At 65.2% G+C, this 54820-nt stretch carries 56 protein-coding genes (1 of these 56 cut by a window edge); 29 read left to right on the top strand and 27 right to left on the bottom strand.

Features of this window, described 5'->3' with window-relative positions:
- On the bottom strand, positions 1–2140 hold the 5' portion of the coding sequence (gene pheT / locus BA190_RS18945; protein ID WP_068290765.1) for a phenylalanine--tRNA ligase subunit beta. It extends 278 nt beyond the left edge of the window; the window shows 2140 of its 2418 coding nt (coding positions 1–2140); it begins with the start codon at positions 2138–2140; its stop codon lies off the left edge, out of view.
- A gap of 332 nt (positions 2141–2472) precedes the next feature.
- Here pheT and BA190_RS35395 point away from each other — a divergent pair, with 332 nt between their 5' ends.
- Positions 2473–2661 carry a type II toxin-antitoxin system HicA family toxin gene (locus BA190_RS35395; RefSeq protein WP_082979866.1) on the top strand — a complete coding sequence of 63 codons (189 nt, stop codon included), beginning with the start codon at positions 2473–2475 and terminating at the stop codon, positions 2659–2661.
- A 5-nt stretch (positions 2662–2666) separates the two neighbouring features.
- Positions 2667–3056, top strand: coding sequence for a type II toxin-antitoxin system HicB family antitoxin (locus BA190_RS18940; protein WP_068290762.1), 390 nt, complete (start codon positions 2667–2669; stop codon positions 3054–3056).
- A 103-nt stretch (positions 3057–3159) separates the two neighbouring features.
- Here the strand turns inward: BA190_RS18940 and BA190_RS18935 are convergent, their stop codons facing one another.
- Positions 3160–4050 (bottom strand): LysR family transcriptional regulator, encoded by an 891-nt coding sequence (locus BA190_RS18935; protein ID WP_068290760.1) that lies wholly within the window; start codon positions 4048–4050, stop codon positions 3160–3162.
- Between the two features lie 71 nt (positions 4051–4121).
- Between BA190_RS18935 and BA190_RS36885 the strand changes: the two genes are divergently transcribed.
- Positions 4122–4589: a hypothetical protein gene (locus tag BA190_RS36885; RefSeq protein WP_245314832.1), complete on the top strand. Its 468-nt coding sequence runs from the start codon at positions 4122–4124 to the stop codon at positions 4587–4589.
- A gap of 314 nt (positions 4590–4903) precedes the next feature.
- On the top strand, positions 4904–8365 hold the full coding sequence (gene pyc / locus BA190_RS18925) for a pyruvate carboxylase (RefSeq protein WP_068290758.1): 3462 nt from the start codon (positions 4904–4906) through the stop codon (positions 8363–8365).
- Between the two features lie 125 nt (positions 8366–8490).
- Here pyc and BA190_RS18920 read toward each other — a convergent pair whose 3' ends face one another.
- Positions 8491–10038: an MDR family MFS transporter gene (locus BA190_RS18920; protein WP_068290755.1), complete on the bottom strand. Its 1548-nt coding sequence runs from the start codon at positions 10036–10038 to the stop codon at positions 8491–8493.
- Positions 10039–10156: 118 nt separating this feature from the next.
- Here BA190_RS18920 and BA190_RS18915 point away from each other — a divergent pair, with 118 nt between their 5' ends.
- The 3 genes from BA190_RS18915 to nudC all read left to right on the top strand — a co-directional run bounded on the left by BA190_RS18915 (position 10157) and on the right by nudC (position 12389).
- A complete protein-coding gene (locus tag BA190_RS18915; protein WP_068290753.1) occupies positions 10157–10816 on the top strand; it encodes a MarR family winged helix-turn-helix transcriptional regulator in 660 nt (219 codons plus the stop codon).
- Positions 10817–10993: 177 nt separating this feature from the next.
- The gene (locus tag BA190_RS18910) at positions 10994–11410 is read left to right on the top strand and encodes an HIT family protein (protein ID WP_068290751.1); all 417 of its coding nucleotides are present in this window, start codon (positions 10994–10996) and stop codon (positions 11408–11410) included.
- A 22-nt stretch (positions 11411–11432) separates the two neighbouring features.
- Positions 11433–12389, top strand: a complete 957-nt coding sequence (nudC, locus tag BA190_RS18905) for an NAD(+) diphosphatase (RefSeq protein WP_068290749.1) — start codon at positions 11433–11435, stop codon at positions 12387–12389.
- Positions 12390–12448: 59 nt separating this feature from the next.
- On the opposite strand, the gene BA190_RS18900 is transcribed toward nudC, so the two are convergent.
- On the bottom strand, positions 12449–13312 hold the full coding sequence (locus BA190_RS18900) for a prephenate dehydratase (RefSeq protein ID WP_068290747.1): 864 nt from the start codon (positions 13310–13312) through the stop codon (positions 12449–12451).
- Between the two features lie 3 nt (positions 13313–13315).
- Positions 13316–14050, bottom strand: coding sequence for a 3-deoxy-manno-octulosonate cytidylyltransferase (locus tag BA190_RS18895; RefSeq protein WP_068290806.1), 735 nt, complete (start codon positions 14048–14050; stop codon positions 13316–13318).
- Positions 14051–14266: 216 nt separating this feature from the next.
- Between BA190_RS18895 and BA190_RS18890 the strand changes: the two genes are divergently transcribed.
- Positions 14267–14821: a cytochrome c family protein gene (locus BA190_RS18890; protein ID WP_068290745.1), complete on the top strand. Its 555-nt coding sequence runs from the start codon at positions 14267–14269 to the stop codon at positions 14819–14821.
- Positions 14822–15078: 257 nt separating this feature from the next.
- Here BA190_RS18890 and BA190_RS18885 read toward each other — a convergent pair whose 3' ends face one another.
- The 3 genes from BA190_RS18885 to BA190_RS18875 form a co-directional block, all read right to left on the bottom strand.
- On the bottom strand, positions 15079–15615 hold the full coding sequence (locus BA190_RS18885; RefSeq protein WP_068290743.1) for a thioesterase family protein: 537 nt from the start codon (positions 15613–15615) through the stop codon (positions 15079–15081).
- Entirely contained in the window at positions 15612–16493 is an 882-nt protein-coding gene (locus tag BA190_RS18880) for a 3-keto-5-aminohexanoate cleavage protein (protein WP_068290741.1), read from the bottom strand. The genes BA190_RS18885 and BA190_RS18880 overlap by 4 nt, the downstream gene beginning before the upstream one ends.
- Before the next feature lie 143 nt (positions 16494–16636).
- Complete coding sequence (locus BA190_RS18875) at positions 16637–17536, bottom strand: sugar phosphate isomerase/epimerase (RefSeq protein ID WP_068290739.1); 900 nt, start codon at positions 17534–17536, stop codon at positions 16637–16639.
- A 177-nt stretch (positions 17537–17713) separates the two neighbouring features.
- Here BA190_RS18875 and BA190_RS18870 point away from each other — a divergent pair, with 177 nt between their 5' ends.
- The 3 genes from BA190_RS18870 (at position 17714) to BA190_RS18860 (ending at position 22592) form a co-directional block, all read left to right on the top strand.
- A complete protein-coding gene (locus tag BA190_RS18870) occupies positions 17714–19078 on the top strand; it encodes a polyhydroxyalkanoate depolymerase (RefSeq protein WP_082979864.1) in 1365 nt (454 codons plus the stop codon).
- A 184-nt stretch (positions 19079–19262) separates the two neighbouring features.
- Positions 19263–19628, top strand: coding sequence for a hypothetical protein (locus BA190_RS18865; RefSeq protein ID WP_068290737.1), 366 nt, complete (start codon positions 19263–19265; stop codon positions 19626–19628).
- A gap of 105 nt (positions 19629–19733) precedes the next feature.
- Positions 19734–22592: a M16 family metallopeptidase gene (locus BA190_RS18860; RefSeq protein ID WP_156771588.1), complete on the top strand. Its 2859-nt coding sequence runs from the start codon at positions 19734–19736 to the stop codon at positions 22590–22592.
- A gap of 22 nt (positions 22593–22614) precedes the next feature.
- On the opposite strand, the gene BA190_RS18855 is transcribed toward BA190_RS18860, so the two are convergent.
- Positions 22615–22974, bottom strand: coding sequence for a winged helix-turn-helix domain-containing protein (locus BA190_RS18855; protein WP_068290735.1), 360 nt, complete (start codon positions 22972–22974; stop codon positions 22615–22617).
- A gap of 442 nt (positions 22975–23416) precedes the next feature.
- On the opposite strand from BA190_RS18855, the gene modB reads away from it, so the two are divergent.
- From modB to BA190_RS18835, 4 genes are all read left to right on the top strand, one after another.
- Entirely contained in the window at positions 23417–24115 is a 699-nt protein-coding gene (modB, locus tag BA190_RS18850) for a molybdate ABC transporter permease subunit (RefSeq protein ID WP_068290802.1), read from the top strand.
- An 80-nt stretch (positions 24116–24195) separates the two neighbouring features.
- Entirely contained in the window at positions 24196–24429 is a 234-nt protein-coding gene (locus BA190_RS18845; RefSeq protein ID WP_068290733.1) for a DUF4287 domain-containing protein, read from the top strand.
- A gap of 245 nt (positions 24430–24674) precedes the next feature.
- On the top strand, positions 24675–25217 hold the full coding sequence (locus BA190_RS18840; protein ID WP_068290730.1) for a GNAT family N-acetyltransferase: 543 nt from the start codon (positions 24675–24677) through the stop codon (positions 25215–25217).
- Positions 25218–25299: 82 nt separating this feature from the next.
- Positions 25300–27135 carry an ABC transporter ATP-binding protein gene (locus BA190_RS18835; RefSeq protein ID WP_082979861.1) on the top strand — a complete coding sequence of 612 codons (1836 nt, stop codon included), beginning with the start codon at positions 25300–25302 and terminating at the stop codon, positions 27133–27135.
- Positions 27136–27258: 123 nt separating this feature from the next.
- On the opposite strand, the gene BA190_RS18830 is transcribed toward BA190_RS18835, so the two are convergent.
- From BA190_RS18830 to BA190_RS18805, 6 genes are all read right to left on the bottom strand, one after another.
- Positions 27259–27615 (bottom strand): type II toxin-antitoxin system RelE/ParE family toxin, encoded by a 357-nt coding sequence (locus BA190_RS18830; RefSeq protein ID WP_068290728.1) that lies wholly within the window; start codon positions 27613–27615, stop codon positions 27259–27261.
- Between the two features lie 14 nt (positions 27616–27629).
- Complete coding sequence (locus tag BA190_RS35390; RefSeq protein WP_082979860.1) at positions 27630–27896, bottom strand: transcriptional regulator; 267 nt, start codon at positions 27894–27896, stop codon at positions 27630–27632.
- Positions 27897–28000: 104 nt separating this feature from the next.
- On the bottom strand, positions 28001–28438 hold the full coding sequence (locus BA190_RS18820; protein WP_068290723.1) for an SRPBCC family protein: 438 nt from the start codon (positions 28436–28438) through the stop codon (positions 28001–28003).
- 52 nt (positions 28439–28490) lie between these two features.
- A complete protein-coding gene (locus tag BA190_RS18815) occupies positions 28491–29054 on the bottom strand; it encodes a DUF4240 domain-containing protein (RefSeq protein ID WP_082979859.1) in 564 nt (187 codons plus the stop codon).
- Positions 29055–29066: 12 nt separating this feature from the next.
- Positions 29067–29903 carry a phosphoenolpyruvate hydrolase family protein gene (locus tag BA190_RS18810; RefSeq protein ID WP_068290721.1) on the bottom strand — a complete coding sequence of 279 codons (837 nt, stop codon included), beginning with the start codon at positions 29901–29903 and terminating at the stop codon, positions 29067–29069.
- A 1-nt stretch (position 29904) separates the two neighbouring features.
- Positions 29905–31116 (bottom strand): Tm-1-like ATP-binding domain-containing protein, encoded by a 1212-nt coding sequence (locus tag BA190_RS18805; RefSeq protein WP_068290718.1) that lies wholly within the window; start codon positions 31114–31116, stop codon positions 29905–29907.
- Positions 31117–31235: 119 nt separating this feature from the next.
- Between BA190_RS18805 and BA190_RS18800 the strand changes: the two genes are divergently transcribed.
- Entirely contained in the window at positions 31236–31589 is a 354-nt protein-coding gene (locus BA190_RS18800; protein WP_068290716.1) for a VOC family protein, read from the top strand.
- A 20-nt stretch (positions 31590–31609) separates the two neighbouring features.
- Here BA190_RS18800 and BA190_RS18795 read toward each other — a convergent pair whose 3' ends face one another.
- The 3 genes from BA190_RS18795 to BA190_RS18785 all read right to left on the bottom strand — a co-directional run bounded on the left by BA190_RS18795 (position 31610) and on the right by BA190_RS18785 (position 35112).
- Positions 31610–32944, bottom strand: a complete 1335-nt coding sequence (locus BA190_RS18795) for a glutamine synthetase family protein (protein WP_068290713.1) — start codon at positions 32942–32944, stop codon at positions 31610–31612.
- The gene (locus BA190_RS18790; protein ID WP_068290711.1) at positions 32941–33579 is read right to left on the bottom strand and encodes a cysteine hydrolase family protein; all 639 of its coding nucleotides are present in this window, start codon (positions 33577–33579) and stop codon (positions 32941–32943) included. Before BA190_RS18790 ends, BA190_RS18795 begins: the two co-directional genes overlap by 4 nt.
- 87 nt (positions 33580–33666) lie before the next feature.
- Positions 33667–35112, bottom strand: a complete 1446-nt coding sequence (locus BA190_RS18785; RefSeq protein ID WP_068290707.1) for an APC family permease — start codon at positions 35110–35112, stop codon at positions 33667–33669.
- A 317-nt stretch (positions 35113–35429) separates the two neighbouring features.
- On the opposite strand from BA190_RS18785, the gene BA190_RS18775 reads away from it, so the two are divergent.
- Both BA190_RS18775 and BA190_RS18770 read left to right on the top strand, forming a co-directional pair.
- Complete coding sequence (locus tag BA190_RS18775; RefSeq protein WP_068290702.1) at positions 35430–36293, top strand: MurR/RpiR family transcriptional regulator; 864 nt, start codon at positions 35430–35432, stop codon at positions 36291–36293.
- Between the two features lie 193 nt (positions 36294–36486).
- Positions 36487–37257 (top strand): N-formylglutamate amidohydrolase, encoded by a 771-nt coding sequence (locus BA190_RS18770; protein ID WP_068290700.1) that lies wholly within the window; start codon positions 36487–36489, stop codon positions 37255–37257.
- Here the strand turns inward: BA190_RS18770 and BA190_RS18765 are convergent.
- Positions 37230–37844 (bottom strand): HD domain-containing protein, encoded by a 615-nt coding sequence (locus BA190_RS18765; RefSeq protein WP_068290698.1) that lies wholly within the window; start codon positions 37842–37844, stop codon positions 37230–37232. The two genes, BA190_RS18770 and BA190_RS18765, sit on opposite strands and share 28 nt — an antisense overlap.
- A complete protein-coding gene (locus tag BA190_RS18760; protein WP_068290696.1) occupies positions 37841–38998 on the bottom strand; it encodes a gamma-butyrobetaine dioxygenase in 1158 nt (385 codons plus the stop codon). Before BA190_RS18760 ends, BA190_RS18765 begins: the two co-directional genes overlap by 4 nt.
- 92 nt (positions 38999–39090) lie before the next feature.
- Between BA190_RS18760 and BA190_RS18755 the strand changes: the two genes are divergently transcribed.
- Entirely contained in the window at positions 39091–39978 is an 888-nt protein-coding gene (locus BA190_RS18755; protein WP_068290694.1) for a LysR family transcriptional regulator, read from the top strand.
- 5 nt (positions 39979–39983) lie between these two features.
- Here BA190_RS18755 and BA190_RS18750 read toward each other — a convergent pair whose 3' ends face one another.
- The gene (locus tag BA190_RS18750; protein ID WP_068290692.1) at positions 39984–40322 is read right to left on the bottom strand and encodes a hypothetical protein; all 339 of its coding nucleotides are present in this window, start codon (positions 40320–40322) and stop codon (positions 39984–39986) included.
- A 537-nt stretch (positions 40323–40859) separates the two neighbouring features.
- On the opposite strand from BA190_RS18750, the gene BA190_RS18745 reads away from it, so the two are divergent.
- Entirely contained in the window at positions 40860–41633 is a 774-nt protein-coding gene (locus BA190_RS18745) for a mechanosensitive ion channel family protein (protein WP_068290690.1), read from the top strand.
- A 15-nt stretch (positions 41634–41648) separates the two neighbouring features.
- Here BA190_RS18745 and BA190_RS18740 read toward each other — a convergent pair whose 3' ends face one another.
- The 3 genes from BA190_RS18740 to ilvD form a co-directional block, all read right to left on the bottom strand.
- Entirely contained in the window at positions 41649–42527 is an 879-nt protein-coding gene (locus BA190_RS18740; protein WP_068290688.1) for an NAD(P)-dependent oxidoreductase, read from the bottom strand.
- A 50-nt stretch (positions 42528–42577) separates the two neighbouring features.
- On the bottom strand, positions 42578–43192 hold the full coding sequence (locus BA190_RS18735; RefSeq protein WP_068290686.1) for a TetR/AcrR family transcriptional regulator: 615 nt from the start codon (positions 43190–43192) through the stop codon (positions 42578–42580).
- Positions 43193–43356: 164 nt separating this feature from the next.
- Complete coding sequence (gene ilvD / locus BA190_RS18730; RefSeq protein WP_068290798.1) at positions 43357–45030, bottom strand: dihydroxy-acid dehydratase; 1674 nt, start codon at positions 45028–45030, stop codon at positions 43357–43359.
- A gap of 144 nt (positions 45031–45174) precedes the next feature.
- Here ilvD and BA190_RS18725 point away from each other — a divergent pair, with 144 nt between their 5' ends.
- From BA190_RS18725 to BA190_RS18710, 4 genes are all read left to right on the top strand, one after another.
- A complete protein-coding gene (locus BA190_RS18725; RefSeq protein ID WP_068290684.1) occupies positions 45175–46095 on the top strand; it encodes a LysR family transcriptional regulator in 921 nt (306 codons plus the stop codon).
- Positions 46096–46593: a GNAT family N-acetyltransferase gene (locus BA190_RS18720; protein ID WP_068290681.1), complete on the top strand. Its 498-nt coding sequence runs from the start codon at positions 46096–46098 to the stop codon at positions 46591–46593.
- Positions 46594–46741: 148 nt separating this feature from the next.
- On the top strand, positions 46742–47119 hold the full coding sequence (locus BA190_RS18715; RefSeq protein ID WP_068290679.1) for a glyoxalase superfamily protein: 378 nt from the start codon (positions 46742–46744) through the stop codon (positions 47117–47119).
- Positions 47120–47195: 76 nt separating this feature from the next.
- Positions 47196–47840 (top strand): methylated-DNA--[protein]-cysteine S-methyltransferase, encoded by a 645-nt coding sequence (locus tag BA190_RS18710; protein WP_068290675.1) that lies wholly within the window; start codon positions 47196–47198, stop codon positions 47838–47840.
- 125 nt (positions 47841–47965) lie between these two features.
- On the opposite strand, the gene BA190_RS18705 is transcribed toward BA190_RS18710, so the two are convergent.
- Together BA190_RS18705 and BA190_RS36505 are read right to left on the bottom strand one after the other, a co-directional pair.
- Positions 47966–48652: a hypothetical protein gene (locus tag BA190_RS18705; protein ID WP_068290673.1), complete on the bottom strand. Its 687-nt coding sequence runs from the start codon at positions 48650–48652 to the stop codon at positions 47966–47968.
- Positions 48653–48660: 8 nt separating this feature from the next.
- Positions 48661–50037, bottom strand: a complete 1377-nt coding sequence (locus BA190_RS36505; protein WP_068290671.1) for a hypothetical protein — start codon at positions 50035–50037, stop codon at positions 48661–48663.
- A gap of 333 nt (positions 50038–50370) precedes the next feature.
- Here BA190_RS36505 and BA190_RS18695 point away from each other — a divergent pair, with 333 nt between their 5' ends.
- The 4 genes from BA190_RS18695 to ptsN all read left to right on the top strand — a co-directional run bounded on the left by BA190_RS18695 (position 50371) and on the right by ptsN (position 53278).
- Positions 50371–50628 (top strand): hypothetical protein, encoded by a 258-nt coding sequence (locus BA190_RS18695; RefSeq protein ID WP_068290669.1) that lies wholly within the window; start codon positions 50371–50373, stop codon positions 50626–50628.
- Positions 50629–50866: 238 nt separating this feature from the next.
- Entirely contained in the window at positions 50867–51808 is a 942-nt protein-coding gene (locus BA190_RS18690; protein ID WP_068290667.1) for a glyoxylate/hydroxypyruvate reductase A, read from the top strand.
- A 307-nt stretch (positions 51809–52115) separates the two neighbouring features.
- Positions 52116–52697: a ribosome hibernation-promoting factor, HPF/YfiA family gene (gene hpf, locus BA190_RS18685; protein WP_068290666.1), complete on the top strand. Its 582-nt coding sequence runs from the start codon at positions 52116–52118 to the stop codon at positions 52695–52697.
- Between the two features lie 116 nt (positions 52698–52813).
- Positions 52814–53278 carry a PTS IIA-like nitrogen regulatory protein PtsN gene (gene ptsN / locus BA190_RS18680; RefSeq protein ID WP_068290664.1) on the top strand — a complete coding sequence of 155 codons (465 nt, stop codon included), beginning with the start codon at positions 52814–52816 and terminating at the stop codon, positions 53276–53278.
- 297 nt (positions 53279–53575) lie between these two features.
- Here the strand turns inward: ptsN and dapB are convergent, their stop codons facing one another.
- The gene (gene dapB, locus BA190_RS18675; protein ID WP_202908490.1) at positions 53576–54391 is read right to left on the bottom strand and encodes a 4-hydroxy-tetrahydrodipicolinate reductase; all 816 of its coding nucleotides are present in this window, start codon (positions 54389–54391) and stop codon (positions 53576–53578) included.
- 207 nt (positions 54392–54598) lie between these two features.
- Between dapB and BA190_RS36685 the strand changes: the two genes are divergently transcribed.
- Positions 54599–54820, top strand: a 222-nt coding sequence (locus BA190_RS36685; protein WP_210185278.1) for a hypothetical protein, incomplete at its 3' end; no start/stop codon positions are given.

The raw sequence follows: 54820 nt of genomic DNA, 5'->3' as shown, positions 1-54820 counted from the left end.
GGAAGGGCGAGAGGGCCAGCACGCCGCGCGTCTTGGTCGCCTTGGGCTTGGGCACCGGGATGGCATCGAGGATGATCTCGAAGCCGACCACTGGGCCACCGGCATCCAGCGCCTCCAAAGCGGAGGGATGCAGTTCGCCGAACCAGCCGATGATGTTCTGCGGGCCGAGCTGGATCGTGCCGGAGCGGCCGGGGTGATACCAGGAAGGCGCCCCTGAGACGATCTGGAAGCTGGCGACCGGTGCGCCGAGCGCGGCCAGCAGCGTGAGGGCATCCTCCTTGGCGTCGAACACGTCAACGGGACTTGCCGGCGCCGACCAATGACGGCCGAAGCCGCCGGGGCGCGCCTGGCCGCGGCGGATGCCGCTGGCGGCGATCTTCTGGTCCTCGGGCCGGTCTCCGCGGAAGATCTGGCCGACCTCGAACAGGGCGACGTCGCCGGTGCCGCGATCGGCATTGCGCTGGCCGGCCGCGATCAGCCCCGGCAGCAGGCTGGGGCGCATGTCGGAAAGATCGGCGGCGATCGGATTGGCAAGCGACAGCGTCGGCTGGCCGCCGCCGAAGCGCTCGGCCTGGGCCTTGGCGATGAAGGACCAGGTCACCGCTTCCATCAGGCCGCGCGCGGCGAGGCTGCGCTTGGCCAGGCGGGTGCGCTTCTGCAGCACGGTGAGCACGGGCTGCGGCACATGGGCCTCGCGTGGCAGCGGCGTCACCGGGATGGCGTCGACGCCGACGATGCGCATCACTTCCTCGACCAGGTCGGCCTTGCCCTCGATATCAGGGCGCCAGCTCGGCGCCGTCACCGCCAGCGCATCGGGCTTGCGGATCACGCCGAAGCCGAGGCGCTCGAGGATGTCGGCGCTTTCGGAAAGGCTGGTCGACAGGCCCGTCAGGCGCGCGACCTCGTGGGCCGGCAGGTCCAGGACCTCGGGCGCGGCGGTAACGCCGCCCACCACGAGGGTCTCGCTCGGCTTGCCGCCGCACAGTTCCGTCACCAGCTGGGTGGCGAGGTCGACGCCCGGCACCATGAAGGCGGGATCGACGCCGCGCTCGAAGCGATAGCGGGCATCGGTATTGATGCCGAGCGCGCGCCCGGTGCGGGCGATGTTCAGCGGCTCCCACAGCGCCGATTCGATCAGCACGTCGGTGGTCTCATCGTCGCAGCCCGAATGCTCGCCGCCCATGATGCCGGCGATCGATTCCAGGCCCTTGCCGTCCGCGATCACGCAGATGCTATCGTTGAGCGCATAGGTCTTGCCGTCGAGCGCGAGGATGCTCTCGCCCTCGCGGGCGCGCCGCACGGTGAGATCGCCCTCGATCTTGGCGGCGTCGAAGACATGCAGCGGCCGGCCGCGATCGAAGGTGACATAGTTGGTGATGTCGACCAGCGCATTGATCGGGCGCAGCCCGATGGCGTTGAGACGGCGCTGCATCCAGGCGGGCGAGGGACCGTTCTTGACGCCGCTGACAAGGCGAAGCGCGAAGCCGGGGCAGAGCGAGGGCGTGTCGCCGAAATCCAGCGTCACCGTGACCGGGCAGGGGCCATCGCCGGCGATGGAAGGCACGGCTGGTGTCTTCAGCCGGCCGAGGCCGGCGGCGGCGAGATCGCGGGCAATGCCGGCGACACCAGTGCAATCGGGCCGGTTCGGCGTGAGGTTCACGTCGATCACGGGGTCGTTGAGGCCGGCATAGTCGGCATAGGGCACGCCGACGGGGGCGTCGGCCGGCAGGTCGATGATGCCGTCATGCTCGTTGGAGATCTCGAGCTCGAATTCCGAGCACAGCATGCCGCGGCTCTCGACCCCGCGCACCGGCGCGATGGCGAGCGTGATGTTCTTGGCCGGAATATAGGTGCCGGGCGGCGAGAACACCGACTTCATGCCGGTACGGGCATTGGGCGCGCCGCAGACCACCTGCACGGGCTCGCCCTTGCCGGTATCGACCATGCAGACCCTGAGCTTGTCGGCATTGGGATGCTGCTCGGCCGAGACGACATAGGCGATCGAAAAGCCGGAGAGCTTCTTGGCAGGATCTTCCACCCCTTCGACCTCCAGGCCGATACGGGTGAGGGTGTCGACGATCTCGTCGAGCGTGGCTGAGGTCTCGAGGTGATCCTTGAGCCAGGAAAGCGTGAATTTCATTGCGGGCAGCCTAGTCCAATCGATTTGGCCATGCCGATAGCGCGTCGGGCGGCAAGATGCAAAGAAATCCCGGTTGACTGTGAATGTGAGTGTGCCGCGGGATCCCCGAACCTTGCCGGTGCGGCAGTTCAGGTGGGATTTCAGCCTGCTTAGCTGGTGCTGTGCTTCAAAGCTGATACCGCCCAACCGTCAATAAAGTGCACTATCCGCGTAGCATCAAATGAACGTTCCTGGGAAATTCAGCACATCCAGGGTTCATGATGTGCAGTTTTATATGCATAAGTATGCATAGCTCGCTTGCTCTCACGGTGCGGGGATATATATTTATATGCATGAACAGCCGAGATATAATTTCCGTTCTGAAAGCCGATGGTTGGGCTGAGGTGACCCGGAAGGGCAGCCACGTTCAGCTCAGACATCCGACGAAACCAGGGCGGGTGACGGTTCCGCACCCTAAGCGGGATCTTCCTCTCGGCACCGTGAAGAGCATCGAAAAGCAATCTGGACTGAGATTGAGGTAACGGAAATGCGCCAATATATCGGATTGATCCACAAGGACCCTGATAGCCTCTATGGCGTATCGTTTCCCGATCTTCCAGGGTGCGTATCTGCCGGCGCTACCTTGGACGAGGCGCGCGATATGGCGGCCGAGGCTCTTGCGCTTCACCTGCAGGGAATGGCGGAGGACGGCGAAGCTGTGCCTGAGCCTTCGTCCCTTGAGGCGATCATGGCGGATCCCGAGAACCGGGATGGTGTTGCGATACTGGTTCCCGTCGCCCAGGAAGTTAAGAGCGTGCGCGTCAGTGTGACCTTCCAGGCCGATGTCTTGAGCCAAATTGATAGCTACGCCGAAAGCCATGGTCTGACCCGCTCTGGATTCTTGGCCTCGGCGGCGAAAAGGGCAATGGCGGCTTGATGAAAGACACTGAACACGGGGGTAATGAGCCGACCTGCGGGTTTTAGCGTTGCAGCACGGGAGCGGGCGGACATGTGACAACAACGCCGTGAGGCGCATCGCCTCACCCCATCTGCATGGCGTAGCGTTTCGCCTCGGCGATCAGGGCGGCGACCAAGGGGGTCTGGGTTTCGCGCTTGGGCGTGATCAGGCCGACCTTGTGGTGCGCCTGCGGCTCGACGATGGGGATCGAGCGCACATGGTCGCCCGCGCCCAGCATCTCGATCAGGATCGATGGCATCACGCTCGACCAGCGTCCCGTGCGCACATGCGAGAGCAGCACCTGCATCGAGTTGGAGATCAGGGTCGGCGCCACCGGCGTCTCGGCGTTGCGCAGGAGATGGTCGACGATGCGCCGGTTCTGCATGTCGGGCGTGAGCAGGCAGAGCGGCACATGGCCGAGTTCCTCCCAGCTCACCGTGCTGCGGCCGGCGAACTCGCCGTTGACGTCGGTCAAAAGGCAATAGGTCTCGCGATAGAGCTCGACCGTCGAGACCTTCCCCAGCGGCTCGTTGTCGAGATAGGTGATGCCGGCGTCGATGGCCAGGTCCTCCAGCTCCTGCAGCACCGTGGTCGAGGGACGCGAGAGGATGGAGAAGGTCACGTTGGGGTGGCGGGCCCGGAAGGGGGTGGTGATCGAGGCGACCATGGAGAGCGCCGTCGGGATCACCGAGATGGTGAGGTGCCCATTGAGGCCGCGCTTGAGCGACTCCACCTCCTGGCGCATGGCGCGGCTGTCGCCGACGATGCGCCGGGCCCATTCCAGCACCCGGTCGCCCTCCGGCGTGAAGCCCTGGAAACGCGAGCCGCGCGCCACCAGCAACACGCCGAGTTCGCCTTCGAGCTGCTTGATGCCGGCCGATAGGGTGGGCTGGGTCACCCCGCAGATCTCGGCGGCCCGGCCGAAATGGCGCTCGCGCGAGAGGGCGATCAGGAATTCGAGCTTGTCGATCATGGCGCGGCCTTCCGATCGGGGATGGAAGATCGCGGCGTCCGTAAGTTCGATTCTCTGCTCATGAGGCTACTATGTCGCCATGGCCGGTGAAGGGCAATCGGCGCCCGCCTGATCGTCTTGAGCCCGGACACGCCTCGGTTGCATCCCGTGACGAATCGCACGGCGAGGCCGGGGCGGCGGTGGCATTGTCATCCCATCAGATCAAGCGCAGCACCGCGCAAGACAAGAACGGGAACGAGACGATGTTCAAGAAGATCCTGACCGGAGCCCTGGTCGCCGCCACGCTGGCCGGCACCGCGATCGCCACCACCGGCACTGCCGAAGCCCGCTATGGCCGTGGTGGCGCCTTCGCCGCCGGCGCCGGTATCGGCCTCTTAGGCGGCCTCCTCGCCGGCTCCGCCTACAACAACAGCTATTACGGTGGCCGCTATTATTACGACGACTACCGCCCGGTCTATTATCGCCGCTGCCACATCGAGAAGCGTTGGGTCGATGGCTACTACGGTGGTTTCTGGAAGCGCGTGAAGGTTTGCTACTAAGCCCGCCTTCGGGTTATCGGACCCTGCGCCCCGACACCAGCCCGGTAGCCCGTAGGAAGCCCCGCCCCCGGCGGGGCTTCCGCTTTTTTGGGTAGGGCTCATCGAGCCGGGGAAGGGCCGCCGCGCCGCGATGGACACCGCCGGGCTACGCGCATAAGACGGGCAAGCCGTGCGAGCAGGCAAGATCAGGGCGCTTTCGTCATGTTTCCCGCAAAGCTCCGCTGGCAGAATATCCTTGCGCCGGTGATAGGGATTGCATCGCTCTTCGCATTGCAACATAAACTCGGGCGCTCCCCTCCAGATAGCGAGTGCTCATGCGACCTTCCTTCCGCCGCCTGCTCGTCGCCAATCGTTCCGAGATCGCCATCCGTGTGTTCCGGGCCGCCACGGAACTCGGCATCTCCACCATTGCCGTCTATGCGGAGGAGGACAAACTTTCGCTGCACCGCTTCAAGGCGGACGAGGCCTACCAGATCGGCCGGGGGAAAGGGCCGGTGGAAGCCTATCTCTCCATCGACGAGGTGATCCGCGTCGCCAAGGAAGCCAGGGCCGATGCCATCCATCCCGGCTATGGCCTGTTGTCCGAGAGCCCGGAATTCGCCGAGGCCTGCGCCGCCGCCGGCATCGTTTTCATCGGTCCCAGCCCCAAGACCCTGCGCACGCTCGGCAACAAGGTCGACGCCCGCAACCTCGCCATCTCGGTCGGCGTCCCGGTCATGCCGGCGACCGAGCCGCTGCCTGACGATCCCGAGGCGATCAAGGCGGCGGCCCGGGCGGTCGGCTATCCCGTGATGCTCAAGGCCTCCTGGGGCGGCGGGGGGCGCGGCATGCGCCCGATCGAGAGCGAGGACAAGCTGCTCGACGCCGTCTTCACCGCCAAGCGCGAGGCCAAGGCCGCCTTCGGCAAGGATGAGGTCTATCTGGAAAAGCTGGTGCGCCGCGCCCGCCATGTCGAGGTGCAGATCCTCGGCGACGGCAATGGCACGCTGGTGCATCTGTTCGAGCGCGACTGCTCGATCCAGCGCCGCAACCAGAAGGTGATCGAGCGCGCCCCGGCGCCCTATCTCGACGAGGAGACGCGCCAGGGCCTGTGCGAATCGGCGCTCAAGATCGGCCGCGGCACCGATTATGCCGGCGCCGGCACCGTCGAGTTCCTGATGGATGCCGATACCGGCAAGTTCTACTTCATCGAGGTCAATCCGCGCGTCCAGGTCGAGCATACCGTCACCGAGGTCGTCACCGATCTCGATATCGTCAAGGCGCAGATCCGCATCGCCGAGGGCGGGCGCATCGGCGTCATCGGCGCCGATGGCGAACTGGAGACCGGCATCCCCGCCCAGGCCGACATCTTCATGCGCGGGCACGCGCTGCAGTGCCGGCTGACCACCGAGAATCCGGAAAACAACTTCATTCCCGACTATGGCCGCATCACCGCCTATCGCGGCGCCATGGGCTTCGGCATCCGCATCGATGGCGGTACCGCCTATTCCGGCGCGGTGGTGACGCGCTGGTACGATCCGCTGCTGGAAAAGGTCACGGCCTGGGCTTCCACCCCGCAGGAAGCCATCGCCCGCATGACCCGCGCCCTGCGCGAATACCGCATCCGCGGCGTCGCCACCAATTTGCCCTTCCTGGAGGCGGTGCTGGCGCATGAGAAGTTCCGCTCCAACCAGTACACCACGCGCTTCATCGACAAGACGCCCGAACTGTTCCAGTTCGCCAAGCGCCGCGACCGCGCCACCAAGCTGCTGACCTATATCGCCGACGTCACCGTCAACGGCCATCCCGAGGCGCGCGGCCGGGCCAAGCCTCCCGCCGAGGCCCGCACGCCGCATGCGCCGGAGTTCAAGGTCAGGCCCGCCTCCGGCACCAAGCAGTTGCTCGACACGCTGGGCCCGGAGAAGTTCGCGAGCTGGATGAAGGAGGAAAAGCGCGTCCTCGTCACCGACACCACCATGCGCGATGCCCACCAGTCGCTGCTGGCGACGCGCATGCGCACCTATGACATCGCCGGCGTGGCCTCGGCCTATGCCAGCGGCCTGCCGCAGTTGCTCTCGCTCGAATGCTGGGGCGGGGCGACCTTCGACGTCGCCATGCGCTTCCTCACCGAGGATCCCTGGGAACGCCTGGCCCTGATCCGCGAGCGCGCGCCCAACATCCTCACCCAGATGCTGCTGCGCGGCGCCAATGGCGTCGGCTACACCAATTATCCCGACAATGTCGTGCGGCTCTTCGTCAAGCAGGCGGCCGATGCCGGCATGGATCTCTTCCGCATCTTCGACTGCCTGAACTGGGTCGAGAACATGCGGGTGTCGATCGATGCGGTGCTGGAGGCCGGCAAGCTCGCCGAAGGGGCGATCTGCTACACGGCCGACCTCTTCGATGCCTCGCGCTCGAAATACGACCTGGCCTACTATGTCCGCATGGCACGCGAGCTGGAAAAGGCCGGCTGCCACATCCTGGCGATCAAGGACATGGCGGGCCTGCTCAAGCCGGCCCAGGCCCGCAAGCTCGTCTCGACGCTGAAGCAGGAAATCGGCCTGCCGATCCACCTGCACACCCACGACACCTCAGGCATTGCCGGCGCCACCGTGCTGGCGGCAATCGAGGCCGGCGTCGATGCGGTCGATGCCGCCATGGATGCAATGTCGGGTACCACGTCCCAGGCCTGCCTCGGCTCCATCGTCGAGGCACTCAGGCATTCCGAGCGCGATCCCGGCCTCGACCCGGAAGCGATCCGCCAGATCTCCTTCTATTGGGAAGCGGTGCGCACGCAATACACCGCCTTCGAGAGCGACCTGAAGGCCGGCGCCTCCGAGGTCTATCTGCACGAAATGCCGGGCGGCCAGTTCACCAACCTCAAGGAGCAGGCGCGTTCGCTCGGCCTGGAAACGCGCTGGCACGAGGTGGCCAAGGCCTATCGCGCCGCCAACGACCTGTTCGGCGACATCGTCAAGGTGACGCCGTCCTCCAAGGTGGTGGGCGACATGGCGCTGATGATGGTGGCGCAGGGCCTGACCCCGGAGGATGTCGCCGATCCCGCCCGCGAGGTCGCCTTTCCGGGGTCGGTCGTCGAGATGATGCGTGGCGATCTCGGCCAGCCCGAGGGCGGCTGGCCTTCCGCCCTGCAGAAGAAGATCCTGAAAGACGCCGCGCCGATCACCGTCCGCCCGGGCTCGCTGCTGCCGCCGGCCGACATCCCGGCCCTGAAGGCGGAAGCGGAGAAGAAGATCGGCCGCGCCGTGGAGGGCAACGAGATCTCCTCCTATCTGATGTATCCCAAGGTCTTCACCGACTATGCCGTCACCGCGCGCAAATATGGGCCGGTCTCGGTGCTGCCGACGGCGACCTATTTCTACGGCATGGTGCCCGGTGACGAGCTCACCATCGAGATCGAGCGCGGCAAGGCCCTGGTGATCCGCCTGCAGACTTTGGGAGACACCGACGAGGAGGGGCAGGTCCGCGTCTTCTTCGAACTCAACGGCCAGCCGCGCATCATCAAGGTGCCCAATCGCCTGGCGGCGGGCAGCGTCAAGGCGCGCCGCAAGGCCGAGGACGGCAACGAGGCCCATATCGCCGCCCCGATGCCGGGCGCCATCTCCACCGTGGCGGTGAAGGCGGGGCAGGTGGTCAAGGCCGGCGACGTGCTCTTGACCATCGAGGCGATGAAGATGGAGACGGCGCTCCACGCGCCCCAGGACGGCAAGATCGCCGAAGTGCTGGTCTCGCCCGGCGCCCAGATCGACGCCAAGGACCTGTTGATGGTGATGGGGTAGGCGCCAGTTTTTTGATCGGAAGCACGAATATGGAGTGTGAATGTCGATCTCCCGATCGACATTCTTTTCAACAAAGAAATCCTCCACTTATGGTTGGGTCATGCAGTCCAACCCGCGCGCTCAATTTAACCATGGGCGCCGGCGCCATGATGCTTCGGAATCTGGACGTCTTCCAGCAGAAGCGTCAGCGCCATGGCGACGAAGTAGAGCGCCGCCACCCAGATGAACATCGCGTTGAAGCCACTCGAATAGTGGCCGAGCACTACTTCACGGACCGTATCCGGCAGGCTCGCCGCCAGATGCGGGTTCAGTCCGGTCAGTCCGTCCGGCAGCAGCGCAGCCGCGTCGGCGGGCAGCGTCGCCGTCTGCCGGTTCAGGGCCCAGGTCATCACGGCGCCATTCAGTGCCAGTCCGAGTGACGCTCCGACGGTCCGTGCCTGTGTGATCAACGCGGTCACCGCGCCGATGTCCTGCGGCGGCGCCGCGGCCTGGATAGCCACGATGAGCACCTGGAACTGCAGACCCATGCTGATGCCGAACAAGCCCATCATCGCAGCCAGCAGCCAGATCGGCGTGTGTGAATTGATGAGGACAAAGCCTAGCATCAGCAGCCCGCCAATGGCCATCGATGCCACCGGCATCCATTTGTAACGGCCGGTTGCGGCAATCACCCGCCCCGCGACGATCGAGATGATCATCGAGGTCACGGACGCCGGCACGAACACGAAGCCGACTTCCGCCGGGCTCAACCCAGTCAGCGTTTGCATGTAGAGCGCGAAATAGAAGAACATCCCCAATGTCACCGATCCGGCGACCAGCGACACGCTCGCGACGATGCGGACCGTCGAATTGCCGAAGAGACGCAAGGGCACGATCGGCTCCTCGGCCCGCCGCTCGACCATGATGAACGACGCAATGGCGGCCAGCGCCAGCACCGGCAGCAAGTAGGTGAGCAGGTCCGGCCCGGCGCGGTCGAGCAGATGATAGCCCCAATAGACGATGGCGGTCGTGCCGATGGCCAGCAGGGTGCCACCCCAATAATCGATATGGTGCTTCTTCTCGCTGAACCGGCTGCGCATGGCGAACGCCAAGACCGCCAGCACGACGATGCCGATCGGCAAATTGACCAGGAACACCCAGCGCCATCCGAACAGGCTGGTGATATAGCCGCCGGCCAACGGACCGAGAACCGATGACAGCGCGAACACCGCCGAGCTGTAGCCTTGATATTTGGCGCGGTCGCGCGGCCCGAACAGTTCACCGATCATGGCGAATGCCGAGACCATCAGGCCGCCGCCTCCGATACCCTGCAGGACGCGCGCGGCTATCAGGCTTTCCATCGACCAGGCGGTGCCGCAGACCAGCGAGCCCAGCAGGAACAGGCCGATCGCCGTCAACACCACGTTCTTGCGGCCATACATGTCGCCGAGCTTGCCATAGAACGGTGAAACCGCGGCGGTCGAGAGAAGGTAGGCGGCGCCGACCCAGCCGAACAGGTGCAGATCGCCCAGTTCGCTGGCAATCGTGGGCAAGGCAGTGACGACGATTTGTATGTCGATGGTGGCCATGAACATGGCGATCAGTGCGCCGATATACACCAGCAAGGTTGCCAGGTCCGGCCCGGCTTCGGCCTCGATGGGCGCCGCATCCGAAAGGGTGGACTCGAGAGGCATTGGTATCTCCGTGGACTGGCCACGGTTTATGTGCTGTCGGCAAATGCATGTCAATGTCAAATATATGCCGGAAGCATATATTTGACATTGACATGCATTTTTGCTAGCGCGCTAGGGTATGAGCAGCAATGATACGGGGCTAGGCAAGCCCGACCGATTTCCCACCCTGTGTCAGACGCACGGCGATCCGGACCTCGCGAATTTGGCGCGCGGTCATGGCCTGTCCGAAGCAGCAGCCGAGGCCGTCGCCGCCATCGATGCGGTGATGCAGCAGATGAGGCGCTCGATCCAGCGCCGGGACCTCGGCCGTTTGCTCCTGGCGCGCGTCGAACCTTTGCTGGAAGTGAGCCATCTCGATGCGATCATCGCCATCGCGCTTAATCCAATCGTCAGCGCCTCCCCGCAGGACGAGGTGACCGTCGGCGTCATCGCCGAGCGCCTTGGCATCGACCCCTCCCGCGCCAGCCGCATCTGTGCCGATATCGTCGAGCGCGGCTACGCCTTCCGCGTCGCCTCGCAACTCGATGCCCGGCGCATTTGCCTCAAACTCACCGCCAAGGGCGAGCGTTTCGTGTCGGCGGTGCGCCAGACCAAATGGCGTATTTTTGCCGACTCGCTGGCGCGGTGGGACGAGCAGGAACTAGTGACGTTCGCCGCCTTGCTGGAACGCTTCGCGGGTTGGGCCATGGACGAAGCAAGGATAAGCAGGTCGGCGGATGCCGTTAAGCAGATGATGGACGCGACGGAGCCCGGCGCGGACCCAGCCGACGCGAAATGAAGGCCGGCGATGTGCTGGTCTCGCCCGGTGCCCAGATCGACGCCAAGGACTTGCTGATGGTGGTGGGGTAACTTCCGGGTGCGCGGGCTTCCAGCCCGCTCTTTCTACCTTTTCTTGGAACCGGCGCATTTGCAGGGTAGGAAGAGCGGACGAGACGTCCGCGCACCCGGAAAGCCCATGCCCCCCGCCTTCATCCTCCATTCCCAGCTTGCCGGGGATTCGATCGCCATCGGCGATCTCGCCCTTTCGCAGCTCCGCTTGATCAATGATGCCAGCTTTCCCTGGCTCCTGCTCATCCCAAGGCGCCCCGACATCAGCGAGATCATCGAGCTCGACGAGGCGGACAGGGCCGTGCTGATGCAGGAGATTGCCGCGGTCTCGCAGGCTTTGAAGACCCTGACCGGTTGCGACAAGCTCAATGTCGCCGCTCTTGGCAATATGGTGCTGCAGCTCCATATCCACGTCATCGCGCGCTTCAAGGGCGACCCCGCCTGGCCGAAGCCCGTCTGGGGACAGGTGCCGGCCCGGCCCTATGCGGAGGCCGTTGCCGCCGATTTGATTAGCCAGCTTCGTAGATTGCTCCCGATTTCATGAGATCCCGCCGGAAGACATTGCCATGAGCCTGCATACCCTGTTCGATCGTTCCGCCGCCATCGCCTATTCGCTCAATCCGCTCGATCGTGCCTCCGGCCAGCGCGAGGACGAGGCTTTCATCGCGGACAAGCTGGCGCATTCGTCCTGCCGCTTCTTCGCCTTTTCCGGCGACATTCCGCTCCTGCGCATCCGCGACGGCATTCATGAGGCCCTGTTCGATCGGGAGGAGATTGAGTCCTTCAAGGATAGTCGGCAAATCATATTCCTGGGCCTGCAGCCGGATGGCAGTGCCGTCTTCGCCCGGGCCTTCGACAAGGGGCTGGTCGACGATCTCGCTTGGCGTCCGGACGTGGAGGCGATGGATCTGCGCTCGCTCGCCATGCGGGGATTGGTGACGCCGGAGATCCTCGGCGAGCTCTCCACCGCCAAGGAAGTGCTGGACTGGCACCAGCGCCATCGCTTCTGCGCCAATTGCGGGCAGGAGACCCGGATCACCGCCAGCGGCTGGCGGCGCGATTGCGCCAATTGCAGCACCCAGCATTTTCCGCGTGTCGATCCGGTGGTGATCATGCTGGCGATCGACGGGGAGCGCTGCCTGATGGGCCGCCAGACCCGTTTTCCGGAGAAGATGTATTCGGCGCTGGCCGGCTTCCTGGAGCCGGGCGAGACCATCGAGGATGCGGTGCGCCGGGAGGTCCTGGAGGAATCGGGCATTGCCTGCTCGCATGTGCGCTATTTCGCCTCCCAGCCCTGGCCCTTCCCCTCCTCGCTGATGGTGGGCTGCTTTGCCCGCGCCACCGGCCGCGACATCAATGTCGACATCAAGGAACTGGAGGATGCCCGCTGGTTCACGCGCGAGGAGGTGGTGCAGATGCTGCTCGACGAGCATCCGGAAGGCTTCAACGCCCCCAAGCCGATGGCAATCGCCCATCACCTCCTGAAGGAATTTGCAGAGAAGGGCGGCGCAGTGGTGCCGTGAGGTTGGAGCGCGGACATCCCAGCGACATGCAGGCATGTCGCGATGTCCGCGCTCCAGCGTCACTCCGCCGGAGGGGCGTGGTCGTCGCGGGCCGGATCGGCCGGAAACACGCCGAAGATGCGCATCTTGGTCGAGAAGAAGCCGAGTTCCTCCAAGGCGCGCTTGAGGTTCTTCTCCTCGGGGTGGCCGTCGACCTCGGCATAGAACTGGGTGGCGGAGAAGTGGCCGCCCACCATGTAGCTTTCCAGCTTGGTCATGTTGATGCCGTTGGTGGCAAAGCCGCCCATTGCCTTGTAGAGCGCGGCCGGCAGGTTGCGCACCGTGAAGATCAGCGAGGTCACCGTCGGCCCCTGGCCGACCGGCACCCAGTCGGGCTCGCGCGACAGCACCACGAAGCGGGTGGTGTTGTAGGGCTCGTCCTCGACGTCGGGCTTGAGGATATCGAGGCCGTAGATCTCCGCGGCCAAGGTGGAGGCCAGCGCGGCCTTGCTCGGGTCCTGCCAGTCACGCACCAGGCGGGCGGCGCCGGCCGTGTCGCTCTCTGTCACCGGCGTGAGGCCGAGACCGCGCATGGTGATGCGGCACTGGCCGAGCGCCTGGGGATGGCTGTGCACCGTGCGGATGGTCTGGAGGCTCGCCCCCGGCACGGCCATGAGCTGGTGGTGGATCGGCAGGAAATACTCGCCGATGATATGCAGGTCCGAGGTCGGCAGGAGATGGTGGATGTCGGCGACGCGTCCCGCCACCGAGTTTTCGATCGGGATCATGGCGAGGTCCGCCTCCCCGGAGGACACCGCATTGAAGGCGTCCTCGAAGGTCGGGCAGGGCAGGGCCTCCGCGTCGGGATAGACATTGTTGCAGGCGATATGGGAATTGGCCCCGGGCTCGCCCTGGAACGAAACTTTCAGCTTGGACTCAGTCATACGCTAGGTTCTTTCGAGAATTTGGCGGGCGCGATCGAGGTCTTCCTGGGTGTCCACACCTAGCGGCACGGCGGGGACGACCGCAACATCGATGCGCATGCCCGCTTCCAGGGCCCTGAGCTGTTCGAGGCGCTCGCGCTGCTCAAGGGGGGCAGGCGGCAGGGTGACGAAACGCTCCAGCGCGGCCCGGCGATAGGCGTAGAGGCCGATATGATGATAGAGCCCGCCCTCGCCCCAGGGCGCCGTGGCGCGGGTGAAATACAGCGCCCGCAGCACGCCGGGCCCGATCGGCGTGCCCACCACCTTCACCACGCTGGAATTGGTCTTCTCCTCCTCGCGCGTGATCACCGCGGCGAGGGTGGCGATATCCACAGCCTCGTTGGCGAGCGGGCCGAACACGGCGCGGATGGTCTCCGGCTCGATGGTCGGAAGGTCGCCCTGGACATTGATGATGGTGTCGTGCCGGCCCTCGGGGTCGATAGCGCTCAAAGCCTCGTAAATGCGATCGGAGCCGGTCGGATGGTCGGGCCGCGTCATCACCGCTTCACCGCCCGCGGCGCGGATCGCCTCGGCGACCTCGGCCGTATCGGTCGCGACCACCGCCCGGCCCAGGCGCGATTCGCAGGCGCGGCGCCAGACATGCACGATCATCGCTTCGCCTGCGATCGGGGCGAGCGGCTTGCCCGGCAGGCGGGTCGAGGCCATGCGGGCGGGGATCAGGATGAGGGGATTGGACAAGGACAACAGCCTCTGAACAGCCGCTTCCGGAGCGGGGCGGCGAAAAGTAGCAAGCGCGCGCGATTTATACGAGTTGCAAACTACCGGTCAAACCGGATAGAGGGTCCCATGCGGTTTGCCGCTTGACAGAGCGGCTACCGGAGTTTGTGTTTGAGGCCATGAGGTGCGGGGGCATCTTATGCCTTTCGTCAGATTGATCTCGAGTCGGAGCCGGGGATGAGTTCGTCGTCATCGTTTGAACTGAACAAGATTGCCGGCGCAGTCCTGGGCACGCTGATGCTGACCCTGGGACTCGGTATCGTCGCCGAGGAGATTTTCAAGCAGGAAAAACCGGAGAAGGCTGGCTACGAACTCGCCGACGCTGCGCCGGCCGCCACGGCCGAGGCGCCTGCCGCCTCCCAGGATCCGCCGCTGGCCGAGCTGGTCGCCAAGGCTTCGGTCGAAAAGGGCGCCGCCATCTTCAAGAAGTGCGCGGCCTGCCACACCGACGACCAGAGCGGCAAGAACGGCGTGGGCCCGAACCTGTTCGGCGTGATCGGCGGCCCGAAGGGCCACAAGTCGGACTTCGCCTATTCCGACGCCATCAAGGCGCTGCATGACAAGGGCGAGACCTGGACGCCCGACGATTTCTACCACTTCATCAAGAGCCCGCAGGCTTTCGCCAAGGGCACCAAGATGTCCTTCGCCGGCCTGCCCAAGCCGCAGGATCGCGCCGACATCCTGGCCTATCTCAATTCCAAGAGCGACAAGCCGATCGATCTGCCGAAGTAAGCAGTGGCGCTCCTGCCAGAAATACCGAAGCCGGGCCCTGCGCCCGGCTTTTTGCTGTGATGTGATCTCGATCTCTCCGAGTGAGCCGCGATCAGCCTTCTCCCCTTGGGGGAGAAGGTGGCGCGTAGCGCCGGATGAGGGGAGAAACGCAATTCTTGCGAGGAGGGCGCCGCCACCCCTCATCCGCCCCTTCGGGGCACCTTCTCCCGCAAGGGGAGAAGGCGGGTCGCGTCTTGCTGGGATGGGCCGTGCAGCCCCTATTTCCGCCGGATGCCCAGCGGTACGCCCACGGTGGCTGGCACCGGCAGGCCGGCATGGGCCTTGGCGATCGCCTCGATCCGTTCGGCGATCTCAGGCGGGAAGGGGGAGGAGCGCCCGGCCTGCATGTCGACATGCACCAGGATCTGCTCGGCGGTGGCGAGCACCTCGCCATCGGCCTCGTTGGTCATGGCGTGGAAGACGTGCAGGCGCTTGGCATCGTGGTCGATGAGCTGCAGCGTCAGCGCCAGGGGATCGCCGATATGGGCCTCGCGCAGGTTCCGGATGCGCGTTTCCATGGTGTAGATCGAGGAACCGGCCGCGCGATAGGCCTCGTCGACGCCGATCATGCGGAAAAAGGCGTCCGAGGAATCCCCGAACGCCAGCAGGAAGGCGCTCTCGGTCATGTGGTCGTTATAGTCGGTCCAGGCCTCGACCACCGGCGTGCGGTGCAAGGCCAAAGGGGCCGGGATCGGTTTGGCCCGATCCCAGCCCTGGAAGGGCTTGCCTTCGTTGGGGGTGGTGACCCGGCTCATTTCTGCTTCTTGAGGCCGAGCTTGTCGCGCGCCTCGGCCGGAGTCAGCGCCCGCCCGCCCAGGCGCTCGATGACTTCCTTGGCACGGGTGGTGAGCGACTGGTTGGTCGCATGCACGCCGCGATCGAGCCAGATATTGTCTTCCAGGCCGACGCGGACATTGCCGCCCAGCAGCATGGACTGGGCCACGAAGGGCATCTGCATGCGGCCGATGGCGAAGGCGGCCCAATTGGCGCCCGGCGGCAGATGGTTGCGCATCGCGACCATGGTCTCGGTGGTCGCTTCCGCGCCCCAGGGAATGCCGAGGCAGAGCTGGAACATCGGCGGCGCATCGATCAGGCCACGCTTGATCAGGTCCTTGGCCTGCCAGATATGGCCAAGCTCGAAGCACTCGATCTCGGGCTTCACGCCGACGGCCTGGATGCGCTCGGCCATTTCGCGCAGCGTCTCGCCGGTGGCCATGAACAGGCCGTCGCCGAAATTCACCGAGCCGCAGTCCAGCGTGCAGATCTCGGGCCTCAGTTCCTCGACATGGGCGACGCGTTCGGCCGCATTGGCGATGTCGGTGCCGGCGCCGCCGGTGCGCGGATTGGCGGGATCGAAGAAGAAGTCGCCACCCATGCCGGCGGTGAGGTTGATCACCACGTCCACGCCCGAATCGCGGATGCGCTCGACGGCTTCGCGGTAATGTTCGAGCTTGCGCCCGGCCTTGCCGGTCTCGACATCGCGGACATGCAGATGGGCGATGGCGGCACCCGCCTTGGCCGCCTCGATGGCGGAATCGGCAATCTGCTTGGGCGTGACCGGAATGGCCGGGTGCTTGCCGACGGTGTCGCCGGCTCCGGTGATCGCGCAGGATATGATGACGTCGGTATTCACGGTGTTTCCTCCCTGTGAAGCCGATGTTAGGCCAGCCCTGTTTACGCACGTGACCTGTCGCGACAGGCACGGTGCAGAATGCGACAGGGGCGCTTTGACGGCTTATGTGGTGGTTCCCAAGGGTGGACGTCTCGTCCGCCTTCTCACCCCGTCATGCGAAGCCGGCCCAGGAAACCCCTGGCATTGTCGAGCGCCTCCTGCCGGTCGCGCCAGAAGCGCTCGTTGAGCTCGTGAATGGCAATGACGTCGGCCGGGAAGCTGCAGTGCTCGGCGAGGGCGTCCCAGGGCAGGCTGCCCCAGCCCAGCGGCAGGTGCAGGTCGCCGAGGCCGAAGGCATTGGCCTCGGCGCTGTCATAGACCCAGGGCAGGTCGGGCTGGCCAAAGGAATCGTGCAGATGCAGGTGCTTGGCGAAGGGGGCCAGAGCCTTGGCTTCCTCCAGGAAGTCATAGCCATATTGGCTGGCATGGATGAGGCCATGGCTGAAGTCGAACGTGGCCCGGACATGCGGATGGTCGATCAGAGCGAGTTCCTCGGCCAGGCGCGCAATACTCGGCGTCGCGGCATAGGGGCCGAAATCGAACAGGTTCTCGACGCAGAGCACGACATCATGCGCGGCCGCGACATCGCCGGCACGGCGGAGATAGTCGCGCTGGCGGGCGGCGGCATTCTCGGCGTCGTGGCGCTCGTCGGCCTGCATCATGCCGGCATGGATGACGAGGTGAGGCGCCCCGATGCGGGCCGCGATTTCGATGAAGGCTTCGGTGGTTTCCAGGAAGCGCGGCAGCAGCGCCGGCGGGGCCATGAAGTTGATCGGCAGCGGGCCATGCACGGTGAAGCCAAAGGGACGGTCTCGGCATATGGCCTCGAATTCGGCGACGCGCGCGGCCATCAGGCGCCCGGCGAGCACGAGATCGTAGTGGTAAGCGGGTAGCTCGACAAAAGCGAGGCCGAGATCGGCGACCTCGTCGAGCCGGGCGGCGAGGTCGGACAGATCCGGCTGCCCCTCGCGCGAGGTCAAGCCGAGGGCGGGCTGGGTGGGCATTTCGGACTCCCTTGGTCGTGTCGGAGCAGCATAGGCTTCCTGCCTGCCGCTGGTATCAGATTGTTGACGATATCGCTTCTACAGTCCGGAATATTTGTTGCGTCGCAATAATCCTGCTATGACAAATCCGTGACGAGCATTCAGCGACGGACCTGCAATCTGTAGTTTGGTGGTGCTATGTTTGAAGAACTTAAGGGCATGATGGGGTTGGGGGCGATTTCCGCGCCCGTCTACACCATCTACGAAGCGACTCATGCGGCGCTCGGCCCGACTAGAGCCTTTTCCGATGCGACTCGGGCGTTTTTTGAGAATCCCGGCAATCCTTTTTCCATGACCACCTGGGGCAAGTCGGTTGCGGCGGCCTGCGAGGTCTTCGAGCGCGTGACGCGCCGTTACGGCAAGCCTGAATTCGGCATCAAGGACGTGCTGGTGGGCGGCGAGCGTGTCGGCGTGCACGAGGAAGTCGTCTGGCGCCGGCCCTTCTGCAATCTCCTGCATTTTTCCCGCGCCATCCGCGGCAATCACCGTGCGGACCCGAAGCTCCTGATCGTGGCGCCGATGTCGGGCCATTACGCCACCTTGCTGCGCGGCACGGTCGAGGCCTTCCTGCCCAGTCATGAGGTCTACATCACCGACTGGACCGATGCCCGCCTGGTGCCGGTATCGGAGGGACGCTTCGATCTCGACGACTATATCGACTACATCATCTCGATGCTGCATGTGCTCGGCCCCGATACCCATGTGATCGGCGTCTGTCAGCCTTCGGTGCCGGTGATGGCGGCGGTATCTCGCATGGAAGCGGAGAAGGACCCCTATGCGCCGCTGACCATGACGCTGATGGGCGGCCCGATCGATACCCGCCTCTCGCCGACCAAGGTCAACGACGTCGCCGTCGAGAAGGGCGTCGACTGGTTCCGCTCGAACGTCATCACCAAGGTGCCGTTCCCCAATCCAGGCTTCATGCGCGACGTCTATCCTGGCTTCCTGCAGTTGACCGGCTTCATGACGATGAACCTCAGCCGCCATTTCGACGCACACAAGACGCTGTATTTCGATCTGGTGCGCGGTGACGGCGACAGCGCCCAGAAGCATCGCGAATTCTATGACGAATATCTCTCGGTGATGGATCTGACGGCAGAATTCTACCTGCAGACGGTCGACACCGTGTTCGTCAAATACGCCCTTGCCAAGGGCGAGATGACCCATCGCGGCAAGCCGGTCGATCCGGGCGCCATCCGCAACACTGCGCTCTTCACCATCGAGGGCGAGAACGACGACATCACCGGCCACGGCCAGACCCATGCGGCCCATGGCTTGTGCGTCAACCTGCCGGCCGACAAGCGGGCCCATTATACCCAGCTCGGTGTCGGGCATTACGGCGTCTTCAACGGCTCGCGCTTCCGCGCCGAGATCGCGCCGCGCATCTCCGACTTCATCCGCTCCAACTTGGCGCCGACCAAGCCGACGAGCCGCGGCACCAACGATCCGATCCCGCTGGATTCAAAGCGCGGCAAGGGCCCGGTGCGGCCGGTCTCGGTCTGATCCACTCTCCGTAAGATCGCCAGGACGGGCGCATGGGGCACTTTGCCCGCGCCCGTCGGAAAGCGGCTCGGGTGCCATCTTCGCTCTCCCGGCTCCGGATCTGATGCCGGTGTACCGGTCCGTTGACGGCCATCTGCCAAGGCCATAGGGCTGGATGGGATCGAAAAGGAAGGCGGGTGGTTCCATGCGCAATATGGCGGGCTTGGTTTTGATGGTCTCGTCTTGCCTTGCCGGCGGCATTCCGGCCGCCGCGCAGGATTTCGGCAGAGACGGGGGAACGGTGACCGTCCGCACCGAAAATTATCCGCGTCCGCCCTATTCCGGGGCAACCTATTATATTTACGAGCAGAACGAGGCCATCATCTGCACCAAGCTCGAGGTTTGCAACAAATTCGGCGATTGCACCACGAGCTATAAGAGCGGCTTCTATAAAGACGATCCGGACATCGAAACGGGGAAGGCCTATGGCAGCACCCCGCCAGTCGTCATCACGCCCAGCAAATACGCCAAGCATGTCTGCCTGATGAAATATTCCCGTGGCCGATGGTGAGGCTGGCCACTGCGCCATCGCGCCGGGCCGCAGGGTTGCCGCAACCTTGGGGAATGATGCTATGCTGGGCGGGCAAAATTTGTCCCTCCCCGATAGAGATCCTGCTTGTCCCATTCTGTCTTGCGCCTGCGGCTCGCCCATCGCCTGATCGCGGCGGCCCTGCTTTGCCTGTCCGTCGCTCCCTTTCCCGCCCGAGCCGAGACCGCTGCCGGGATCGCAACTTGGCCTCAGGCCGATAGCGACCTGAAGCCGGAAGCCGGCATCCGCTTCGGCGTGCTCGGCAATGGCATGCGCTTTGCGGTGATGCGCAACACCACGCCCGCCGGCCAGGCCGCCATCCGGCTGCGCATCGGATCGGGCTCGCTGCAGGAGGCCGACGACCAGCAGGGCCTTGCCCATATGCTCGAGCACATGGCCTTCAAGGGCTCGACCCGGGTGCCGGAAGGAGAGATGGTGCGCATCCTGCAGCGCAAGGGGCTGGCTTTCGGGGCCGATACCAATGCCCATACCAGCTATGACGAGACGGTCTATGCGCTCGACCTGCCTGAGGTCGATGCCGATACCGTCTCCACCGGACTGATGCTGATGCGCGAGACCGCGAGCGAACTGACGCTCAGCGCCTCCGCCCTCGATCGCGAGCGCGGCGTCGTTCTTTCCGAGGAGCGCTTGCGCGACACGCCCGGCTATCGCGGCGTCATGGGCCTGTTCAACGTCCTCCTCGCCGGACAGCGCGTGCCGGAACGCGCCCCGATCGGCAAGACCGAGATCATCCGTACCGCGCCGATCGAGCGGCTGCGCGCCTATTACCAGGCCAATTACCGCCCGGACCGTGCGACGTTGCTGGTGGTCGGCGATATCGACCCCGCCGCGATGGAGGCGGAGATCCGCCGGCGCTTCGAGGACTGGAAGCCGGTCGGACCTGCCGTGGCCGAGCCGGATCTCGGCCAGCCGCTCAAGCGCGGCGTCGGCGCCGATGTCGTCAAGATTCCCAGCGCCAACACCAAGATCTATCTCAGCTGGATCCGTCCCTACGACGCCGCGCCCGACAGCTATGCCAAGCGGCGCGGGACCGCGATCGAATATGTCGGCCTGTCCGTGCTCAAGCGTCGCCTCCAGGCCCTGTCGCGCAAGGCCAATCCGCCCTTCATCGCCGCCGATGTCGGCTTGCAGGATCTCTACGAATCGGCCCGCGCCAGCCTGCTGTCCGCCGATGTCGAAGCCGGTGCCTGGGACAAGGGCCTGGCTGCGCTCGACCAGGAACAGCGCCGTCTGCTGCGCTTCGGCACGAGCCAGGCCGAGGTCGATCGCGAGGTGGCGGAATATCGTTCTGCTTTGCAGTCCCTGGCCGATGGCGCGGCGACGCGCACCAGCCCCGATCTTGCCGCGATGCTCGCCAACAGCGTCGACGAGGCCAAGGTCTTCACCTCGCCGGCCGACGATCTCGCCTTGTTCGAGCGCATGGTGAAGGGGTTGACGGCTGCCGAGGTCGACAAGGCCGTCCAAGCCGTGTTCTCCGGCAGCGGCCCGCGCCTGGTGCTGCAGGGCGCCGAGCCGCCGGAGCCGGCCGTGGTCGAGAAGGCCTATGCGCAGTCGCAATCCGTTGCCGTGACCGCGCCGGCCGATGCCGCGGCAGTGGTCTGGCCCTACACGAATTTCGGCAGCCCGGGCACCGTCGTCGAGCGCCGCACCGTCGAGGATCTCGGCGCGACCATGGTGCGTTTTGCCAATGGCGTCCGCCTGACCGTCAAGCCCACCAAATTCCGGGCCGACGAGATCCAGGTCCGCCTCGATATCGGCCGGGGCCGGCTCGACCTGCCGCATGACCGGCCGGTTCCGACCTGGACCGCCCAGGCGGTCGAGCTCTCCGGCCTGAAGGCGATCGACTATGACGACATGCAGAAGGTGCTGGCGCCCAAGATCGCCAGCATCGGCTTCTCGCTGGAGGACAATGCCTTCAAGTTCGAAGGCACGACCCGTCCGGCCGATCTCGCCACCCAGCTGCAGATCTTCGCCGCCTATGCCTCCGATCCCGCCTGGCGGCCGGAGGTCTTCGAGCGGATCCGCCAGCTCTATCTCGCCAATCTGCCGCAATATGAGGCGACGGCCGGCGTGGTGGTCAGCCGGGACTTCCAGGGGCTGATCCATTCCGGCGATCCACGCTGGACCTTCCCTGACCGCCCGCAATTGCTGGCGGCCAAGCCTGACGATTTCCAGGCCCTGTTCTCGCCGGTCTTTGCCAAGGGCGCCCTCGACATCACCATTGTCGGCGATATCGGCGTGGATGATGCCATCCGTGAAGTCGCGGCAACCTTCGGTGCGCTGCCGCCCCGTCCTGTACTGCCGGCGCCGGTCGCCGATGGCGGCGGGGCCTTTCCCGTCGTCACGGCCGAGCCGGTCGTGCATACCCATTCCGGGCGTCCGGACAATGCCGCCGTGCTGGTGGCGATACCGGTGGGCGACATGCTGTCGGACATTCCGCGCAGCTTCACGGCCGATCTCGCCAGCTCGATCCTGGTCAACCGCCTGATCGACGAGTTCCGCATCGCCGAGGGGGCGACCTACTCTCCCCAGGGATCGGTCGACCTGTCTTCTTCCCTGCCGGGCTTCGGCTATGTCTATGCCATGGTCGAGACCACGCCGGCCAAGGTCGCCTCCTTCTATGCGCTGGTGGACAAGATCGCCGCGGATCTTGCGGACAAGCCCGTCTCCGCCGACGAACTCGCCCGCGCCCGAGCCCCGAAGATCGAGACGATCCGGCGTCGGCGGCAGGAAAACGACTATTGGCTCGGCAAATTGAGCGGCAGCCAGACCGATCCACGGCGCCTGGATCTGATTCGCGCCGGCCAGGACGCTTACGACAAGGTCGGCCCCGAGGACATCCGAGCCTTTGCCAAGACCTATTTCAAGCCCGGTAGCGTCTGGAAGCTGACGGTGCTGCCGGCGGGGGTTGCCGCAGCGCGCTGAGGCTCGCGGCAGGATTCGCCGATCAGGCCCGCGCCTGCTCCTTCCTGGCCGGCACCAGGTCGGCAAAGGCTCGTTCAGCCAGCCTGGCGGTCTCGGCCTCCACCGAGCGATAGGCGGTGAGCAGGTTTTCGCCGAAGGCGGTCAGCCGCGCGCCCCCGCCATGGCTGCCGCCGGCCGAGGTCTCGATGGCGGGCTGGCCGAACATGGTGTTGACCGCATCGAGCAGCAGCCAGGCCCGGCGATAGGACATGCCGAGCTCGCGGCCCGCCGCCGAGATCGAACCGGCCCGTTTCACCGCCTCCAGCAGGTCCATCTTGCCCGGGCCGAGCCGGGCGTCCTCGTTGAAGGCGATCTTGAGGCGGATGACGGGCTGGCCGGACATGATCGGTCTCCTAGAGCGTTTTTCGATTTGGCGGAGTGTAATTGCTCACCCCTTGCCTTTGAGGTCACGTAGCCCCTCACCCTTACCCTCTCCCCGCAAGAGGCTGGGCGAGGGGGCGCAGTCGTCGCGAATGCTCCTCCGGCCTTTCATCTCGCCCCACGGTCGGGTGAGATGGCGCGTTTCCAGCATGAGACGGCCGGTCGAAGTCACCCTCGCCCCGCCTCTTGCGGGGAGAGGGTAAGGGTGAGGGGCAGCTCATCCATGCGTAATTACGACGGAGTCCTGGAATCGCAAAGACGCGTCGAAACAAAGAGTTAGAGCAATTCAGCCTTCACACCTCAACGCGTTTTGCTCCAAGGGCAGAGGGCGTCATTGCGATTGCAGGCGAAGCGCCCTATTCAGGAGAATATAGCGTAGTCGGGCATAGGTGAAGGAGCGGGGCGTGCTTTCGCCTGAAGAATGGACGGCCTTGTGGCTCAGCCTCGAGATTGCCGGTCTCGCCACCGTGATTTCGCTGCCCTTCGCGGTCGCCGCCGCCTGGGTTCTGGCCCGCCGGCGTTTCCCCGGCAAGGCGCTGTTCGACGCCCTCGTCCACCTGCCGCTGGTCCTGCCGCCGGTGGTCACCGGCTATGTCCTGCTGGTGATGCTGGGACGCAACGGCCTGGTCGGCTCCTTCCTCGCTTCGCATCTCGGCATCGTCTTCGCCTTCCGCTGGACCGGGGCGGCCATCGCTTGCGCCGTGATGGGCTTTCCCTTGATGGTGCGCGCCATCCGCCTCTCCATCGAGGCTGTGGATCCCAGGCTCGAATCGGCGGCCGGGACGCTCGGGGCCAATCCCTTCTTTTCCTTCCTCACCGTGACGCTGCCCCTCGCCATTCCCGGCATCATCGCCGGCATGGTGCTGGCCTTCGCCAAGGCGCTGGGCGAGTTCGGCGCCACCATCACCTTCGTCTCCAACATTCCCGGCGAGACGCAGACCCTGTCGGCGGCGATCTATACGGCACTGCAGGATCCCTATGGCGAAGGCACCGTGATCCGCCTGACCCTGGTCTCGGTGATCATGGCCTTCGGCGCGCTGATCGTCTCCGAGGCGATGGCCCGGCGCGCCCGTTCTCGGCTCGGACAGGCAGCGCAGAGCTGAGGACGAGGCCGCCTCTCGGTCTTGCAATGGCCAGCGGGTCGGATCACCTTCACAGGCCCGTCTATTCGTGGAGACCGACTGTGAGCCTCGAAGCACCCGACCAGCCGCCGGTCAAAGGCCCCGCCTCCTATTTCCCCTCCATCGAGAAGAAATACGGCCAGCCGATCGCGCATTGGCTGGCGCTCATCGAAGGCCGGCGCGGCGCCAGGCATATGGAAATCGTCGGCTGGCTCAAGGACGAGTTCAAGCTCGGCCATGGCCACGCCAATGCCCTGGTCGCCTACGCCCTCGCCAAGGATGGCAAGGGCGGCTGACGAGCGGCGTTGCCGGAAGGGATGGAGTGCCGTTATGGCGCCCCGGTCGGCGTGCCCTGGTGGAAGACCATTTGGCGGCGGCCGTCGACGACCTTCCAGGTCGAGCTGTGCAACGCGTGCAGGTCATCGCCCGTGCCGTGTCTGGCGCTTCTATAGGTCAGGACAACGACATCTGATCAGGTCGAGATCATGTCGCAATGCGGGCTCCCCGGCGGCATGGTTGAAAGGCGGGTAGGAAGCATCTCATGACAACGCTGCGTAGGGCCAATCCGCAGGATGCCGCCAGGCTAGGCGCCTTGCATGTCGCTTCCTGGCGGGAGACCTATGCCGGCCTGATGCCCGATGCCATGCTTGCGAAACTGTCCGTGGAGGCGCGCTCGGCGATGTGGGCCAGGATCCTCGCTGATCCGCCCGCGGCCGGCAACATCGCCGTCTATGTGGCGGAGGATGGCGGCGATATTGTCGGCCTGGGCTCATGTGGCTGGCAGCGTGACCGGGATCTGGGGGATCGGGGTTTCGATGCGGAGATCGGCGCCCTCTACATCCTGCGGTCGCATCAGCGCGGCGGTATCGGCCGTGCCTTGATGCGTGAAATGGCGCGGACGCTGCATTCCCAGGGCCTTCGGGCGGTCTCGTTGTGGGTTCTGCGCGAGAATGTCACGGCCCGCTCGTTTTATGAGCGCCAAGGGGGCGAATGGATCGCCGAGAAGGAAGACAGGCGGGGGCGCTTCGTTCTGGTCGAGGACGGCTATGGATGGCGTGACCTCGTGCATCTGGCGGACCCTTGATCGGCACTGCCCATGCAGCCGCAGGACGGCCCGGGAATAAAATCCGATTCAATCCGCCCTGATTCTGCGCTAGGCCTTGGCGATGGCTTCCTCGGCACCGCTTCTCCAGGTTCGCGACCTTTCCGTGGCTTTCCGGACGGAGGGGCAGCCGGAACTGGCGGTCGACAAGGTCTCCTTCAGCCTCGACAAGGGCGAGACCCTGGCGCTGGTGGGCGAATCGGGCTCGGGCAAATCGGTCACGGCCCTGTCGATCGTGCAGCTCCTCAATTATCCCGCCGCCTCCCACCCCTCGGGCGAAATCCTGTTTCGCGGCGAAAACCTGGTCGGCGCGCCGGAGCGGACCCTGCAGCGGGTGCGCGGCGCCGACATCACCATGGTGTTCCAGGAGCCGATGACCTCGCTCAACCCGCTCCACACCATCGAGCGGCAGGTCGGCGAGATCCTCAGCGTGCATCGCGGCCTGTCGAGGAAGGAGGCGCGCGCGCGGTCGCTGGAACTGCTGACCCAGGTCGGCATCCGCGAGCCGGAAAAGCGCCTTGACGCCTTTCCCCACCAGCTTTCCGGCGGCCAGCGCCAGCGCGTGATGATCGCCATGGCGCTCGCCAACGATCCCGACCTGCTGATCGCGGACGAACCCACCACGGCGCTCGACGTCACCGTCCAGGCCCAGATCCTCGCCCTTCTGAAGGAGATGCAGGCCAGGACCGGCATGGCCATGCTGTTCATCACCCATGATTTGTCGATCGTGCGCAAGCTCGCCGACCGGGTCTGCGTGATGCTGAAGGGGCGTATCGTCGATGCCGGCCCGACAAGCGAGGTCTTCGCCAATCCGACCAGCGACTATACCAGGCGGCTGCTGGCGGCCGAGCCCAAGGGCAAGGCGACGCCCTTCGATCCCGAGGCCCGTACCATCGTCTCCGCCGACGATCTCAAGGTCTGGTTCCCTGTAAGGGCCGGGCTGCTGCGCAGCACGGTCGGCCACGTCAAGGCAGTGGACGGCGTCAGCCTCGCGGTGAAGGAAGGCCAGACCCTTGGCGTCGTCGGCGAATCCGGCTCGGGCAAGACCACGCTCGGCCTGGCCCTGTTGCGGCTGATCTCTTCGACCGGGCCGATCGCCTATCTCGGCAAGCCGATAGAGGGGCTCGACCGGCGGGCGATGATCCCGCTGCGCAAGGAGATGCAGATCGTCTTCCAGGACCCCTATGGCTCGCTCTCGCCGCGCCTGTCGGTGGCCGAGATCGTCGAGGAGGGGCTGCTGGTCCTGGGGCGGCGGCTCGAACCGGCCGAGCAGCGCGCCGCCATCGAGCGGCTGCTGGCCAATTTGGGGCTCGATCCCGCCCTGGCGGCGCGGATCGAGGCGAGGATGGCCAAGCTCGGCCGGCGCGCCAGTCTGGACGAAGCGCTGCGCCAGCTCGGCCTGAGCGAGACCGCCATCGAGCTGGTCGAGGAGGGGCTGCGCCGGCTCGGCTGGGGCATGGACCCGGCCAAGCGGCGGACGGCCGTCGCCCGGGCCCTTGCCGATGTCGGCATCGATCCCAAGGCGATGGACCGCTATCCGCACGAATTCTCCGGCGGGCAGCGCCAGCGCATCGCCATTGCGCGCGCCATGGTGCTGCAGCCGAAATTCCTGGTGCTGGACGAGCCGACCTCGGCGCTCGACATGTCGGTCCAGGCCCAGATCGTCGACCTCCTGCGCGAGCTGCAGCAGCGCCACAGGCTGGCCTATCTCTTCATCAGCCACGATCTGAAGGTGGTGCGGGCCCTCGCCAACGAGGTGATGGTGATGCAGGGCGGGCGCATCATCGAGCACGGTCCCGCCAGCGAGATCTTCGAGCGCCCACGCGAGGACTACACCAAGGCCCTGTTCGCCGCCGCCTTCGCCATGGCGGCTGCGCCGGAGGGCGTGGTGGGGCAGTAACCGCAGACAAGGCGTTTTGCGATTGGACGGAATCACCTCGAATCGCAAAGACGCGTCGAAGCAAGGAGTTAGAGAAAATAAGCGTTCATACTTGAACGCGTTTTGCTCCAGAAGAAACGAGCTTCAGGAATCGTCCGAGCGGGATGCCAACGCCTGAAGGTCTTCGTTCAGGCGGATCGGCACATCCATACGATCATGCAGCAGACTGAGAACGCCGATTCGGCCACCGGATAATTTGCGAAAGAACACATAGTGGCGTTGGTAGTGGCTGAAATAAACTTCGAGCTCGAGGTCGGCCGGAACAGCAAGATTGCCTGGCAGCCTGCGCCAGGCAGCGGGTCTTTCGGAAAGCTTCTGCAAGTGCTCGTGCAGGCCGCGAATATACCGTACCGCCTGGTCTTCGCCCCACTTCTCGACCGTGTCATCCCAGATACGGTCTTGTGCGGCATCTGCCGGTGGGTAGAACAGGAAGCCTGCCATTGTCGATGGCAGGCTTAACGGGTACGGGTTCGGCGTTGGTTTCGCCGAATGACATCCTCAGCCGACACCGCCACGAATTCGCTTTCGTCAGCTCTCAATCCTGGTTCGAGCTGCTTTTTCAGCCAGTCCCAGGCCTCGTCCTGGCTGTGCAGATCACGGCGGATCAGGGCCCGAATATATTCGCTGGCGTTCTCGTAAAGGCCGTTCTCGCCAACCTGCTGCTGGAGATGCGTCTGCAGCCGCCCGCCAACGCGGACGTGGATGCTGTTGTCAGCGGCCATGAGCCAATCCTTCACTTATACTGAATCATGGGGCGTGTCGCCAATATTGTCAATATTGGCGACACGGGCGCCGCAATCAACCGGCCCAATCGTGGCAGTTCCTGCTACCCCTTCAATCTCTCCCCCAACGCCTTCCAGCCGGCAGCAAACACATGGGTCGAGACGATCTCGACAAATTTGCCGGCGTCATCGGGCGCTTCGTCGAAGGTCGCGCTCCATTCGGCGAAGGTGCGGTTGCCGTCGGTGATCGGCAGGAGGCGGATCACCGCCACGTAATTCTCCACCGGGAAGGCGGGCTTGACGAAATTATAGCTCAGCGTATGCCCGGCATCGTCGAGCGCCAGCAGGCGCTCGCGGACATGGGCGCCGTCGGTAAGATGGAAGGAGCGGATGGCGCCGACGGCATCGGCGCTGCGGCCGTCCTCGATCTCGCTCCTGGCGATCGCCGGGTGCCAGTCCGGCAGGGCGTTGAAGTCGCGCACGGTCTTCCACACCGTTTCGATCGGCGCGTCGATCACCGCGCTCGCATAGGCCTTGGCCATGAGTGTCTCCTATTATGGGGTTCTATCCAGGAAGCTTGCCGTCATCGGAGATTCAGAAGGCAAATTCAGCAGAAAGCCGCGGCAGCCGGCGCTGCATTTCCGCCTCGTCATCGAAATCGAAATCCCAATCCGGGTCACTTGGCTGGCCACCGCCAGCCTCGCCGGGGAGCGATGGATAAGCGCCATCGGACCGTTCGCGGAAAACCTCGAGCATGACGTAGCCGAATTGCTCGAAACTGGCGCAGTCCATCTCGATATCATGTCCTGCCAGACTATCCGGATCGCGCATGGCTTCTTCGGCCTCTCGCCGGCCTCGGGCGATCAGCCAATTGCGGAAATCAATGAAGCCGTCATCGCTGCAGCCGCCATTGATCAGGTAGGCGGCAGCCCACAAGCGCCAGGAATACATCCGATTCCTCATGCCATTGAACAGATGGATGAAATCCACGAGATCCTGATCGGCCAGTTCGCGAAGAGAGCCTCCGAGCTTGCCCAATTGATCGTCTTCGTCCGTCCCACGCGTTGCATCGATGATCGACCAGAACCAGGTTACGTCGTCGGGTGACTGGATGGTCTTTTTGGGTTGAAGTTTCGCCGGGCCTTGCGACGCTTCCATGCTGTATGGTCCCTATTTTCCGATGCTGAGGTTCTTGAACGCCTGCGTCTGGGCGACCAGCGCCTTTTCCACTGGCAGGCGCTCCATGCTGGAAGCGCCGTAGAAGCCGTTGCAGCCCGGGCAGTTGGCCAGGATGAAGCTAGCGTCATCCGGTTCGGCGATCGGCCCGCCATGGCAGAGCACGATGATCTCGGGCGAGACCTCGCGCGCCGCGGCGGCGATGGCGTTGATCTCGCCGACGCAACCTTCCAGCGTGAGCGCGGTGTCGGCGCCGATCGCCCCGCCCGTGGTCAGGCCCATATGGGCGACGATGATGTCGGCTCCGGCCCGCGCCATGGCACGGGCATCGTCCGGGTTGAAGACATAGGGCGTGGTGAGCAGGTCCTTTTCGCGCGCCAGGCGGATCAGATCGACCTCCAGGGCGTAGCCCATGCCGGTCTCCTCCAGATTGGCCCTGAACTTGCCGTCGATCAGGCCCACGGTCGGGAAATTCTGGATGCCGGCGAAGCCCATCGCCTTGAGCTGGTCGAGGAAGGGCCCGAACTGGCAGAAGGGATCCGTGCCGTTGACGCCGGCGAGCACCGGCGTGTGCTTGACCACTGGCAGCACTTCGCGGGCCATGTCGACCACGATCTCGTTGGCATTGCCATAGGCGAGCAGGCCGGCGAGCGAGCCGCGGCCGGCCATGCGGTAGCGGCCGGAATTGTAGATCACGATGAGGTCGATGCCGCCCGCTTCCTCGCATTTGGCCGAGAGGCCGGTGCCGGCGCCGCCACCGATGATCGGTCGCCCCTCAGCGACCATGCCGCGAAACCGGGCCAAAATCCTTTCGCGCTCACTCTGCGCCATATCAATGCTCTCCAACAATGCTTTTGAAATTCGCCAGCAGCGCCTGCACGAACGCGGGCTCGTTCACGCCGGCCGGCACGCGGATGAGCTGGCGTTGCGGCGTCTGCTCGACGGTCGCCTCCAGCGCCGCGAACAGGGCCGCATCGGCCTCCGGATCATGGAAGGGCATGTCAGGCGCATCGAGGAGCGAAACACCGCCTTCGGGGATGAGGAAGCGCACCTCGCCCTCGCACTGGTTGAGCTTGTTGCCGATCCAACGGCCCATTTCGGCATTCTCCGCCGCGGTGGTGCGCATCAGCGTGACCTGCGGGTTGTGGACATAGAGATTGCGGCCGCGATGGCGCTCCGGCACGCTGTCGAGCGATCCGAAATTGACCATGTCGAGCGCGCCGCAGGAGCCGACATAGGGCACCCTGGTGCGGGCGATGGCGCCGAAGCGGTCCTCGGTCGCCGCCAGCACGCCGCCGAACAGGAGATCGCAGACCTCGGTGGTGGTGACGTCGAGCACGCCTGATATCAGGCCCGAATCGACCAGTTTCTCCATCGACTGGCCACCGATGCCGGTGGCGTGGAAGACGAGGCAGTCATAATCGGCGGCAAGCGCGGCTACCAGCTGGTTCACGCAAGGCGTCGTCACGCCGAACATGGTGAGGCCGACGGCCGGCTTGTCGTCGGCCTCGACCGCCGCCTCGGCCCGCCCCCTTGCCATGCCGGCCATGGCATTGGCGGCATTGGTCATCACCACGCGGGAGATGCGGTTGAGCCCGGCCACGTCCGTGACCGAATGCATCATGGTGATGTCGGTCGGGCCGACATAGGCCGCGACATTGCCGGAGGCGACGGTGGAAACCATCAATTTGGGCGTGCCGACGGGCAATTCGCGCATGGCGGGAGCGACCAAGGCGGTGCCGCCCGAGCCGCCGAGGCCGATCAGGCCGGCGACGTCGTCCCGCGTTGCGATGTAGTGAGCAAAGGCGAGTGCCATGGCGCTGACGGCCGAACCGCGGTCGTCGGTGAACACGGCCTCTGCCCCGCCGGGATGGCTGGCCGCCACGGTCGCGGGCGGGATCTCGACCTCGCCGGCGGTTCCGCCGGTGGAAAGGTCGATGCGGGTCACGTCGAGGCCATGGGCACGGATGCGGTCCGCCACGAAATTGAGCTCTGTTCCCTTGGTATCGAAGGTACCCGCCACATAGACGCTCGACCCGGCCATCCCTGCGCTCCCAATTGTCTTATCATTGTGGCGGGACGCTAGCACAGTCGCGGCGGCGGCGTTAAGACGGGCCTTGCGGCAAGTTGTCTTGGTGAGGTCGCCGCCGAGGGGAGGACGCCATGGCCGTGCTGCGCATCGTCGCCAATCTCGCCGCCTCGGATCCGCAGGCGGCCCGTGCCTTCTACCAGGACCTGCTCGGGCTGGAGGTGGTGATGGACCATGGCTGGATCCTCACTTTTGCCGGCCAGGGCCTACAGACACCCCAGCTCAGCCTCGCCAGCGAGGGCGGCAACGGCACGCCGGTGCCCGATCTTTCAATCGAGGTCGATGATGTCGATGCGGTCCATGCCCGCGCGCGGGCCGCCGGCCACGCGATCACCTACGGCCTGGCCGACGAGCCCTGGGGAGTCCGGCGTTTCTTCGTGCGCGACCCGCTCGGGCGCCTTCTCAATATCCTCTCGCATGCGGGATAAAGGCGAGGCGCCACCCGGCCTCAGTAGACCTGGGCGTAGCGGCGGCAGATTTCGGCATCCGACCAGGCCGACGTCATCTCGATCTCGGCGCGCTTCATGGCGAGGAATCCCTGGATGATCTCGGGATGGAACCAGTCTTGTGCGATTGAATCGCGCATGAAAGCGGCAAGCGCGTCAGGCAGGGTCTCGGGAAGGCGGCGCAGGCCGAGGCGTTCGCGCTCGGAGGGCGGCAGCGTGTCGGGATCGTTGGCGATCAGCGGCGGCTGTGCCAGCCCTTCGCGGATGCCCGCCAAACCGGCCCGGATCATCACGCCGAGGGCCCAATAGGGGCTGGCCGTGTTGTCGGCCGCGCGATATTCGAGATTGAAGGCCTTGGCGACGTTGGCGCCGGGCGTTTCCGCTGTCGGGCAGATGCGCACCGAGGCTTCGCGGTTGAGGGCACCGAAGGCGGTGTAGGCCGCGCTCCAGTGATGGGGACGCAGGCGGAAATAGGACACCACGCTCGGTGCCGTCAGTGCCACCAGGGCGGGCATATGCCGGACCAGTCCCGCGACGAACTGCCCGGTGGCTTCCGAGACGCGCCCCGGCCGCGCCGGATCGAAACTGGCGGGGGTCCCGTCCGCGGTCCGGAAGGAGAAATGGATGTGGAGGCCGTTGCCGACCCCGTCCGGCGTGGATTTCGGCACGAAGGTCGAGCGCAGGCCGCAGCTCCTGGCGACCTCGCGCGTCACTTCCCGGATCACCACGGCCCGATCAGCGGCGGCGACGGCATCGGCCGGGCCGCAGACGACCTCGAACTGGTCCCGGCCATATTCGGCGAGCACCATTTCGGGCTCTACGCCGGCTTCGCGCAGGGCTGCCATCAGCAGGGGGCCGAAGGGATCGGCCCGGCGCATCGAGGCTAGCGAGAAGGAGGGGGCGTGCTCCCAGGCCGCGCCCTCGATCTGGAACTCCATTTCGAAGGCCGCCGTGATCCTGAGGCCGGTTTTCGCCTCGAAATCGGCGAGCGCTGCCTTCAGGAACGAGCGCCCGCAACCATGCCAGGGCGTGCCGTCGAGTGCGGTGATGTCGCACAGGACGCCGTGGAGAGGCGTCTTGCCCGGCAGGCTCGCGACCCGGAAGCGGCTCGCCTCGTCCGGCATCAGGCGCAGGTCGCCCGCCGATCCCCAGGGATTGTCCGCCGGGATGCTGTCGAACGGCGTCAAGGCCAGGTTTGCCGGCACCCAGCCGCAGCCCTTGCGCAAGGTTGCTTCTCCTGCCGCTGCCGGAATCCAGCGCCCGCGCGTCAGGCCGATCATGTCGGTGGTGAGGAGGGCGACGAGTTCGTCGCCGGGTAGGTTCTGGTCCTGGCTCATGCCGACAATCCGTTCAGGCGCCGGACCACCTCGTCGGTATCGCTGACCCAGCAATAGCCGCCCATGGCCGAGAGGGCGGCCCGATGCCTCTCTTCCGAATAGGTGCTGCAGGCATCCTGCACCAGCGTGACGAGATAGCCCCGGTCGGCGCCGTCGCGCACCGCCATGTCGACGCACTGGTCGGTGAGCTGGCCGGCGATCACCAGATTATGCGTATCCAGGTTCCTCAGCACATAGTCGATATTGGTGGAATTGAAGACGCCCGAGGAGGATTTGGGCAGTACGATCTCGTTGTCGATCGGCTGCAACTCGTCGATGACGTCGCCATTGGGATCGTCGACAGCGATGTGGATCGGCGTCAGCTTGTGGTCGAGCGAGCGGTCGCGGCCGTCCTTGGTCAGGCTGCGGATGATGGTGTGCAGCACATTCGCCCCGCCTGCGCGGGCGGCGGCGAGCAGGCGCTGCTGGTTGGGCACGACGAGCTCGCGGTTGCGCTTGTAGAAATAGCTGTCCGGATCGGCGTCGGGATGGGCTGGGTCTCGGCCCGGAATGGTCCAGATCTTCTGCACATCGACGAACAGGATCGATGTCCTGCCCGGAAGGAAAGCAGAATCCCGGCTGGCGGACGTCGGCATGGGTGGCTCCTCTCAATCGGCCTGTCTTTGTAACGAGAGCCGGAGCGCATGCACGCGCTCCGGCAAACGCCTGGTGATTTGGCGGCGTCAGCTCTTGCTGGGCGCGCCGAGTTCGCCGGCGAGGCGGTTGCCGATGCTGCGCACCATGCTCGGCGCGCACAGCGTGACCAGCAATCCGAGGACGCACCAGCCGAGCGCCAGCACCGGTGCCGCGAAGGGGTCGAACGGGCCGACGAGGTTGAAATAGAGCGCGGTCACGATCACGGCCATGCCGAGGAGGGGAATGATGAGTTCCCATTTGGGAATGGCGACCTGTCCGCTGAGGATCAGCCTGGTAACGCCAACCTCGACCATCAGATAGACCACCATCAGGCAGACCGAGCCGATGATGGCGAAATGGAAATAGGCGTCGATGGCGAGGTCCCCCGTGCCGATATTCGGGCGGCCGGTGAGATAGGCGAGGAGATCGACGATGGCCGTCACGGCAAGCACCACCCACACGGCATTGCGCGGCTGGCCGTGCCGGCTGTCGAGCGCGCCGAGGACACGGGGCCCGAAGCCGTCCCGGGACAGGGCGAACAGCAGCCGGCTGGCGGTGGCGACAGAGGAGAGATGCGAGCCGAAGGCGGCGAGGACAGCCGAGAAGATCAGGATCAGCGCCACCGGGCGGCCGAGATAGGTCTCGGCCAGGGCCCCGAGCGTGTTGCCGGCCCCCTTGAAGGCCGCCAAGCCCGCCGCATCCGTGCCGAAGCCGATGGTCTGGGCGAACATCACGATGACGAACAAGGCACCCGTCAGCACGACCGAGCCGAGCAGCGCCAGGGGGATGTTGCGCTTGGGATCGTCGGTTTCCTCGCCCAGCGTCGCGCAGCCCTCGAAGCCGGCCCAGGACAGGAAGGCGGCTACAACCGCGGCAGCGACGGCCTGGAAGCCGACGCCATCAAGGCTGAAGCTGGAGAAATCGACATGGGTCGTCGGCGCGCCGCCCTTGGCGAAGATCGTCGCGGTGAGGATGATCATGAAGACGATGCCGATGCCTTCGACCAGCAGCAGGACCTTGGAGATAGTCCGGGTGTCGCGCGTGCTGAAATAGACGGAAAGCAAAGCCCCTGCGAGGGCCGGCACGATCCAGGGCAGCTGATAGGGCTTGTCCGCGCCATGCTGAAGGGCAGCCAGGAGGGCGTTCGCGAAGGCGCCCAGTGCCGCCAGCGTGCAGATCGAGAAGAAGACATAGGTGCCGAGCAGGGCAAAGCCGGAAAAGAAGCCGGCGCGAGGCCCGACGGTCGCGCCGACCAGGGCATAGGCGCTGCCGGCATGGTTGTAGTAGCGGGTCAGCCGGATGAAGCCATAGGCGATCAGCGCCACGCCGACCAGGCCGAAGACGAAGACGAGGGGGATGGCCTTGCCGACGGAGTCGATCAGCCCCTGGCCGTTGCCGCCCATCGCCAGGGTCGGTCCCATCAATCCGAGGGAGAGCGCGAGCGCCTCCCACAGTTTCAGCTTGCGTGATGTCTTCCCGTCATTCTCGCTCATGCTACCCCACAGTTTCAGGACACGCGGCGCGCCGGCATGGCGTGCGACGAGGCCATGATGTTTTCGGATGGACGACAGCCGTCATTGTTGGCGCGCGGCATGACTGCCGAAGCCGTGCGCCTTGTGCGGACAGAATTCGTGGAGCGTGGAAACGGCAGGCCGGGGACCAGAATCCCCCCGTATCGCTTGCTTTTTTCGCACGAGCTGCTTGCTGGCTGCGAACAAAGCATCGTCGACAATGTCTGTCAATATTTTTTCATATTTGACGATCGATCAGTGTTTATGTCAAAACTCTAACACAACGAGGGCCGCCGATCATGCCTCTGAAAGACCTGCTGACGCAGAGCGGACTCAACCTCACGCCCGCCGAGGGAAAGATCGTGCAGGCCCTGCTGGCCGACTATCCAACCTCCGGCCTGGGAACGGCCTCCAATCTCGCCAAGCGGGCCGGCGTCAGCGACCCGACCGTGGCGCGGCTGTCAGCCAAGCTGGGTTTCGAGAGCTTCGCCGATTTGCAGGCCATGCTGATCACCGAAATCGAAGCGAGGCTGCAGTCGCCTCTCCTGATGTTCGAGACCAAGCGGACGGCCGGCAACGGCCCGGCCACGGTGCAGACCTATCTTCAATCCGTCGCTCATCGCGTCGCCGAGACCGAGACGGCGGTGCCGGCGCAGAACTACGACCAGGCCGTGGATCTCATCATGGCGGCGAAGGGGCGGGTGCTGCTGCTCGGCGGCCGTTTCAGCCGGCATCTGGCCGGCATCCTCGCGGGCTATCTCGGCCAGTTCCGGGGGCAGGTGACGGACCTCGCGCGCTTTTCGGCCGAAAGCTTCGACCTCCTGCTTGAGCTCGGCAACCGCGACGTACTGATCGTCTTCGATTATCGCCGCTACCAGACAGACATCGTCCGCTTTGCCAGCCAGGCGGCCGAGCGCGGCATCAGGCTGATCCTGTTCACCGATCAATGGCTGTCGCCGATCGCCGAGAAGGCGGAGGTGGTCTTCATCGCGCCGAGCGAAGTCAATTCACCCTATGACACGCTGGTGCCGGCCCTCGCCCAGCTCGAAGCCCTGTCCCTGCACGCCGTCATGCGCAGCGGCGATGCCGTCAAGCGGCGCATCCAGGCGCTCGAGGACATTCGCAGTGCCGTCGGCGTCACGGTCAGCGAAAAGGCGCCCTGAGGATACATCCATCATCAAACGAATCGAATTGCCTCGACCCTTGTCATTGCCGGGCTTGCCCCGGCAATCCAGTTCTCCAGACGTCGAAGGCGGGCTTCTGGATACCCGGGGCAAGCCCGGGCATGACAAGGGTGGCGCTTCAGTTATTTCCGGACAATGCCGAACCGGCCGCAATCACGCTTAGGACCTTTCCATGCCGAATGCTCCCCTGCAGCACGAGCCCGCCCTCGACAATGCCGATTGGCCGCCCGCCCTCGAGATCGTCAACGAAGGCGGGCGTTCGCCGATCGTGCTGATCTGCGAGCATGCCTCCAACCACATGCCGGCCGAGTATGGCGGGCTGGGCCTGGGGCCGGTGGATCTGGGCCGGCATATCGCCTGGGACGTCGGCGCGGCAGAGGTCACGCGCCATCTGGCGCGCCTGCTCGACGCGCCCGCTTTCCTGGCCGGCTATTCGCGCCTGCTGATCGATCTGAACCGGCCGCTCCGCGCACCGAGCAGCATCCCGGCTGTCTCGGAGGCGACTGTAATCCCCGGCAATCTCGATCTCGATCCGGCCGAGCGGGAACGGCGCGAAGCCGTGATGTTCCACCCTTTCCACCAGAGCGTGGCGCGCTTTCTCGATGCCCGGCAGGAGCGCGGCGAGGGAAGCGTGATCGTGGCGATCCACTCCTACACGCCGGTGTTCCACGGCAAGCCTCGCCCCTGGCACGCCGGTGTGCTGTTCGCACAGGCGGCGCCGATGGGGCGGAAGGTGATCGAGGCGCTGCGCAGCGCGGCATCCGGGCTGCTGGTCGAGGCCAATGTGCCCTATGTCATCGACGGCAATGACTACGCCATTCCCGTTCATGGCGACCAGCGCGGCAACCCGGCCGTCCTGATCGAAATCCGGAACGACCTGATCGCCACGCCCGATGGTGCGGAGCGCTGGGCCGGCTACCTGGCGGGCGCGTTCTCCGCCTGAGCAGTGCTATCCACCAGGAAACGATCGACCACGCGCTGCAGCAGCGGGGCATAGTCTCTGAAAGCGCGGGTCTTCAGGCCGGCGACCTTGCCGGCCTCGTCCCATAGCCGGACCCGCACGGCCTCCCTGTAGAAGGGGCTGGAGCGGAATTCGGCGATCTCGGCCGCGTTCATCGGGCCGCCCTGCAGCTGTAGCGTATGGCGCGAGGCGGGGGAGAGCCTGGCGTCGTAGCTCGGATCGGTGGCGCACAGATAGCGCTTGGCTGCCACATGCAGCCGCACGCATTCGGTGACGACCTCGGGGAAGAAGGGGGCCAGCACCTCGGCACCGGCATCGTCATGATGCTTGTCCTCGGTGTCATCAGGCGAATAGGCGCCGAACTCGCTGGTGAAATGGCCGACATCGTGGAGCAGGGCGGCGGCGACCAGTTCGTCATCGGCACCTTCCTGCTCGGCGAACCAGGCGCCTTGCAGCATGTGCTCGGCCATGGTCACGGGCTCGCCGAGATATTCCTCGGCACCCCGGCGCTCGAAGATGTCGGCGAGGAAGGGCACGATGGTGGTGGCGTCGAGAGTTGGCGTGGTCATTCGGCGGCCTCCCGGCGGGTTTCGGCCCGGATGGCCGCGAGGGTGGAGAGAAGGCCGTCCTTGTCGGCATAGCAGCCCTGGAGCCAGCGCTTGCCGCTGCCGGAGAAAGCCTTGCGGGCATGCATGACGCGAGTGTTGTCGACGATGAAGAGCTCGCCGGGCCTGAGCTTGAAGCTCACTTCCATGGCGGGATCTTCCAGGATCTCGGCAAAGCGCCGATAGGCGGCGTAGAAGGCGGCCATCTCCTCATAGGGCACGTCGGTGAAGGCGGCGGCCGAGCGGTTGTTGAAGCGGATGGCGATCATCTCGCCATCGGGCCCCAGTTCGATGAAGGGGCGCTTGGAGCGCAGGCACACGCCCGAGGAGCCCGCATATTCGAAGCGCACGGCGTGGCGGGCGAGGAGGTCGAAAGCCTCGGGATCCTCGGCTTGCAGGCGCCTGGCCACGGCAAAGCCGTCGACCACGATGGAATCGCCGCCCTCGACGGAGTTTTCGAGGCAGGCCAGCAATTGCAGCGTCGGCACCGGATCGCGATAGGGATTGTCGGTATGGGCCTGCAGGCCGAGATTGGTATAAGCGAGGTTGGTCGGGTTGACCTCGGCGCGCACTTCGAACCAGCGGCCGTAATTGGTCTCGCGCACATAGCCGAACAGGTCGGCGACATCGCACAATCCGCCCGAATGGGTCGGCATGCCGGTGATCACGGCAAAGCCGTGGCGTTCGACCGCGCCGAGCCAGGTCCCGAGCACGGCCCTGTCTTGGCGCAGGCGGTCATAGGAGGCGGTGGGAACCTGGTCCTGCAGGCCGGCGTCCCAGGGTTCGATCGCAGGGCCGAGCCAGCCCTGCGCAGCGGGAGCCGGCTTGTCGTAGCCATGGTCGCGCAGCCAGCCGGCCGGAAACACGGCCTGGTGCTGCTCGGGAGCGAAGGTGATGCCGATGGCGCCCTCGGCGGTGACTTCAGCCGAAGCGATCACCGTATCGGCCGGAATATCGAGCACCGTTATCAGGCGCTGGCCATTGGCGCTGCTGCGGGTGCGCGGATCGAGGGCATTGTCGCGCAGCCAGATCGCGTGGAAGCGATGGCTCTCGCCGTCACCCCAATTGATGCGCAGGGCCTGGCCCGCATCCAGGATTTCAACTGTTTCCGCCTTCATCGCATGGCCTCCCGTCTGGATCGCAGCCATTGTGCGGAAGCCTCTGCCATCGTACAAACAATGAAAAATGTGCAGATGACATCATTTCTATTATGGCAGAATCATCCCGCCTTCCGCCGCTCGCCTGGCTGCGCACCTTCGAGGCCTGTGCCCGCCATCTCAACTTCACGGCGGCCGGCGAGGAACTCGGCCTGACCCAGGCCGCCGTCAGCCAGCATATCCGCAATCTGGAGGCCGAACTCGGTGCCGCGCTGTTCACGCGCCAGCGGAGGGGCGTGGAACTGACGCCGGAGGCCGGCGCCTACCTGCCCCATATCCAGGGGGTGTTCAGGGCGCTTGCGCGCAGCACCACCGAATTGTTCGGCCGGCGCGCCGGCCAGACGGTCGACCTGCGCTGCCCGATCTCCTTTGCCCTGCTCTGGCTGGCGCCGCGCATCCCGGCCTTTGCCGCCGCCTTTCCGCAGATTCGCCTGGTCCTCTCCACCGTACATGTCCCGGCCGATTATGCCGGTGATCGCGAAGGCTTCGACATCCGCTTCGGGGTGGGGGCATTCGAGGGGCGCGACAGTCATCGCCTGACCTGGGAACGCCTGGTGCCGGCGGCGGCGCCTGCGCTGCTGGCAGGCCTGCCGGATCCCCGGCTCTGGACGCGACTACCCCTGCTCTCGGTCGCCGGCGGCCGGGAGATGTGGCCGGACTGGTTCGCTCGGGCCGGCATCGGCACGCCGGGCCGGCCAGCCCTGGTTTTCGACAGTTTCGTGGTGGCGCTGGAAGCAGCCAAGGCCGGAGCGGGGGTGGTTCTGGCCTCGCGCCCCCTGGCGGATGCGATCCTGGCGGAAGGCCGGCTCCGGCCGCTGTCGGACATCGAGCTTGCCGGCGAGCGCGGCCATTTCGTCACCTGCCCGGCCGGCAGGGCGCTTGCGCCGCATGAGCAAGCCGTGCTGGATTGGATCCTGGACGAGGCGAGGCCCCGAGCCTGAGCGCGTCAGGAAATGGCAGTCCGCAGGTCCCCGTTGTCCTCGCGGGCTTCCCAGGAAGGGCCGGTCGACCCGCCGGAGCGAGGCGTGCCACCGGGAGGTTTCGTGTCCAGATTGCCGGGCACTTTCGTGGAGGCGAACGGATCGCCCGACCGGCCATTGCCGACCCAGTCAGTGAATTGCAGGAGTTGGGCGAGGCTGGCGGGGCCTGCGCCTGCGGGCAGCCAGCGGCGCAATTCATAGGGATTGACCGTCATGTAGCGCACGGTGAAGCCTCGCGCCTTGCCCGCCTCGCGCCAATCGGCCACCAGACGCAGCCAATCCGCATAAGGTATATGCAGAGACAATAATTCTTCGAGGAACGGGTAATGTGTTCTCGTAACTCGGGGAAGGAACAGGAAACGCATAGTATTCCCCCGCAGATCTAAGAGACGATCGGAACTTATCTGTCGGGCAGCATACCCCGTAATTTCCTACCTCTGAAAGCTGCCCAGACGGATTAGATAATTAAACCAGCCGCTTAATACTTGTTGGTTATATTGGCGTGGTGCTTCGCATCGCCGGGATATCAACGGTATTAAAATTGCGAGGAAATCCGCGACCTGTGGTTGTGTTCAGGCGGTGCGGCAAGGGGGCCTGCCGGCCCGAATCACGCACCCGGTTCCAGAGCGCATGGCAGATGGTCGAGACGGCAACGACGATGAAAAGACTGTTGTCGTCTGGTGCGAAATGCTTTCGTTTCCGGCCGCAGATTTGCTCCAATACCTTGTTTCGACATGGTTTTGCGAGGCTTACCCATCCCGATGAACCGCGGGGGGCTTTAGGCGGACGGCGCGGGCGTGCTATCGGGAGGGCCGCCCGCTGCCCACCCCAGGAGGCTTCCCTTGCCGATCGATCTCAATGGACTTGGAAACCTGTTCATCCTCTACGGCATCAACTGCCTGGGTGCCTTGGTGATCATGCTGGTCGGCTGGTGGGCTGCCGGCATGCTGGAGCGCCTCACCGCGAGGACCCTGACGGCAACCTCGCGCATGGATCCGATCGTCACGGCCTTCCTGTCGAGCCTGGTACGCTATGGCGTGCTGGTGCTGGTCTTCATCCTGATCCTGCAGGTGATCGGCATCCAGGCCACCAGCCTCGTCGCCGTGCTGGGTGCCGCTTCGCTGGCCATCGGCCTCGCCCTGCAGGGCACGCTTTCCAACATGGCCGCCGGCGTGATGCTGCTGCTGTTCCGGCCTTTCCAGCTCGGCGACAGCATCGAGGTGGCCGGCAAGGCCGGGACGGTCAAGAACCTCAATTTGTTCATGACCGAGCTCGCCAGTGGCGACAATGTGCAGGTTCTGATTCCGAACGGGCAGGTCTGGGGCTCGCCGATCACCAATGTCTCGGCCTATCCCACCCGCAGCGTCAATGTGAAGGTACCCGTGCCCTATGGCGGTAATGCCGAGGCGGTGTCGGGTGCGATCCGCGATTTCCTCAGTCGCGACGGCCGGGTGCTGCCGCTGCCGGCCGCCTCGATCGTGTTGTCCGGCTTCACCGAAAAGGGCGTCGACATCGCCGTCCAGGCCTGGACCAAGGCCGGTGATGCCAATGACCTCAAGGCCGAGATCGTGCAGCGGGCTTCGGCGGCCCTGGACGCCGCGGCATCCGCGTCCTGATCGCTCGCTCCGCGATCACTTCTGCGCGGCGCGCCGCTCGGCGACGCGCGAGAGCGCGGCCCAGTCGAGATGGCCTTCGCCATGGGCGAGGGCGTCGAGATGATTGTCGCGCAGCACGCCGGCGAAGGGCAGGGGCACGTTGACGGCATCGGCCGCCTCGAGCGCGAGGCGCACATCCTTGAGGCCGAGCGAGAGCTTGAAGCCGGCGGGCTCGAAGCGCTCCTCCGCGATGGCGGCGCCATAGCCCTTATAGGGCGGCGCGGCGAAGATGGTCGAGGTCAACATCTCCAGGAAGGCGGCCTTGGCGACGCCATGGCCCGATGCCAGCGTCGATGCCTCGGCCATGGTCTCGATGGCGCTGGCGATCATGAAATTGGCGGCGAGCTTCACCGCGGCCGCCTGTTCGGGCCGGTCGCCGAAACGCCAGGTCTTCTGGCCCAGCACGTCGAGCAAAGGCTGGACCCGGTCGAGCTGGGCGGCATCGCCGGCTGCCAGGATGTTGAGCTGGCCGGCCTCCGCCACATTCACGCGCCCGAGCACCGGTGCGGCGACATAGAAGAGGCCGCGCGCCACGTGTTCGGCCGCGATGTCGCAGGTGAAGGCGACCGAGACGGTTGCCATGTTCACGACGACGGCGCCCTTGGGGAGGGCGTCCAGCGTGCCCTGGGCGAGCAGGACGTCCCGGCTCGCGGCGTCATCGGCCAGCATGGCGATCAGCACTTCGGCGCCATCGGCCGCATCGGCTGGGGCGGCGGCCGGTTCGGCCCCCAGCGCCGCGAGGCGGGCAACCGGCTCCTGCGAACGGTTCCAGGCCCGCACGCGATGGCCTGCCTTGACCAGATTGGCGGCCATGGGAAGGCCCATGGTGCCAAGACCGAGAAAACCCACTTGCATGATCGAGACTCCTTATTTGGAAATGATCGTTTCCGAATTGGCCGAAAAAATCAGTCGAGCACTTTCAGCGCGAGATCCGTGATATCGGCCATGTCATCGTGCCGGCGGCCGGTCTTGCCGATCACGCGCATGCCGAGCAGGACGCACAGCAAGGTGCGCGCCGCCTGCTGGGCGCCGAGATACGGATTGACCGAGCCATCCGCCTGCCCCTGCCGGATCAGCTCGATCAGCAACACCTCGTTGCGGCGCAGGGCCTGTGCGACCAGCTCGGCGAGATCCGCGTCGAAGGTCACCAGCTCGACGGCGCTGCCGACGACCAGGCAGCCGCGGCGGCCTTCGAGGTCATGGGCGGACTCGACATAGAAGTCGAGCACGGCGCGCAGGCGTTCGCGGCCGGTGGCCAGCCCCGTGAGGCGGGCGCGCAGGCCGGCATTGCGTAGCGAGGTGTAGCGCTCGAGCGCCGCCACGAAGATGGCGCGCTTGTCCTTGAAGGCCTTGTAGAGGCTGCCGGCGGTCAGCTCCATGGCCTTGCCGAGATCGGCGATCGAGGCGGCGTGATAGCCGCGCTCGCGAAAGGCGAGGATGGCCTTGTCGAGCGCGGCGTCGAGATCGAATTCTCGGGGGCGGCCGGCCAGGCGCGGGGAATCGGCGAGGGGCATGGACATGCGGCGAGATTAGGAAATGATCGTTTCCTAATCAAGTCGCTTCATGAAAAGAGTGGACAGGATGTCCGCGGTCCCAGCCTTATCGTTTCTCGCGCGAGCCTGCCAGCGTCGCGCCGGAAACGATAAGGCTGGGACCACGGACGTCCCGTCCGCCTCTTCCCGTGTCAGCCCGTCACGGCGCCTTCGCTGGCCGGCCGGGCCAGGGCCGCGAACTTGGCGAGCACGCCGCGGGTATAGCGGGGAGCCGGCTGGCGCCAGGCGGCACGGCGCCGGGCGAGCTCGGCCTCGTCCACCTCCAGCTGCAGGCTCTGGCGGCGGGCGTCGATGGTGATGGTGTCGCCTTCCTGGACCAGGGCGATGGTGCCGCCCTCATAGGCCTCCGGCGTGACGTGGCCGACCACCATGCCCCAGGTGCCGCCGGAAAAGCGTCCGTCGGTGATCAGGCCGACGCTGTCGCCGAGGCCGCGGCCGATGATGGCGGAGGTCGGCGCCAGCATCTCGGGCATGCCCGGCCCACCCTTGGGGCCGAGATAGCGCAGCACCAAGACGTCGCCGGGCTTGATCGTGTCCGATAGAATCGCGTCCATGGCCGACTTCTCATCATCGAAAACGCGGGCCGGGCCGCTGATATAGGGGCTCTTCAGCCCGGTGATCTTGGCGACGGCGCCACCCTCGGCGAGATTGCCCTTGAGGATGGCCAGGTGCCCTTCGCGGTAGATCGCCTTGTCGATCGGGCGGATGACGTCCTGGTCGGCGCGCGGCTCGTCCGGCACCCCGGCCAGTTCCTCGGCCAAAGTGCGTCCGGTGATGGTGAGGCAGTCGCCGTGGAGGAGGCCGGCATTGAGCAGGAGCTTGAGCACCTGCGGCACGCCGCCGGCCTTGTGCAGGTCCACGGCCATGTATTTGCCCGAGGGCTTGAGGTCGCAGAACACCGGCACCTTGCGGCGCATGCGTTCGAAATCGTCCAGCGTCCATTCGACCTCGGCGGCATGGGCGATGGCGAGGTAATGCAGGACCGCATTGGTCGAGCCGCCGGTCGCCATGATCAGCGCCACGGCGTTCTCGATCGCCTTGCGGGTGACGATGTCACGCGGCTTGATGCCTTTCCTGACCGCTTCCACCAGTACGCGGCCGGCCTCGGCGGCGCTGTCGATGATCTCCCGGTCGGGATTGGCCATGTTGGCCGAGTTGAGCAGGGCCATGCCGAGCGCCTCGAAGGAGGAGCTCATGGTGTTGGCGGTGTACATGCCGCCGCACGAACCGGTGGTGGGGCAGGCATTGCGCTCGATGCCCTCGAAATCCTCTTGGCTCATCGTGCCGGCCATGAAGGAGCCGACGGCCTCGAAGGCGGAGACGATGGACAGGTCCTGGCCCTTCCAGCGACCGGGCTTGATGGTGCCGCCATAGACGTAGATGGCCGGCGCATTGGCGCGCAGGATGCCGATCATGCCGCCCGGCATGTTCTTGTCGCAGCCGCCGAGCACCAGCACACCGTCCATCCACTGGCCTTGCACCGACGTCTCGACGCAGTCGGCGATGACCTCGCGCGAAACCAGCGAATATTTCATGCCCTCGGTGCCCATCGACATGCCGTCCGAGATGGTCGGCGTGCCGAAGAGCTGCGGGTTGCCGCCGGCCGCCTTGATGGCGGCCGCGGCGGCATCGGCCAAAGGCTGCAGGCCGGCATTGCAGGGCGTGATAGTGGAATGGCCGTTGGCGATGCCGATCATCGGCTTGTCGAAATCGGCCTTTTCATAGCCGAGGGCGTAATACATGGCCCGGTTGGGCGAGCGGGCGACGCCCTCAGTGATGTGCCGGGAGCGCTCGTTGATCGGCATGGGATCCTCCATTGGCGGGCAAGCCGCATTCAAAATCCCGCCCATGCTAGAGCTGTTCCAATCGTTGGTAAAATATATGTTTCTGGCTATATTAGGTCGTAAAATATATTAATGATCGAACACACCTCGCCTTGGAAGAAAGCCATGGATCTGCGGCAGCTGCGCTATTTCCTCACCGTGGCCGAGGAGCTGCATTTCGGCCGTGCCGCCGAGCGGCTGGCGATGACGCAGCCGCCGCTCAGCCAGGCCATCCAGGCCCTGGAGGCCGAGCTCGGCGTCAAGCTGTTCGCCCGGACCAAGCGCCATGTCGCGCTCACGCCGGTCGGGCGCGAATGGCAGGCGCATGCAAGGCGGGTGCTGGAGGATGCCAACGCCTTGCCGGAGATTGCCCGCCGTCTGTCGCGCGGGGAGGCGGGCCTGTTGCGGCTCGCCTTCGTCTCGACCGCCGACTATAGCCTGCTGCCTGCCACGGTCAGCGCTTTCCGGGAGCGATATCCGGCCGTGCAACTGGCCCTCATGGAAATGACCAGCGACCTCCAGGTCGAGGCGCTGCTGGAGGGGACGATCGATGTCGGCATGGTGATTGCCTCTTCGCGCACGAGCCTGCCTGCGGCGCTCGACTACCAGCCGCTGTTGCGCGAACCGCTGGTCGCGGCCGTGCCCGAGGCCTGGATCGAGCGGAGGCGTGCCGGTTTCACGGGACAGGCACTGCCGATCGACGCGCTGGTGGCGGCGCCCCTGATCCTGTTTCCGCGGCGCAGCGCACCGGCTTTCCATGACCTCGTCTCCGGCTATTATGCAGCGCATGGCGTGCTCCTGCCGGTCAGGCAGGAGGCGATCCAGATGCAGACGATCATCAGCCTCGTCTCGGCCGGCATGGGGCTGGCGCTGGTGCCGCAGTCGCTGCAGCGCCTGCAGCGCCAGGGCGTGTGCTATCTGGCCCTGCGCGATGCCGCGCCCGTGATCGAGACCGGGCTGGCCTGGCGTCACGGCGATCGCTCGCCGGCCCTGCGGCGGTTCCTGGATGTCGCGGAAAAGGAAGCCATCGGAAAGGAAGCTGTCTGAATGTCTGCCATTATCCGACGCCTCGGCCCTGCCGATTGCAGCGACTATCGGGCGATACGGCTCGATGCACTGGCTACCGCGCCGGAGGCTTTCGGCAGCACTCACGCAGCCGAGAGCGCCAGGCCGCTGGCCGCCTTCGCGGAGCGGCTGTCCCAGGCCGCGGTGTTCGGTGCCTATGTCGGCGACCAGATCGTCGGCATGGCGGGCTACCGGCGACAGGACGGCCTCAAGGACAGGCATAAGGGGCAGGTCTGGGGCGTCTATGTCGAACCAGGGTGGCGCGGGCACGGCATCGCCGGAGCGCTGATGCAGGCGGTGATCGAAGCCGCCCGCGGCGAGGTGGAACAACTTCTCCTCGCGGTCGTCCAAGGCAATGATGGCGCCCTGGCGCTCTATCGCCGGCTCGGCTTCGAGGTCTATGGCGTGGAGCCGCGGGCGCTCAAGGCCGGGAACACCTATCTCGACGAGGCGCTGATGGTGCTTTTTCTCGAGCGCTGAGGGCTGCGCGGGATGCCCTATCCGGCCGGGAATTTCCTGGCTATAACCGGGATGTGGGCACCGCCTCACCGATTTCAACACGGAAGCGTGGAACCGTTCCGGCACCGCCCGCGAAGGGGCTGCACGCTCCAAAGATCGAGGTTGAGCGATGAACGACATCGCCCCACGCGGCATCCGCTTCGGGCGGATCGCCGCCATGCTGCCTGTCAAGGACATCCGGCGCGCCCATGATTTCTATGTAGGCGTCCTCGGCTTCGCCAAGACTTTCGAAAACGGCAATCCTGTCGGCTTCATGATCCTCAAGCGCGACGATGCGGAGCTGCATCTCACGCTGCAGCCGGGCCACAAGGCGCCGCCCTTCAACGTCGCGCATCTGATGGTCGACGATGCCGATGCCCTCCATGCCCTGTGCGAGGCGGACGGGCGGCGGATCGTCAAGCGCCTGCAGGACAAGGATTACGGCCTGCGAGCCTTCGTCTTCGAGGATCCGGACGGCAACCGCATCGATGTCGGGCAGCGCCTGTAGCCAGGCCGCAGGAATCGGGTTGCCGGCCCGCGGCCGGCAACGCACTCTCGCGCCTTTCGAGGCAGGACGAGCTGGCATGCATGCGTGGAGCGAGGACGAGGACTGGGCCGAGGTGGGCTCGAGGCGCGAACAGGAGGTGCGCGAGGCGCTGATTCGCGCGGTGGAGGAAACCCCGCCCCAACTCAAGGGGCGCGACCTCCTCAAGGCTGATTGGATCGACACGCCCATCGGCGCCATGCTTGCAGTCGGCGATCGCCACGCTTTGCATCTCGTCGAGTTCTTCGATCGCAAGGCCCTGCCGGGCGAGTTGGCGCGCCTGCGCAAGGCGGCACGCTCGGCCATCGCCTTCGGGCGATCGGCGGCGATCGACGGCATCGAGGCCGAGCTGGCCGCCTATTTTGCCGGCCGCTCGCCAGTCTTCACCACGCCGCTCGCCATGCATGGCTCGGAGTTCACCAGGCAGGTCTGGCAGGGATTGAGGCGGATTCCAGCCGGCATCTGCCTGTCCTATGCCACCTTGGCCGGGAGGCTCGAGCGCCCATCCGCCTTCCGCGCCGTGGCCCGGGCCAATGGCGCCAATCCGTTCGCCATCGTCGTGCCCTGCCACCGCCTGGTCGGCTCCGACGGAGCGCTCACCGGCTATGGCGGCGGCATCTGGCGCAAGCGCTGGCTGATCGATCACGAAAAGCGCTGGAGCGGATCGCCCGAGCCAAGCGCTTGATCGATAACGATAAAGGCGCAGAGCTTTGTCGTGCCCAGGCCGGTTTTTACCGAAACAGACATCTGCTGTCCGTGGAAATCTGACGCTATGACGAGGTGCCGGAGGTCGCCTGACGGAAGCGGACGCTATGTCTTGAGCAGATCGGCCTTGTCTATGGACGTCAGCGCCTCGTGGAACCAGGAGCGGTACTCGGCGGAGGCATCGCCGATCTCCTCATCGAGGTCAATCTCAGTCACCGCGAAATCCTCGGGGATCGAAAAGCGCAGTTCCCGGCGGAGCAAACAGGCCACGACATAGTCGTAGCTGACGTTGTGATCTTCGTGGTGTTCGATGGCGTAGATGCCGAACCGGCCGGCAATCAAAGGGTCGAGGATCGTGTAGATGAACTCCAGCGACAGCGCGCTGAGGTCACGAACATCCGGCGGGCAAAAGTGCTGGATCGCATTGCGTGCTTGGCGCAGGCGCTCGTAGCACTCAGGATTGGGAATTCTTAGGCCGGTGGTCGCCCACAGGACCTGTGGCAGCTTCTCGAAGTCGTGCGTCCGCCCACGTGTCAACAACCGCTGAAGGTCAAGCTCGTCAGCGTTCTTGTCATCGAGGGTGATAAGGTCCTTGAAGATCAACAGCGGGTGCTCGGTGGCGATTATCGCTTTGAGGAACAGCTCTCCGGCGTGGGCGGTATTGAGCACTGACATCAACGGCCAGTGCTCACTTCCGGGGTCCATGAAGACAGCGTGATGGTTGGCCTGCGTGAGGGCCGCTCGCGCTAGGCCGAGGATACGACGAGGGATGCCGCGAAGCTCTTCGTTCATGAGCTGGGCTAGGCGTTCAGGCAGAGGACGATGAGCCGCGAAGACTGATCCCAGAGGGCCGTCAAGTGACTCGGCGAAGGCGCGAAGTCGGGCGAATGGACATAGCGGTTCATCGTGTCGATCGAGAACAGGCCGTCGGCGTTATCGAGCTTGCGGATCAGGCTCGCGTACTTCCCGTCGATCTTGTTCTTGGCCTCAAGATCGGCGCCGACCTTCTTGACCTTGCTCTTCAGCGGATCGTTCGGATGGACGGCGGTGAGGTTTGTGCGGGTGATATAGTTGTCGATCGCCAGCTCGAATAAGACTCGGAACAGCACCGAGATCGCGTTGGGGTGGTCGTCCAGGCGCAACTTGAACTGCAACTCGTCCCAAATCTGGTGATGACGCTGGACGTGGGCCTGCCAGACTACCGTATGGCTGACCTGAGGAATCAGGGTTGTGCGCTTGCTCGGCTTCGGAGCCGGCGGCGGTTGCGGGGCGAACGGAGGCGCGATGGGGCCGCCCAGACCAGGACTTGGCCCAGGATTGGGACCTGGGCCAAGATTGTGTTTCGGTGGGGGGCTAGGGCCGGCGCCCGGTCCAGCGACCGGAGGGGTTAGCGGCGGCAAGGGCAATACGCCCTCGGCCTCCAGACCATCGAGATAGGCGACCTTGCCTTCGTTATCCCAGAGATCGCCAAGGACCACCTTACGGGTTGCTAGATCCTCCGCCACACGCCGGAAGATCGGAAGAACCAAGTTTTCATTATGGGTGAGTTGAAGCTTGCCGCGCGCCACGCTGATTCCGACGCGATTTCGTAAGCCTTCGGAGGACAAGAGCCGATTGGCCGTTGACCACGGTATTTTCCTCGCCGGCAGCGCGCCCGCGGCTTGAAGCCGCTTTTCGATCTCGTCTGCGACGTTGACCCCGCCGCCCTTGCCCGTCCGCTCGACGAACGTCGCCGCCATCCGGTCTGTCCAGGGATTGCGCCCGACGCCGCCGCGCGTGCCCGTGTGCCGCCGCAGCAGAATGTCGTCGATCCGCTCGCGGTCAGGCTCGATCTGACATTCGAGTCTCGTGGGGAAGGTGCCGGTCCAACTTTCCTTCAGGCCTTTGAAAAAGGCTTGCAGTTCCACGCTCGGCGCGCGCTTCGGCTGGGCGATTAGCTTGAGGCAGGTGACGCGCCGGTTGCCGTCGAAGACGAGGTAGGCGTCGCCGTTCGGCCAAACCAATGGCGGCTCGTAAACCTCGCCGGTCTCCGCGAGGTCCTTCGCCAATGCGCGCATGGCCTTTTCGTGATTAGTGAACAACCAACCGATGGCCGCTGTTTCATTCTCAAGCTCGCCGTGGCGGTCGTTGGCGCTGTTCACGGTGAGCGCGTCGAGCGCCAGCTTCTTGTACGTCATTCTATTCCCCCGGCTGTTGACCATAGCAGTCACGGTCGAGCCGGCAAATCTGCAATGCTCGGCTTTGTTGTGTTTCGGCCGGAGTTCACCTCCAGCGGGGCTGACAGCATCCATGCTGGCGGTTCTTAGGTTCGAGCGGACTATTCACGGCTTCTAGCGGTGAGCGTCGTGCGCCTGGCGCGACGCCGGCCAAGCCAACTCGCTTTCTTCGGCGCCCTGGCGGGCGGGTTTTGGAGATGTTGGTACGGCGCAGGCTGCGGATGAATTTAGGTGCCAGCACCGGCTATGAACCCGTCATTCCGAACGGCAGCTAAGGGCCATGCTCGGCCGCGTATGCTGGGCGGCAAGGACCGGACGGAAGTGGCCCGTATAGTGGCTTCCGTTGCGCTTGAAGCTGCCGACGCCATCCGTGAGGTCATCGACCGCATCGTCGTCGCCCCCGGCGACAAGCGCGGCGGCTATACCGTCACTCTGCAAGGCGAGCTTGGCACCATACTGGACTGGATCGACCGCAGCGGAAAACCCGGCTACAAGCCAAGGCCCGAAACCGCTTCATCCCGATTGTCGGTTTCGGTAAATGCCCGGGCTTGACCCGGGCATCCAGCTCTTCGTCTCGTTCCCAATTGAAAGGGAAGGCTGGATTGCCGGGTCAAGCCCAGCAATGACAAGGGGCGCGCCATTCCATGAGGCGCTCCAAACACACATTGCGCCTTTGGCTTTGCAGGGCCTCGCTTGCTCTGTAAGAGGGGCGGGCTCTTTCCTCCAGAGCGTGATTTGGTGGAAAAGGCAGGAATCGCAAAGGCGCGCTTTGCTTCAGGAGACTTCCCCCATGGCCCTACTTCTGTGCATCACCCAGTGGGAAGTCGAGCCCTGGCTCGAGCGCCTGCGCCGCCTGGCGCCGCAGCGCGACATCCGGGCCTGGCCCGATGTCGGCAACCCCGCCGACATCACCTATGCGGCCGTCTGGAAGCAGCCTCCGGGCCTGCTGGCGAGCCTGCCCAATCTGAAGGGAATCATCTCGCTCGGTGCTGGCGTCGACCATGTCCTGTCCGATCCGACCTTGCCCGACGTGCCGCTCGGCCGGGTAGTGGACGACAATCTCACCACCCGCATGAGCGAATGGGTGGTGATGCATGCCCTCATCCATCTGCGCAACCAGGCCGACTACTATCTGCTGCAGCGCCAGAAGCTCTGGCGCGAGGTGATGCCCTCGCCGGCGGCCCACGAGTTGCGGGTGGGGGTGATGGGCCTCGGCGTGCTTGGCGTCGATGCCATCGGCAAGCTCAAGACCATGGGCTTCGATGTCGCCGGCTGGAGCCGGACGGCCAAGCAGATCGAGGGCGTGAAGACCTATGCCGGCGACGAGCTCGATGCCTTTCTTGGCCGCACGGATCTCCTGGTCAGCCTGCTGCCGCTGACGCCGGAGACCAGGGGCATCCTCAACCGGGCCCTGTTCGAGAAGCTTGCCCATGATGGCGTGCTCGGCGCCCCCATCCTGATGAATGCCGGCCGCGGCGGCCTTCAGGTGGAGGCCGACATCATCTCCGCGCTCGACGAAGGCGTGCTGCGGGCCGCGACGCTCGATGTCTTCGAGACCGAGCCGCTTCCGGTGGATAACCCGCTCTGGGAGCACCCGCGCGTGACGATTACGCCCCACAATTCGGCGATCTCGGACGAAGACGCGGTCGGGCGTTTCGTACTGCGCCAGGTCGAGCGCCACGAGCGTGGACTGCCCTTCGATGCGCCTGTGGACGCCGCCCGGCACTATTGATGCGAAAATGACCCGTTATTTCCCATAGTATTTTGATTTTGTTCGGGAAATTGAAGCCTTGGGACGTTTCGCGCGGATCGCTCCTTCGGCCTTCGGATGGCGGCGTGAAAATAATGTAACGTTGACGCCGCCGCCATACGGTCTTACCTAATGAGGGGGTGATCGCAGGGTGTGTCGTCAGTCATGGCTTGGGTTTGGCGGAGGCGATTTGGCCTCATCGACGCAAGCCATGACTGACGACACACGCTAAGGGTCACCACCCGGATGCAGGCCCCTTGGCCTGCCGTCTCAAGAAGCGGAGCGAAGCATGACGCTGCGTGTCTCAGGACAAAATCTCGACATTGGCGAAGCCTTGCGGACCCACGTTCAAGCGCGGGTCGCCGATAGCCTGTCGAAATATTTTGACCAATCCTACACCGGCCAGGTCACCGTGAAGAAGGAGGGCACAGGTTTTCGGACCGATTGCCGCATTCACCTTCCCACCGGGCTCACCCTTCAGACCGAATCGATCGCGCATGATCCCCATGCCAGCGTCGATCTGGCGACGGAACGCCTGACCAAGCGGCTCAAACGCTACAAGCACCGTATCAAGGATTATCATGCCGGCCCGGACAACGCGACCGCGGCCGAGTCCACCGACTACGTCATTACGGCGCCGAGCGATGAGGAAAGCGCCGCCGAGGAGTTCACGCCGGTGATCGTGGCGGAGAACACCACCAAGATGAAGCGCCTGTCGGTGAGCGAGGCCGTCGTCGACCTCGATTTGACCGGCGCGGCGGCCCTCGTCTTCCGTCACGCTGGACATGGCCGCGTGAACGTGGTTTACCGCCGCCCCGACGGCCATATTGGCTGGATCGACCTGCCGCAGACAACGGCAGAGTCGACCTGACAGGCCCACCCGATCAAGCGCCCGCCTCCGAAGAATAGTTCTGAAGGGGCGGGCGCCAAGCTATTGAGCCGGCCCTTTCGCATGGGCTCCCGGCTCGAACCCCCACGAGGAATGCGATGCCTTTGAGTGATCTGCTGCCGCAGGATGCTGTGCTTCCGGCGCTGAGAGTAAACTCGAAAAAGCAGGCTCTGCAGGAAATCGCCGAACGTGCCGCTGCATTGACCGGCCTGGGCGAGCGAGAAATCTTCGATACGCTGCTCCAGAGGGAGCGCCTGGGATCGACCGGCGTCGGCAGCGGCATTGCCATCCCGCATGGCAAGCTGGCCAAGTTCAACCGGATCTTCGGCCTGTTCGCCCGCCTGGAGCGCCCGATCGACTTCGAGGCCCTGGACGGCCAGCCCGTCGACGTCATCTTCCTGCTGCTGGCGCCCGAAAGCGCCGGTGCCGATCACCTGCGCGCCTTGTCGCGCATTGCCCGCATGCTGCGCGATCCCGCCATCGTGCAGAAGCTGCGGGCCACCAGCGACGCGGCCGGCCTCTATTCGATCCTGTGCGAGGAACCGGCATCGCACGCGGCTTGAGGGCGCTGTTCTGCCGGCGGGACTGAGGCACGCGTAATTGGTCAGCCCAGGTCGTTGATGTCGCGCTGCCCCTCACCGTACCTCTCCCCGTAAGAACGGGGCGAGGAGGCGCAAGTGTTGTGATTGATCCTCAGACCTTTCATCTCGCCCAACGGTCGAGCGAGATTGTGCGTTCTCAGAATCAAACGCTCGGTCAAAGTCCCCTCGCCCCGTTCTTACGGGGAGAGGTACGGTGAGGGGCAGCGCGACCGTAGGAGTTGTCAGGGGGAGGATATCCCCTGTCGCCCGCGCCCCGGCTCAGAAATCCCCGAGCCCCAAGACATCGGCCATGGAATAATAGCCCGGCTTGCGGCCGAAGCCCCAGAGTACGGCCTTGAGGGCGCCCCTGGCGAACATGGTGCGGCTTTCGGCCTTGTGCGAGAATTCGAGGCGCTCGTTCTCGCCGGCGAAGATCACGCTGTGCTCGCCCACCACGGTGCCGCCCCGCAGCGTCGCAAAGCCGATATGGCCCTTTTCGCGGGCGCCAGGATGGCCGTCGCGTACCCGGTCGGCATTGGCGTCGAGATCGATGCCGCGGCCGTCGGCGGCCGCCTGGCCCAGCATCAGGGCGGTGCCGGAGGGGGCATCGACCTTGCGGTTGTGATGCATTTCCAGGACTTCGATGTCGAAATCGGCATCCAGGCTCTTGGCGACGCGCTTGACCACGGCTGCGAGCAGGTTGACGCCCAGGCTCATATTGCCGGACTGCACGATCACGGCATGGCGGGCGGCGGCCCTGAGGCGGGCGAAGTCCTCCTTGGACAGGCCGGTGGTGCCGATCACATGGACGATACGCATCTGCGCCGCGAGGGCGGCCAGTTCGACGGTGGCGGCCGGGGCCGTGAAGTCGATGATGCCCTCGGCCGAGGTCAGCAGGCTGAGCGGATCATCGGTTACGATGACGCCGTTGGCGTCGAGCCCGGCAAGCCGGCCCGCATCCTGGCCGATGGCGGGCGATCCCGTTCGCTCGATGGCGCCGGCGAGCACGACGCCCGGCGTCTCCGCGATCATGCGGATCAGGGTCTGCCCCATGCGCCCGGAGGCGCCTGCTACGACGAGCCGCATATCGGCCATGGTGAAACTCCTTGCTTGCCGGGCGCGCGGACGTTCCATCCATGGGCGCTGGGATAGGTGAAGAGCGCGACGTCAGCCACCCCTTCGCCCCGTTCTTACGGGGAGAAGGTAAGGATGAGGGGCGGCGCGACCGGATCGTCCGGACGCTTTGCGCAGCCCCTCACCTTTACCCTCTCCCCGCTTCGCAGGGCGAGGGAGGCCCGACCGTTGCGCTTCTTCGTCGGGTCTACCATCTCGCCCGACCGTTGTCCTAGAGCGTTTTTCAGAAAAATCGATAGATCCTTCGATGAAGAAAGCGCGCCAAAACAAGGGGTTAGAGAAAAGGTGCGATTAGAGCATCGCGCCGAAAAGTGGGTAGCGGTTTTCGGCAAAAAAGATGCGGCAACAAGGAATTACAGCATCGAGCCTGATTCAGAAATCAGGTTCGAT

Origin of the sequence: Labrys sp. WJW, from assembly GCF_001676615.1 — a bacterium.
GTDB lineage: Bacteria > Pseudomonadota > Alphaproteobacteria > Rhizobiales > Labraceae > Labrys > Labrys sedimenti.
This window is presented reverse-complemented; position numbering and strand designations above follow the sequence as displayed.

What these genes read in the sequence shown, in the direction of transcription:
- BA190_RS35395 (WP_082979866.1), top strand. Translation starts at nt 2,473, where the DNA reads ATGAACAGCCGAGATATAATTTCCGTTCTGAAAGCCGATGGTTGGGCT.
- BA190_RS18940 (WP_068290762.1), top strand. Translation starts at nt 2,667, where the DNA reads ATGCGCCAATATATCGGATTGATCCACAAGGACCCTGATAGCCTCTAT.
- BA190_RS18935 (WP_068290760.1), bottom strand. Translation starts at nt 4,050, where the DNA reads ATGATCGACAAGCTCGAATTCCTGATCGCCCTCTCGCGCGAGCGCCAT.
- BA190_RS36885 (WP_245314832.1), top strand. Translation starts at nt 4,122, where the DNA reads ATGTCGCCATGGCCGGTGAAGGGCAATCGGCGCCCGCCTGATCGTCTT.
- pyc (WP_068290758.1), top strand. Translation starts at nt 4,904, where the DNA reads ATGCGACCTTCCTTCCGCCGCCTGCTCGTCGCCAATCGTTCCGAGATC.
- BA190_RS18920 (WP_068290755.1), bottom strand. Translation starts at nt 10,038, where the DNA reads ATGCCTCTCGAGTCCACCCTTTCGGATGCGGCGCCCATCGAGGCCGAA.
- BA190_RS18915 (WP_068290753.1), top strand. Translation starts at nt 10,157, where the DNA reads ATGAGCAGCAATGATACGGGGCTAGGCAAGCCCGACCGATTTCCCACC.
- BA190_RS18910 (WP_068290751.1), top strand. Translation starts at nt 10,994, where the DNA reads ATGCCCCCCGCCTTCATCCTCCATTCCCAGCTTGCCGGGGATTCGATC.
- nudC (WP_068290749.1), top strand. Translation starts at nt 11,433, where the DNA reads ATGAGCCTGCATACCCTGTTCGATCGTTCCGCCGCCATCGCCTATTCG.
- BA190_RS18900 (WP_068290747.1), bottom strand. Translation starts at nt 13,312, where the DNA reads ATGACTGAGTCCAAGCTGAAAGTTTCGTTCCAGGGCGAGCCCGGGGCC.
- BA190_RS18890 (WP_068290745.1), top strand. Translation starts at nt 14,267, where the DNA reads ATGAGTTCGTCGTCATCGTTTGAACTGAACAAGATTGCCGGCGCAGTC.
- BA190_RS18885 (WP_068290743.1), bottom strand. Translation starts at nt 15,615, where the DNA reads ATGAGCCGGGTCACCACCCCCAACGAAGGCAAGCCCTTCCAGGGCTGG.
- BA190_RS18875 (WP_068290739.1), bottom strand. Translation starts at nt 17,536, where the DNA reads ATGCCCACCCAGCCCGCCCTCGGCTTGACCTCGCGCGAGGGGCAGCCG.
- BA190_RS18870 (WP_082979864.1), top strand. Translation starts at nt 17,714, where the DNA reads ATGTTTGAAGAACTTAAGGGCATGATGGGGTTGGGGGCGATTTCCGCG.
- BA190_RS18865 (WP_068290737.1), top strand. Translation starts at nt 19,263, where the DNA reads ATGCGCAATATGGCGGGCTTGGTTTTGATGGTCTCGTCTTGCCTTGCC.
- BA190_RS18855 (WP_068290735.1), bottom strand. Translation starts at nt 22,974, where the DNA reads ATGTCCGGCCAGCCCGTCATCCGCCTCAAGATCGCCTTCAACGAGGAC.
- BA190_RS18840 (WP_068290730.1), top strand. Translation starts at nt 24,675, where the DNA reads ATGACAACGCTGCGTAGGGCCAATCCGCAGGATGCCGCCAGGCTAGGC.
- BA190_RS18835 (WP_082979861.1), top strand. Translation starts at nt 25,300, where the DNA reads ATGGCTTCCTCGGCACCGCTTCTCCAGGTTCGCGACCTTTCCGTGGCT.
- BA190_RS18830 (WP_068290728.1), bottom strand. Translation starts at nt 27,615, where the DNA reads ATGGCAGGCTTCCTGTTCTACCCACCGGCAGATGCCGCACAAGACCGT.
- BA190_RS35390 (WP_082979860.1), bottom strand. Translation starts at nt 27,896, where the DNA reads ATGGCCGCTGACAACAGCATCCACGTCCGCGTTGGCGGGCGGCTGCAG.
- BA190_RS18820 (WP_068290723.1), bottom strand. Translation starts at nt 28,438, where the DNA reads ATGGCCAAGGCCTATGCGAGCGCGGTGATCGACGCGCCGATCGAAACG.
- BA190_RS18815 (WP_082979859.1), bottom strand. Translation starts at nt 29,054, where the DNA reads ATGGAAGCGTCGCAAGGCCCGGCGAAACTTCAACCCAAAAAGACCATC.
- BA190_RS18810 (WP_068290721.1), bottom strand. Translation starts at nt 29,903, where the DNA reads ATGGCGCAGAGTGAGCGCGAAAGGATTTTGGCCCGGTTTCGCGGCATG.
- BA190_RS18805 (WP_068290718.1), bottom strand. Translation starts at nt 31,116, where the DNA reads ATGGCCGGGTCGAGCGTCTATGTGGCGGGTACCTTCGATACCAAGGGA.
- BA190_RS18800 (WP_068290716.1), top strand. Translation starts at nt 31,236, where the DNA reads ATGGCCGTGCTGCGCATCGTCGCCAATCTCGCCGCCTCGGATCCGCAG.
- BA190_RS18795 (WP_068290713.1), bottom strand. Translation starts at nt 32,944, where the DNA reads ATGAGCCAGGACCAGAACCTACCCGGCGACGAACTCGTCGCCCTCCTC.
- BA190_RS18790 (WP_068290711.1), bottom strand. Translation starts at nt 33,579, where the DNA reads ATGCCGACGTCCGCCAGCCGGGATTCTGCTTTCCTTCCGGGCAGGACA.
- BA190_RS18785 (WP_068290707.1), bottom strand. Translation starts at nt 35,112, where the DNA reads ATGAGCGAGAATGACGGGAAGACATCACGCAAGCTGAAACTGTGGGAG.
- BA190_RS18775 (WP_068290702.1), top strand. Translation starts at nt 35,430, where the DNA reads ATGCCTCTGAAAGACCTGCTGACGCAGAGCGGACTCAACCTCACGCCC.
- BA190_RS18770 (WP_068290700.1), top strand. Translation starts at nt 36,487, where the DNA reads ATGCCGAATGCTCCCCTGCAGCACGAGCCCGCCCTCGACAATGCCGAT.
- BA190_RS18765 (WP_068290698.1), bottom strand. Translation starts at nt 37,844, where the DNA reads ATGACCACGCCAACTCTCGACGCCACCACCATCGTGCCCTTCCTCGCC.
- BA190_RS18760 (WP_068290696.1), bottom strand. Translation starts at nt 38,998, where the DNA reads ATGAAGGCGGAAACAGTTGAAATCCTGGATGCGGGCCAGGCCCTGCGC.
- BA190_RS18755 (WP_068290694.1), top strand. Translation starts at nt 39,091, where the DNA reads ATGGCAGAATCATCCCGCCTTCCGCCGCTCGCCTGGCTGCGCACCTTC.
- BA190_RS18740 (WP_068290688.1), bottom strand. Translation starts at nt 42,527, where the DNA reads ATGCAAGTGGGTTTTCTCGGTCTTGGCACCATGGGCCTTCCCATGGCC.
- BA190_RS18735 (WP_068290686.1), bottom strand. Translation starts at nt 43,192, where the DNA reads ATGTCCATGCCCCTCGCCGATTCCCCGCGCCTGGCCGGCCGCCCCCGA.
- ilvD (WP_068290798.1), bottom strand. Translation starts at nt 45,030, where the DNA reads ATGCCGATCAACGAGCGCTCCCGGCACATCACTGAGGGCGTCGCCCGC.
- BA190_RS18725 (WP_068290684.1), top strand. Translation starts at nt 45,175, where the DNA reads ATGGATCTGCGGCAGCTGCGCTATTTCCTCACCGTGGCCGAGGAGCTG.
- BA190_RS18720 (WP_068290681.1), top strand. Translation starts at nt 46,096, where the DNA reads ATGTCTGCCATTATCCGACGCCTCGGCCCTGCCGATTGCAGCGACTAT.
- BA190_RS18715 (WP_068290679.1), top strand. Translation starts at nt 46,742, where the DNA reads ATGAACGACATCGCCCCACGCGGCATCCGCTTCGGGCGGATCGCCGCC.
- BA190_RS18710 (WP_068290675.1), top strand. Translation starts at nt 47,196, where the DNA reads ATGCATGCGTGGAGCGAGGACGAGGACTGGGCCGAGGTGGGCTCGAGG.
- BA190_RS18705 (WP_068290673.1), bottom strand. Translation starts at nt 48,652, where the DNA reads ATGAACGAAGAGCTTCGCGGCATCCCTCGTCGTATCCTCGGCCTAGCG.
- BA190_RS36505 (WP_068290671.1), bottom strand. Translation starts at nt 50,037, where the DNA reads ATGACGTACAAGAAGCTGGCGCTCGACGCGCTCACCGTGAACAGCGCC.
- BA190_RS18695 (WP_068290669.1), top strand. Translation starts at nt 50,371, where the DNA reads ATGCTGGGCGGCAAGGACCGGACGGAAGTGGCCCGTATAGTGGCTTCC.
- BA190_RS18690 (WP_068290667.1), top strand. Translation starts at nt 50,867, where the DNA reads ATGGCCCTACTTCTGTGCATCACCCAGTGGGAAGTCGAGCCCTGGCTC.
- hpf (WP_068290666.1), top strand. Translation starts at nt 52,116, where the DNA reads ATGACGCTGCGTGTCTCAGGACAAAATCTCGACATTGGCGAAGCCTTG.
- ptsN (WP_068290664.1), top strand. Translation starts at nt 52,814, where the DNA reads ATGCCTTTGAGTGATCTGCTGCCGCAGGATGCTGTGCTTCCGGCGCTG.
- dapB (WP_202908490.1), bottom strand. Translation starts at nt 54,391, where the DNA reads ATGGCCGATATGCGGCTCGTCGTAGCAGGCGCCTCCGGGCGCATGGGG.